Annotated in this window: 52 protein-coding genes, 1 tRNA gene and 2 pseudogenes; 21 read left to right on the top strand and 34 right to left on the bottom strand. The window is 72.1% G+C overall.

Annotation, left to right across the window (positions count from 1 at the left end; all coding sequences use genetic code 11):
- The first annotated feature begins 34 nt into the window (after positions 1-34).
- From AB0D48_RS22385 to mscL, 3 genes are all read left to right on the top strand, one after another.
- Complete coding sequence (locus tag AB0D48_RS22385) at positions 35-868, top strand: S-methyl-5'-thioadenosine phosphorylase (protein ID WP_362399535.1); 834 nt, start codon at positions 35-37, stop codon at positions 866-868.
- A gap of 280 nt (positions 869-1,148) precedes the next feature.
- Entirely contained in the window at positions 1,149-1,733 is a 585-nt protein-coding gene (locus AB0D48_RS22380; protein ID WP_362399532.1) for a hypothetical protein, read from the top strand.
- Between the two features lie 123 nt (positions 1,734-1,856).
- Positions 1,857-2,360: a large conductance mechanosensitive channel protein MscL gene (gene mscL, locus AB0D48_RS22375; protein ID WP_362399529.1), complete on the top strand. Its 504-nt coding sequence runs from the start codon at positions 1,857-1,859 to the stop codon at positions 2,358-2,360.
- Between the two features lie 28 nt (positions 2,361-2,388).
- Here mscL and AB0D48_RS22370 read toward each other — a convergent pair whose 3' ends face one another.
- The gene (locus AB0D48_RS22370; protein WP_362399526.1) at positions 2,389-2,592 is read right to left on the bottom strand and encodes a hypothetical protein; all 204 of its coding nucleotides are present in this window, start codon (positions 2,590-2,592) and stop codon (positions 2,389-2,391) included.
- Between the two features lie 420 nt (positions 2,593-3,012).
- Here AB0D48_RS22370 and AB0D48_RS22365 point away from each other — a divergent pair, with 420 nt between their 5' ends.
- Positions 3,013-4,197 carry a low temperature requirement protein A gene (locus AB0D48_RS22365; protein WP_362399603.1) on the top strand — a complete coding sequence of 395 codons (1,185 nt, stop codon included), beginning with the start codon at positions 3,013-3,015 and terminating at the stop codon, positions 4,195-4,197.
- A gap of 112 nt (positions 4,198-4,309) precedes the next feature.
- On the top strand, positions 4,310-5,557 hold the full coding sequence (locus AB0D48_RS22360) for a cytochrome P450 (protein ID WP_362399523.1): 1,248 nt from the start codon (positions 4,310-4,312) through the stop codon (positions 5,555-5,557).
- Between the two features lie 109 nt (positions 5,558-5,666).
- On the opposite strand, the gene AB0D48_RS22355 is transcribed toward AB0D48_RS22360, so the two are convergent.
- Both AB0D48_RS22355 and AB0D48_RS22350 read right to left on the bottom strand, forming a co-directional pair.
- Positions 5,667-6,161, bottom strand: a complete 495-nt coding sequence (locus AB0D48_RS22355; protein ID WP_362399520.1) for a DUF5949 family protein — start codon at positions 6,159-6,161, stop codon at positions 5,667-5,669.
- Between the two features lie 57 nt (positions 6,162-6,218).
- A complete protein-coding gene (locus AB0D48_RS22350) occupies positions 6,219-6,872 on the bottom strand; it encodes a hypothetical protein (protein WP_362399518.1) in 654 nt (217 codons plus the stop codon).
- 153 nt (positions 6,873-7,025) lie between these two features.
- On the opposite strand from AB0D48_RS22350, the gene AB0D48_RS22345 reads away from it, so the two are divergent.
- Entirely contained in the window at positions 7,026-7,472 is a 447-nt protein-coding gene (locus tag AB0D48_RS22345; RefSeq protein WP_362399515.1) for a DUF6299 family protein, read from the top strand.
- A 42-nt stretch (positions 7,473-7,514) separates the two neighbouring features.
- On the opposite strand, the gene AB0D48_RS22340 is transcribed toward AB0D48_RS22345, so the two are convergent.
- The 5 genes from AB0D48_RS22340 to AB0D48_RS22320 form a co-directional block, all read right to left on the bottom strand.
- On the bottom strand, positions 7,515-7,682 hold the full coding sequence (locus AB0D48_RS22340; RefSeq protein ID WP_362399512.1) for a hypothetical protein: 168 nt from the start codon (positions 7,680-7,682) through the stop codon (positions 7,515-7,517).
- A 71-nt stretch (positions 7,683-7,753) separates the two neighbouring features.
- A complete protein-coding gene (locus AB0D48_RS22335) occupies positions 7,754-9,850 on the bottom strand; it encodes a SpoIIE family protein phosphatase (protein WP_362399509.1) in 2,097 nt (698 codons plus the stop codon).
- 5 nt (positions 9,851-9,855) lie between these two features.
- On the bottom strand, positions 9,856-10,116 hold the full coding sequence (locus AB0D48_RS22330; protein ID WP_362399507.1) for a hypothetical protein: 261 nt from the start codon (positions 10,114-10,116) through the stop codon (positions 9,856-9,858).
- 34 nt (positions 10,117-10,150) lie between these two features.
- Complete coding sequence (locus AB0D48_RS22325) at positions 10,151-11,452, bottom strand: NAD(P)-binding domain-containing protein (RefSeq protein ID WP_362399600.1); 1,302 nt, start codon at positions 11,450-11,452, stop codon at positions 10,151-10,153.
- 54 nt (positions 11,453-11,506) lie between these two features.
- Positions 11,507-12,961 carry an ATP-grasp domain-containing protein gene (locus AB0D48_RS22320; protein WP_362399504.1) on the bottom strand — a complete coding sequence of 485 codons (1,455 nt, stop codon included), beginning with the start codon at positions 12,959-12,961 and terminating at the stop codon, positions 11,507-11,509.
- Positions 12,962-13,111: 150 nt separating this feature from the next.
- Between AB0D48_RS22320 and AB0D48_RS22315 the strand changes: the two genes are divergently transcribed.
- Positions 13,112-14,632: a glycosyl hydrolase gene (locus AB0D48_RS22315; RefSeq protein ID WP_362399501.1), complete on the top strand. Its 1,521-nt coding sequence runs from the start codon at positions 13,112-13,114 to the stop codon at positions 14,630-14,632.
- Between the two features lie 5 nt (positions 14,633-14,637).
- On the opposite strand, the gene AB0D48_RS22310 is transcribed toward AB0D48_RS22315, so the two are convergent.
- From AB0D48_RS22310 to AB0D48_RS22270, 9 genes are read right to left on the bottom strand one after another with little or no spacing between them, the layout of a single operon-like run.
- Positions 14,638-15,780 (bottom strand): GNAT family N-acetyltransferase, encoded by a 1,143-nt coding sequence (locus AB0D48_RS22310; protein WP_362399499.1) that lies wholly within the window; start codon positions 15,778-15,780, stop codon positions 14,638-14,640.
- Positions 15,777-16,547, bottom strand: coding sequence for a lipopolysaccharide biosynthesis protein (locus AB0D48_RS22305; protein WP_362399496.1), 771 nt, complete (start codon positions 16,545-16,547; stop codon positions 15,777-15,779). The genes AB0D48_RS22310 and AB0D48_RS22305 overlap by 4 nt, the downstream gene beginning before the upstream one ends.
- 53 nt (positions 16,548-16,600) lie before the next feature.
- Positions 16,601-17,953 carry a glycosyltransferase gene (locus AB0D48_RS22300; protein ID WP_362399493.1) on the bottom strand — a complete coding sequence of 451 codons (1,353 nt, stop codon included), beginning with the start codon at positions 17,951-17,953 and terminating at the stop codon, positions 16,601-16,603.
- On the bottom strand, positions 17,950-18,690 hold the full coding sequence (locus tag AB0D48_RS22295; protein ID WP_362399597.1) for a polysaccharide deacetylase family protein: 741 nt from the start codon (positions 18,688-18,690) through the stop codon (positions 17,950-17,952). The genes AB0D48_RS22300 and AB0D48_RS22295 overlap by 4 nt, the downstream gene beginning before the upstream one ends.
- Positions 18,691-18,715: 25 nt before the next feature.
- On the bottom strand, positions 18,716-20,749 hold the full coding sequence (locus tag AB0D48_RS22290; protein ID WP_362399490.1) for a lipid II flippase MurJ: 2,034 nt from the start codon (positions 20,747-20,749) through the stop codon (positions 18,716-18,718).
- The gene (locus AB0D48_RS22285) at positions 20,746-22,101 is read right to left on the bottom strand and encodes an O-antigen ligase family protein (RefSeq protein WP_362399594.1); all 1,356 of its coding nucleotides are present in this window, start codon (positions 22,099-22,101) and stop codon (positions 20,746-20,748) included. The genes AB0D48_RS22290 and AB0D48_RS22285 overlap by 4 nt, the downstream gene beginning before the upstream one ends.
- Positions 22,102-22,151: 50 nt before the next feature.
- On the bottom strand, positions 22,152-23,660 hold the full coding sequence (locus AB0D48_RS22280; RefSeq protein ID WP_362399487.1) for an exopolysaccharide biosynthesis polyprenyl glycosylphosphotransferase: 1,509 nt from the start codon (positions 23,658-23,660) through the stop codon (positions 22,152-22,154).
- Complete coding sequence (locus AB0D48_RS22275; protein WP_362399484.1) at positions 23,657-24,844, bottom strand: glycosyltransferase family 4 protein; 1,188 nt, start codon at positions 24,842-24,844, stop codon at positions 23,657-23,659. Before AB0D48_RS22275 ends, AB0D48_RS22280 begins: the two co-directional genes overlap by 4 nt.
- Positions 24,845-24,864: 20 nt before the next feature.
- Complete coding sequence (locus tag AB0D48_RS22270) at positions 24,865-26,043, bottom strand: DUF3344 domain-containing protein (protein ID WP_362399481.1); 1,179 nt, start codon at positions 26,041-26,043, stop codon at positions 24,865-24,867.
- Between the two features lie 245 nt (positions 26,044-26,288).
- Here AB0D48_RS22270 and AB0D48_RS22265 point away from each other — a divergent pair, with 245 nt between their 5' ends.
- The 4 genes from AB0D48_RS22265 to AB0D48_RS22250 all read left to right on the top strand — a co-directional run bounded on the left by AB0D48_RS22265 (position 26,289) and on the right by AB0D48_RS22250 (position 28,897).
- Positions 26,289-26,699 carry a rodlin gene (locus AB0D48_RS22265; RefSeq protein ID WP_362399478.1) on the top strand — a complete coding sequence of 137 codons (411 nt, stop codon included), beginning with the start codon at positions 26,289-26,291 and terminating at the stop codon, positions 26,697-26,699.
- 249 nt (positions 26,700-26,948) lie between these two features.
- Positions 26,949-27,182 (top strand): chaplin, encoded by a 234-nt coding sequence (locus tag AB0D48_RS22260; RefSeq protein WP_362399475.1) that lies wholly within the window; start codon positions 26,949-26,951, stop codon positions 27,180-27,182.
- Positions 27,183-27,303: 121 nt separating this feature from the next.
- Positions 27,304-28,377 (top strand): chaplin, encoded by a 1,074-nt coding sequence (locus tag AB0D48_RS22255; protein ID WP_362399471.1) that lies wholly within the window; start codon positions 27,304-27,306, stop codon positions 28,375-28,377.
- A 175-nt stretch (positions 28,378-28,552) separates the two neighbouring features.
- Positions 28,553-28,897: a hypothetical protein gene (locus AB0D48_RS22250; RefSeq protein ID WP_362399468.1), complete on the top strand. Its 345-nt coding sequence runs from the start codon at positions 28,553-28,555 to the stop codon at positions 28,895-28,897.
- Positions 28,898-28,966: 69 nt separating this feature from the next.
- Here AB0D48_RS22250 and AB0D48_RS22245 read toward each other — a convergent pair whose 3' ends face one another.
- Both AB0D48_RS22245 and AB0D48_RS22240 read right to left on the bottom strand, forming a co-directional pair.
- On the bottom strand, positions 28,967-29,206 hold the full coding sequence (locus AB0D48_RS22245) for a chaplin (protein ID WP_362399465.1): 240 nt from the start codon (positions 29,204-29,206) through the stop codon (positions 28,967-28,969).
- A 144-nt stretch (positions 29,207-29,350) separates the two neighbouring features.
- The gene (locus AB0D48_RS22240; RefSeq protein WP_362399462.1) at positions 29,351-29,800 is read right to left on the bottom strand and encodes a hypothetical protein; all 450 of its coding nucleotides are present in this window, start codon (positions 29,798-29,800) and stop codon (positions 29,351-29,353) included.
- 272 nt (positions 29,801-30,072) lie between these two features.
- Between AB0D48_RS22240 and AB0D48_RS22235 the strand changes: the two genes are divergently transcribed.
- On the top strand, positions 30,073-30,483 hold the full coding sequence (locus AB0D48_RS22235; RefSeq protein ID WP_362399459.1) for a rodlin: 411 nt from the start codon (positions 30,073-30,075) through the stop codon (positions 30,481-30,483).
- An 87-nt stretch (positions 30,484-30,570) separates the two neighbouring features.
- Here the strand turns inward: AB0D48_RS22235 and AB0D48_RS22230 are convergent, their stop codons facing one another.
- On the bottom strand, positions 30,571-31,212 hold the full coding sequence (locus tag AB0D48_RS22230; protein ID WP_362399456.1) for a vitamin K epoxide reductase family protein: 642 nt from the start codon (positions 31,210-31,212) through the stop codon (positions 30,571-30,573).
- A gap of 192 nt (positions 31,213-31,404) precedes the next feature.
- On the opposite strand from AB0D48_RS22230, the gene AB0D48_RS22225 reads away from it, so the two are divergent.
- Positions 31,405-32,175 (top strand): DUF6227 family protein, encoded by a 771-nt coding sequence (locus AB0D48_RS22225; protein WP_362399453.1) that lies wholly within the window; start codon positions 31,405-31,407, stop codon positions 32,173-32,175.
- Between the two features lie 13 nt (positions 32,176-32,188).
- Here the strand turns inward: AB0D48_RS22225 and pfkB are convergent, their stop codons facing one another.
- From pfkB to AB0D48_RS22210, 3 genes are all read right to left on the bottom strand, one after another.
- A complete protein-coding gene (gene pfkB, locus AB0D48_RS22220) occupies positions 32,189-33,142 on the bottom strand; it encodes a 1-phosphofructokinase (protein WP_362399450.1) in 954 nt (317 codons plus the stop codon).
- Positions 33,139-33,900, bottom strand: a complete 762-nt coding sequence (locus AB0D48_RS22215) for a DeoR/GlpR family DNA-binding transcription regulator (protein WP_362399447.1) — start codon at positions 33,898-33,900, stop codon at positions 33,139-33,141. Before AB0D48_RS22215 ends, pfkB begins: the two co-directional genes overlap by 4 nt.
- A 134-nt stretch (positions 33,901-34,034) precedes the next feature.
- Positions 34,035-35,666, bottom strand: coding sequence for an MFS transporter (locus AB0D48_RS22210; protein WP_362399444.1), 1,632 nt, complete (start codon positions 35,664-35,666; stop codon positions 34,035-34,037).
- Between the two features lie 63 nt (positions 35,667-35,729).
- Here AB0D48_RS22210 and AB0D48_RS22205 point away from each other — a divergent pair, with 63 nt between their 5' ends.
- Positions 35,730-36,971, top strand: a complete 1,242-nt coding sequence (locus AB0D48_RS22205) for a YafY family protein (protein WP_362399441.1) — start codon at positions 35,730-35,732, stop codon at positions 36,969-36,971.
- A 263-nt stretch (positions 36,972-37,234) separates the two neighbouring features.
- Here AB0D48_RS22205 and AB0D48_RS22200 read toward each other — a convergent pair whose 3' ends face one another.
- Positions 37,235-38,212, bottom strand: a complete 978-nt coding sequence (locus AB0D48_RS22200) for a sigma-70 family RNA polymerase sigma factor (RefSeq protein ID WP_362399438.1) — start codon at positions 38,210-38,212, stop codon at positions 37,235-37,237.
- 194 nt (positions 38,213-38,406) lie between these two features.
- Between AB0D48_RS22200 and AB0D48_RS22195 the strand changes: the two are divergent.
- Positions 38,407-38,659: pseudogene (locus AB0D48_RS22195) on the top strand (GNAT family N-acetyltransferase); the annotation flags it as partial.
- Positions 38,660-38,713: 54 nt separating this feature from the next.
- Here the strand turns inward: AB0D48_RS22195 and AB0D48_RS22190 are convergent.
- The 3 genes from AB0D48_RS22190 to AB0D48_RS22180 form a co-directional block, all read right to left on the bottom strand.
- Positions 38,714-39,481 carry a class III extradiol ring-cleavage dioxygenase gene (locus tag AB0D48_RS22190; protein WP_362399591.1) on the bottom strand — a complete coding sequence of 256 codons (768 nt, stop codon included), beginning with the start codon at positions 39,479-39,481 and terminating at the stop codon, positions 38,714-38,716.
- A 127-nt stretch (positions 39,482-39,608) separates the two neighbouring features.
- The gene (locus AB0D48_RS22185; protein ID WP_362399435.1) at positions 39,609-41,153 is read right to left on the bottom strand and encodes an MFS transporter; all 1,545 of its coding nucleotides are present in this window, start codon (positions 41,151-41,153) and stop codon (positions 39,609-39,611) included.
- A gap of 62 nt (positions 41,154-41,215) precedes the next feature.
- Positions 41,216-42,037, bottom strand: a complete 822-nt coding sequence (locus tag AB0D48_RS22180; RefSeq protein ID WP_362399432.1) for a TetR/AcrR family transcriptional regulator — start codon at positions 42,035-42,037, stop codon at positions 41,216-41,218.
- 249 nt (positions 42,038-42,286) lie between these two features.
- On the opposite strand from AB0D48_RS22180, the gene AB0D48_RS22175 reads away from it, so the two are divergent.
- From AB0D48_RS22175 to AB0D48_RS22165, 3 genes are all read left to right on the top strand, one after another.
- On the top strand, positions 42,287-43,564 hold the full coding sequence (locus AB0D48_RS22175) for a M6 family metalloprotease domain-containing protein (RefSeq protein WP_362399588.1): 1,278 nt from the start codon (positions 42,287-42,289) through the stop codon (positions 43,562-43,564).
- Positions 43,565-43,595: 31 nt separating this feature from the next.
- Positions 43,596-43,988, top strand: coding sequence for a TOBE domain-containing protein (locus tag AB0D48_RS22170; protein WP_362399429.1), 393 nt, complete (start codon positions 43,596-43,598; stop codon positions 43,986-43,988).
- 123 nt (positions 43,989-44,111) lie between these two features.
- Positions 44,112-44,390: a hypothetical protein gene (locus AB0D48_RS22165; RefSeq protein ID WP_362399426.1), complete on the top strand. Its 279-nt coding sequence runs from the start codon at positions 44,112-44,114 to the stop codon at positions 44,388-44,390.
- Between the two features lie 235 nt (positions 44,391-44,625).
- Here AB0D48_RS22165 and AB0D48_RS22160 read toward each other — a convergent pair whose 3' ends face one another.
- Positions 44,626-45,054, bottom strand: coding sequence for a MarR family transcriptional regulator (locus AB0D48_RS22160; RefSeq protein WP_362399423.1), 429 nt, complete (start codon positions 45,052-45,054; stop codon positions 44,626-44,628).
- A gap of 131 nt (positions 45,055-45,185) precedes the next feature.
- On the opposite strand from AB0D48_RS22160, the gene AB0D48_RS22155 reads away from it, so the two are divergent.
- Positions 45,186-46,070: an MBL fold metallo-hydrolase gene (locus tag AB0D48_RS22155; protein ID WP_362399420.1), complete on the top strand. Its 885-nt coding sequence runs from the start codon at positions 45,186-45,188 to the stop codon at positions 46,068-46,070.
- Between the two features lie 52 nt (positions 46,071-46,122).
- Positions 46,123-46,721, top strand: a pseudogene (locus tag AB0D48_RS22150) (IS5 family transposase); the annotation flags it as partial.
- A 221-nt stretch (positions 46,722-46,942) separates the two neighbouring features.
- On the opposite strand, the gene AB0D48_RS22145 reads toward AB0D48_RS22150, so the two are convergent.
- Positions 46,943-47,281, bottom strand: a complete 339-nt coding sequence (locus AB0D48_RS22145; RefSeq protein ID WP_362399417.1) for a contact-dependent growth inhibition system immunity protein — start codon at positions 47,279-47,281, stop codon at positions 46,943-46,945.
- A gap of 49 nt (positions 47,282-47,330) precedes the next feature.
- The gene (locus AB0D48_RS22140) at positions 47,331-47,696 is read right to left on the bottom strand and encodes a hypothetical protein (RefSeq protein WP_362399414.1); all 366 of its coding nucleotides are present in this window, start codon (positions 47,694-47,696) and stop codon (positions 47,331-47,333) included.
- A gap of 698 nt (positions 47,697-48,394) precedes the next feature.
- Between AB0D48_RS22140 and AB0D48_RS22135 the strand changes: the two genes are divergently transcribed.
- Positions 48,395-48,467: transfer RNA gene (locus AB0D48_RS22135), tRNA-Arg, on the top strand.
- Between the two features lie 75 nt (positions 48,468-48,542).
- Here AB0D48_RS22135 and AB0D48_RS22130 read toward each other — a convergent pair.
- The 4 genes from AB0D48_RS22130 to AB0D48_RS22115 all read right to left on the bottom strand — a co-directional run bounded on the left by AB0D48_RS22130 (position 48,543) and on the right by AB0D48_RS22115 (position 54,130).
- Complete coding sequence (locus AB0D48_RS22130; RefSeq protein ID WP_362399411.1) at positions 48,543-49,811, bottom strand: HAMP domain-containing sensor histidine kinase; 1,269 nt, start codon at positions 49,809-49,811, stop codon at positions 48,543-48,545.
- Between the two features lie 391 nt (positions 49,812-50,202).
- A complete protein-coding gene (locus AB0D48_RS22125; protein WP_362399409.1) occupies positions 50,203-50,403 on the bottom strand; it encodes a hypothetical protein in 201 nt (66 codons plus the stop codon).
- 99 nt (positions 50,404-50,502) lie between these two features.
- Complete coding sequence (locus AB0D48_RS22120; RefSeq protein WP_362399586.1) at positions 50,503-52,248, bottom strand: MFS transporter; 1,746 nt, start codon at positions 52,246-52,248, stop codon at positions 50,503-50,505.
- A gap of 274 nt (positions 52,249-52,522) precedes the next feature.
- Positions 52,523-54,130: a D-alanyl-D-alanine carboxypeptidase gene (locus tag AB0D48_RS22115; RefSeq protein ID WP_362399406.1), complete on the bottom strand. Its 1,608-nt coding sequence runs from the start codon at positions 54,128-54,130 to the stop codon at positions 52,523-52,525.
- Positions 54,131-54,729 lie beyond the last annotated feature (599 nt).

Here is a 54,729-nt window from a genome sequence, read left to right as displayed (position 1 = left end):
CGGGGCCTTCGGCATGCCCGGTTAGGGTGGCCGCATGGTGAACGCAGAGATCGGTGTCATCGGCGGCTCGGGCTTCTACTCCTTCCTGGAGGACGTCTCCGAGCTCCAGGTGGAGACCCCGTACGGGCCCCCGAGCGACTCCCTGTACGTGGGTGAGCTGGCCGGCCGCCAGGTGGCGTTCCTGCCCCGGCACGGGCGCAGCCACACCGTCCCGCCACACAAGATCAACTACCGGGCGAACCTGTGGGCCCTGCGTTCGCTCGGCGTCCGCCAGGTACTGGGCCCCTGCGCGGTCGGCGGCCTGCGGGCCGAGTACGGTCCGGGCACGCTGCTCGTGCCCGACCAGCTGGTCGACCGTACGAAGTCCCGGGTGCAGACCTTCTTCGACGGGGAGCCGCTGCCCGACGGCAGCGTCCCGAACGTCGTGCACACCACCTTCGCGGACCCGTACTGCCCGGTGGGGCGCGAGGTGGCGCTGGAGGCGGCCCGGGGCCGGAACTGGGAGCCGGTGGACGGCGGCACCATGGTCGTCGTCGAGGGGCCGCGATTCTCCACGCGCGCCGAGTCGCGGTGGCACGCGGCGGCGGGCTGGTCGGTGGTCGGCATGACGGGGCACCCGGAGGCGATCCTCGCGCGTGAGCTGGGGCTCTGCTACACCTCGATGGCGCTGGTCACGGACCTGGACGCGGGCGCCGAGACAGGCGAGGGCGTGTCGCACACGGAGGTCCTGAAGGTCTTCGGCGAGAACGTCGGGCGCCTGCGCGAGGTGCTCTTCGACGCGGTGGCGGCCCTGCCGTCGACGGAGTCGCGCGACTGCCTGTGCACGCACGCCCACGACGGATGGGACCTGGGCATCGAGCTTCCGTAGCTGCGGTGGCCGCGGTGGCCGCCGTGGCTGAGGTGGCTGCTGCCGTGGCTGAGGTGGCGTCTGCCGCGGCTGCGGTGGCTATCGCGGCTGCCGTGCTCACCGCCCTCGGGGCGGACCCCGCGTGAGCTGATACCGCGGGGCTCACCCCGGCGAGTGACGGGATTGTCCACAAGCTGGGGATCGTCCACAGGCCGGAGCGGGATCCGGCGGGAGGCCGGATCGTGAGATGTGTCCGGGCGCCGGGTCCGGGCACAGCTCACTCCGTCTGGTGGTGGCCCTCATGTCCCGTACGCCTACGCCCACTTCCACGCCTACTTCCACGCCCGTTCCTGCGTCCCCCTCGCCGTCCTCTTCGACGTCCTCTCCCGTCCTCCCTTCCGCCTGCCCGTCCCCCTGTCCCCCCGCGCGCCCGGTCCCGCCGTTTCCCCCGCTGCGGGTGGGGCGGGGCGGGGACCGGCTGCGCAGGGCCCTGCGGCGTCGGCGGCGGGCCGTCTCGGCCGGGCTGGCAGTCGCGGCCGCGGCGCTGGCCGTGGGCGGCACGGAGGCACAGGCTTCCCGGGGCGCCGCGCCCCCGGCGGTGAAACCGCCGCCCGCGGCGGTGCGGATGGTGTCGGCCCCGGTGCGCATCGCTGACGCGGCGACGGTGCGGTTGCTGCGGCCCGGGGACCACGTCGACGTGGTCGCGGCGGAGCGCGCCGGACCGCCCAGGGTGGTGGCCGCGGGGGCCCGGGTTGCCGAAGTACCCGATCCCGACCAGCGTGGTGGGGACGGTGGGGCGCTCGTGGTCCTGTCCGTGCCCCGGGATACCGCACGCGCTCTCGTAGGGGCGGGCACCACGGCCCGGCTGGCGGTGACATTGTGTTGAGTCCCACACGCGGGCAGTCAAGTCACCTCGAGTTGAGGCCCGATGGGACACGCCGTGCCCGGACTGCCGTAACTTTCGGAACCGTTGGCTCCGTGTTCGGCACTTGCGAAGAAGGGCTCAGTGGTGAGCGAAAAGAAGAAGGACAGCGTCCTGGCGGGCTTCAAAGCCTTCCTGATGCGCGGCAACGTGGTCGACCTGGCGGTCGCCGTGGTCATCGGCGCGGCGTTCACGAACATCGTGAACTCCATCGTCAAGGGCATCATCAGCCCGCTGGTGGGCGCCATCGGGACGAAGAGCCTCGACGTCTACAAGTCGTGCCTGAAGGACCCGTGCGGGGTCGACGCGAGCGGCCAGCCCACGGGCGTCGAGATCCTCTGGGGCTCGGTGCTCAACGCGGCGCTCACCTTCCTGATCACCGCCGCCGTCGTGTACTTCCTGATGGTGCTGCCCATGGCGAAGTACCTCGCCAAGATGGAGGCCCGCCGCAAGGCGCGGGAAGGCGTCCAGGAGACCATGGAGATCACCGAGCTGGAGGTCCTCAAGGACATCCGGGACCTGCTCATCACGCAGCGTGGCGCCAGCAGCGGGAGTACCCCCGGGGCACCGGCGTCGCGCGACGCGTTCTAGCTGCGGCGCATACGGCCGCCGCGACGGCTCAGATGTGGTGCGGGGGCTTCTCGTCGAGGAAGCGGGCCAGGTCGGCCGTGCTTCCGCCGGCGGGCGGCCGCTCGCCCCAGCCGCGGTCGGTGTCGTCCGACGACTGCTGGTCCAGCGGGTCGTCGAAGACCAGCCTGGGCTTCGGCCGGGGCTTCTCGGCCTCGGGCACGGGCTGCGGGTCGGAGGCGGGGGCGGTGCTCATGCGTCCAGGGTACGGCCGCCCACACGCGCGTTCCCGCCCCCGGCCCCGCTCAGCTGGGGGCCTCGGCCCCGGGGCGGGCGCAGAACCACCCGGTACGGCGATCCACAGGTTGCGGGTCGCGACCTTCTTCCCGGTGGTGCGCCAGAAGGACGGATCCTCGGGCGTCCACCCGGTGATCGTGCGGCCGGGGCGGTACTGAGCCGGGTCGGCGGCGAGTACCCTCTGCGCCTCCTGCGTGGCGGAACTCATGGCGTGGACCTGAACATTGAGAAGGGTCCTGACCTACCCCAGACTCCGCCTGCGGGGGCCCCGGCAGGGGCGAACGTCGCGTGCGCGACAGGACGAGGTCCTGTCACCCCCATGACGTCCCTCAGCGCGTCCGCCACGCCCGGGCGCGCGTCCTCTGGTCTGCTGGCCGGTATGGCCTACACCCCCATGACCGCCCGCAGTCGCGACGAGGACCACCGCGCGGCCACCCCGCTGGAGCTCTTCTTCGACCTCTGCTTCGTCGTCGCTATCGCGCAGGCCGGTGCCCGGCTGGTGCACGCGCTGGCGGAGGGCCATCCCGGCACCGGGGTGATCGGTTTCTTCTTCGTCTTCTTCGGTGTGTGGTGGGCGTGGATGAACTTCACCTGGTTCGCCTCCGCCTACGACGTCGACGACGTGCCGTACCGGATCGCGACCCTCGTGCAGATCGCCGGCGTGCTCGTCTACGCGGCCGGCGTGGGCCGGGCCTTCGACGACAACGACTGGACCGTCGCCGTCATCGGCTACGTCATCATGCGCGTCGCCCTGACGGCGCAGTGGCTGCGGGCCGCCGCAGGGGAGCGGGGCGAGGCGCGGGCCGCTGCGCTGAAGTACGCGGTCGGGCTGGTGATCTGCCAGGCCGGCTGGGTGGCGCTGCTGTTCGCCCCGGACGACACCAAGCGCTGGCTGTTCCTGGTGGTGGCCGCCGCCGAGCTGCTCGTCCCGGTGATCGCCGAGCGCGGCCACCAGACGCCCTGGCACGCCCACCACATCGTGGAGCGGTACGGCCTGTTCACCATCATCGTGCTGGGCGAGACGATCGCCGCGAGCACGGTGGCGGTGAAATCGGCGATCGACGAGCACGAAGCGCTGGGACAGCTCCTGCCCATCGCCGCCGGCGGACTGCTGATCGTCTTCGCCGCGTGGTGGATCTACTTCGCGGTGCCGATGCACGAGTACCTGAGCTCCAACCGCGAGGCCATCCCGTGGGGTTACGGCCACCTGCTGATCTTCGCCTCGGGCGCGGCGATCGGCGCCGGCATCGAGGTCGCGGTCGAGCACACGGTCGGCATGGCACACATCTCGCAGCTGGCCGCCAACGCCGCCGTCACCGTCCCGGCCGCGCTCTTCCTGTTCATGGTCTGGCTGCTGCACTCCCGCCACTTCAAGCGGGGCATCGCCCAGCAGCTGACCCTCCCGCTCGCAGCCCTCGCGCTCCTCGCCTGCACCTGGGCGGGCTCGTACGCGGTCCTGTACGCGGGCCTGGTCGCCACGGCCACGGTAGCGATCGGCCTGACCCTCGCCACAAGATCCAGCGGCCCCGGCCCCGACACGCCCTCCAGCCTCGTCGGCATGTGAGGCGCGGGATCGGGGGCGGAGCCCCGGCAACGGCACCGCGCCGAACCGTCACTCCTGCGCCCCCGAACCCGTTCAGCAGCTCAGCGCAACGGCAACAGGAAGAGGCACGGCCATGACACTCCCCGCACAGCGCCACGGCACCGACCCCGGAGGGGAACTGGCCGAGCCCGGCTTCTGGCAGCAACCCCCCGCCCACCGCCTGGCGGTCTTCGCCCGCCTGCGCGCCCTCGACTCCCCCGTCTTCGTCCCCGAGGGCACCGGCCACTGGGCCCTCGTCCGCCACGCCCAGGTGCAGGAGGCGAGCCGCCTCCCCAAAGTCTTCGCCAGCGCTCCCGGCGTCACCACCCCCGAACCCGCTCGCTGGGTCCGCGCCCTGTTCGGCGACTCGATGGTCAACCTGGACGGCCCCGACCACGCCCAGCTGCGCAAGATCGTGCAGCGGGCCTTCACGCCCCGCCTGCTGGCGGCCGCCGAGGAGGACATCCACGCGGTGGCGGCCCGCATCGTGGACGACGTACTCGCCGAGGAGCCCGACGAGTTCGTCTCGGCCGTGGCGTCCCGGCTGCCCCTGGAGGTCATCTGCAACATGATGGGCATCCCGGAGCGCTACCGGGCGGAGATCGCCGACCGCGTCAACCACGCCTCCGAGAACATCGGCGTGGAGCGCGGTCTGGCCGCCCGGCTGCGGATGCCCGGGCGCGGCCTGCGGGCGCTCGCCAGGATGCAGCGGATGGTGGCCGGCATCGGGCGGGAGCGGCGGAAGAACCCCACGGACGACCTGATCTCGGCTCTGGTGTGCGCGAACGTCGACGGCCAGGCCCTCGGCGCCCGCCAGCTCGGCGCCTTCTTCTCGCTCCTGATGGTGGCCGGGGTGGAGACCACCCGCAACGCGATCACGCACGGACTGACCCTGCTGACCGACAACCCGGACCAACGGGACCTGCTGCTCTCGGACTTCGAGAAGTACGCGGACGGTGCGGTGGACGAGATGATCCGACACTCGACGCCGATCATCCAGTTCCGCCGGACCGTCGCCGCCGAACACACCCTGGACGGACACCTGTTCCACCCGGGCGACAAGGTGGTCCTGTACTACGCCTCCGCCAACCGTGACGAGGCCGTCTTCCCGGACCCCGACGCCTTCGACATCACCCGCTCACCCAACCCGCACCTGGGGTTCGGCGGCGGCGGACCGCATTTCTGTCTGGGCGCGCACCTGGCCCGGGTGGAGATGAAGGCCCTCTTCCGCGAGCTGCTGACCCGCCCGGTGGGGCTGCGCGCGGTGGGGCTGCCGGATCTGGCCGGGTCGAACTTCGACAACCGGGTCCGCTCGCTCAAGTTCGCCTTCGAGCGGCCCTGACCACGGCAACCCGAGCACGGCGACCCGTGCGTCCGCGCACGCGGAACCGGCCACCGGGCAGGCTGGGAGCCCGGCGGCCGGAGCAGGTGGTGGCAGCCCCCGCGGGCGGCTACTGCTGCAGGCTCTGCACCGTGATGACGCAGTGGGCGCTGCTCGTCAGCACTTCCTCGTCGCCCGCGAACGCCTGGAGCACCTCGGCGGACACCGGCCGGCCCGGGACGGCCTCGGCCCACGGCCGCGTGGCGAAGAGGAAGTACGCCTGACCGCTCTCGTTGGCCGCGGCGACCCACTCGTCCGGGGCGGTGCAGGTCGCGTTCAGCCCGGGCAGGGTCAACGCGATCTGGTTGCCCGCGAGCAGGATCTGCACCGCGAAGGTGCGCGGGCTGCGGGTGCCGTCCATGACCACGTCGCCGATGGGCAGGCCGATCTCCTCCAGCAGCCCGCGGGCGGCCTCCTCGCTGGCCTTCTGGCCCTGCGGGCCGTCGCCGAGGGTGTAGGCGAGGAGGTACGGAATGTCGTGGCCTTCGGAGGGATCGCCGATCCAGGCGAGCACCGAAAGGGTGCCGAGCACGGACCGGTCGATTTCGGCTTGAGTAGAAGTCATGCGCCGCACCCTAGTGGTCTACCGCCCGGCCCTTTCACGGCCTATCACCCAGGCGGGCTAGACGGCCCAGAATCCCGTTCCGGAATTCGCCTGCATGTTCGCGTCCTGGTACTGGAGGCGCACAATGCGCGCGTTTTCCGGGATTTCGAACACTACCCATCCCTCTGCCCGCTCACCGACCGCGAGGGAATCGAAGACGAGCGGTTTGCCGGTCGTCAGCTCACCGGTGGGCACCACCGGGTGGCGCTGCCCCGCGCTGTCGTGCGCCCACATGCGTCCGAGCGCCCCGTACGAGGCGCCGCCCACGTTGACGAACGACATCGAGGCGGCCACCCAGCGCTTGCCGGCCGGCGGGGCGAAGTTCTTCTCCACGCTGACCGCGGGGTCGACGTACGCGCCCAGCACGGCCTGCAGGTGCCGGCCGATCTGGTCGCCGTGCACCCGTACGGCCTCACCCACACGGGCATCCTTCTCCCCGGTCCGGGCGGGGACCTCGTCCGCGCCGGGCGCCCCGTCGTCCGCCGCACCGCCGTCCACCGGGACGGCGGGCGCCGCGGCCGGGGCGAGCGCGGCCCCCTCGGGCGCGCTCTGGCAGGCCGTGGCGCCCAGCAGGAGGACCGGGAGGAGGGCGGCGGCGAGGACGGGGCGGCGGACCGGGCGGAGAGCGGCGGCGAGGACGGGGAAGCGGGCGGGGACGGCGGACTGACGCATGCGGGATCCCTCCGGGGATGTATTTCAGTCAGTCTCACGCGCCCGAGCGGGCAATTGCACACACCGACACGAGTGTGGGAAGAGAGTTGCCGCCCATATGCCAGCACAATGCGTTCCGGCGGATTACCGCCCCCGCTCCCACCTGGAGGAACAATGCGCACCATCGGCCGCCGACTGGCCCTGACCGCCTTCTCCGCACTGACCGCCGCCACGGTATTCACCGGTTCGGCACAGGCCACCGTTTTTGACCAGGGAATTTCCGTACAGCCGTACGGTCACATTTCCGAGGACGGCAAGGTCACCCTTTCCGGCACCTACCACTGCCAGGCCGCGTCACCCATGGGGGCGAGGCTGCAGATTTCGGCGGCCGTCGTCCAGGACGGCACCCGGCTCGCCTTCGGCGGCGGCGAGGCGGACTGCGACGGGCAGGAGCACGAGTGGCGGGCCACCGGCTCGCTCAAGTACACCCCGGACTTCCACCCCGGCCAGGCGCTCGCCGAGGCCCAGCTCAACGAGATCCACTTCTCGGGCCTGCTGCCGCGCTCCGTCGACACGGTCGCGGAGGACCGTCAGGAGATCGAGCTGACCACCCACCACTAGCGGCGGCTACCGGCCGAGCGGACACCGTGCCGGTAGCCGCCGCTACCGGCACTCGGGCGCGACGTCCGTCATCGACATGAACGCCACCGACTGGCACCCCGGGACCGCGTGCGGCCGCCCCGTCGTCCAGTCCACGACCGTCGGTACTCCGGCGGCCAGCAGGAGCACGGCGAGGATGCCCGTCACGGCGCCCTTGTTCAGCCTGCGCACGGCACGTTCCGTTCCATGGTCCGCATCATCACCCCGCCCCCCGCGCCCCACAACTCGGCGTGACATCCCTGTCACCCCGCGCTCCGTGGGCTGCCCGCCGCGTCGAACTCGCACCACACGGCCTTGCCGTCGCCCCGGGACTCCACGCCCCAGTGCGTGGCCAGCGCGTCCACCAGCAGGAGCCCGCGTCCCGTGGTGGCGGCCTCGCCCGGCGTGCGGCGGCGCGGCCACACGCTGGACCGGTCCTTGACCCACAGCCGGATCCGCCGGACCGGCTCGGGCAGCACCTCCATGGTCAGCACCGCCCCGCCGTCGGTGTGCAGCAGGGCGTTGACCAGCAGTTCCCCGGCCGCCAGCTCCACGTCGTCGGCGAGGTCCGGCATGCCCCAGTCGCGCAGGGCCTGGCGCAGCGCGTAGCGGGCCTCCGAGAGCCCTTCCGGATCGGCCTGGTGGACGTACTGGTGGATGCGCGGGGCCCGGTGGGTGCCCGGGTCGGGGGCCCGGCGCAGCACCAGGAGGGCCACGTCGTCCCCGGAACCCCAGCGCTCCCAGAGCCGGTCCAGGAGGTGGTCGGCGAGCGCCCCGGCCTCCTGCGGGCCGCTGCGGACCACGTGGGCGAGGGCCTCCATGCCCTGGGTGATGGCCGTCCCCGGCTCCTCCACCAGGCCGTCCGTGCACAGCACCAGCGTCTCCCCGGGCACCAGGTCGAGGCGGGTCTCGGGGAACTCCTCCTGCTCGAAGACCGACGCCAGCCCGAGCGGCAGGCCGCCGCGCACGTTGGGCCAGCCCGTACGGCCGTCCGTGTGCCGGATCAGCGGGCCCAGGTGTCCCGCGCGCACCGCCCGTACGCCGCCGGTCTCCAGGTCCACCTGGGCGTACATGCACGTCGCGAAGCGCTCGGTGTCCAGCTCGGCGAGGAAGCGCGAGGCCCGCGCCAGCACGGTGGACGGCGGATGCCCCTCCCCCGCGTACGCCCGCAGCGCGATCCGCAGCTGGCCCATGATGGCCGCCGCGTGCGTGTCGTGGCCCTGTACGTCGCCCACCACGATCCCGACCCGGTCGCGCGGCAGCGCGATCACGTCGTACCAGTCCCCGCCGACCTCCCGCCCGCTCCAGGCGGAGTGGTAGCGGACCGCGATCTCCCCGCCCGTGATCTCGGGGATGCGGCGGGGCAGCATGGCCGCCTGCAGGCCCGTCGCGAACTCCCGCTCCTGGTCGAAGAGGAGCGCCCGCTGCAGCGACTGGGCCACGATGCCCGCCAGACCCAGGCAGAGGTTCTTCTCCTCCGGGCTGAAGTCGGTGCGCCGCCGGTAGAAGAGGACCAGTCCGCCGATGGCCTTGGCCTGCGCGATCAGCGGCAGATAGGCGGCAGCGTCGTACTGGATCCGGTTCAGGTAGTCCCCGAGCAACGGGAACTCCTCGCCGAGCGCCGCGAGCGAGGTGACGAAACGTGCCTGCCGGGTGATCACCGCGTGCGACAGCGGCAGCGACCCGTCCAGCCGGGTGAAGTTGCGTTCGCTGAGGATCTCGAGCGTCTCCCCGCTCATCGCGATCATCTTGATCGTGCCGCCCTCGACCAGCCCCAGGGCCAGCCCGTCCGCGCCGAGCCGCTCCAGCGCGCCCGCGCCCGTCAGCGCGGCCGTGACGTCGTCGACCGTCACCGCCCGCGAGAGGGCCTCCGTGGTCCGCTGGACGATCGTCGTCTGCTGGGCCCGGGCCGTCTCCAGTTTGCGCAGCAGCGTGGCCTGCGCCAGCTCCGCCGTCGCGTCCCGGACGATCCCCACGATCAACCGCGGCTGCCCGTCCTCGTCCCGGATCACCCGGCCCTGGGTGTGGGTCCACTGGTCGCGGCCGTCTCGGCGCTGCACCGTGAAGTAGGCACCGTACGACTCCTCGCCGCTGGCCAGGACCCCCGCGATGGTGTCACGCAGCCTGACGGCGTCCTCGGGCCGGATCCGCCGGCCGAGGGCCTGCGGGGTGCCGTCGAAGCCTTCCTGCTCCAGGTCGAACACGGCCGAGCCGGCCTCGTCCACGGCCAGCGTGTCGGCCCCCAGGTCCCATTCGAAACTGCCCATGCCGTTGAGTGCGAGCCGTTCCCCGGCCCCGGTCACGGGGGTCTGCCGGCCCTGCTCCGGGCTGTCGCGCTCCGCAGCTGTCAAGAGACTCACACCACCTAACGGCCGGGCCAGCAAGGCTGGGAGATCAGCCGGTCCCACTCCTCGTCAGGATGCCCCGGAAGGGTGCGCCCGGCCTCCCGCCAGCGCATGACGAGGGAGAGGTAGATCGGGGGCTGGGCTGCGTGGGAGGCCGTGGCGTAGGGCCCGCGGTCGTACCCGCCGGTCCTGGCCGTGTTGGGCCTCGCCGCGGCGGGCTGTTCCCCACGGCTGGCGGGAATGCGTACCCAGCCGCGGCCCTGTGCTCGCTCCGCGCTCATCGCGGACCCCTCTCACCGCGTCTCACCGCGGATATCACCGCGGATACGTCTTCGGAAGCCCGGCCGCGGCCCCTGGGTACTCCCCCGGGCGCGGCCCGCGGGAGTACCGGACGTCACCCGTGGAGCCCGGCAGCGGGCTCCGGGCGCCGAGGCGCTTGCGGACTCCTCCCACCAGTCTCCCCGCCGTGAACCCCGCACCGTGCACGAATCGCATGGAAGGGCCGAATGAGGGAGCCGTCAGCAGCCCCGCGAAGAACAGTCCCGGCCACGAGGACTCGAAGCCGGGGCTCAGCTCCGGCGTCCTGCTCGCCCCCACGGTCACCAGCGCGGCCCGCAGCCCCGCGTCGAGCAGCTCCAGCCGGCCCAGGTCCGGGGTGAACCCGGTGGCGGCGATGACGTGCGCGGTGTCCAGGACCACGGACTCCCCCGCCCTGGTGGTCAGCCCGAGCCGGGTCCGCTCACCGACCGCCACCGCCCGGTGCAGGTGGTGCCCGAGCAGGACGGGGACGCGCCGCTCGAACCGGTCCCGCAGCCACCAGGCGCCGGCCGGCCCCAGCGCGGTCGCCGCGATCCGCTCCCGGGTGGCCGCGGGCAGCCGCCGGACAGCCCACGGCAGCTCCGACCACACCCAGCTGCGCCAGCCGGTGCCGAGCCCGCTGTGCGGATCGCGCAGGGCCCGCAGCCGGGGCCTGACCAAGGGCTGCGGCACGGTGTTCCAGTTCAGCCGCGAGCGCCGGGCGACCAGGCAGGGCCGGGCGCCCTGTTCGGCCAGCAGCGCGGCGGTCTCCAGTGCCGCCTGCCCGGCGCCGAGGACGGCGACCTCGCGCCCGGCGAAGCCGGACAGGTCCCGGTGGCCGCTGCTGTGCGAGTAGTGGCCCGGCGGCAGGTCGCGCAGCGCCGGGGGGTGGTGGACGAACGGCATCACCCCGACCGCGAGGGCGACCGTACGGGCCAGGAGCGGCGGTCCCTCGGCGATGCGGACGCGGAAGCCGTCGCCCTGCGGGGTCACCTCCGTGACCGTCACCTCCTCCACCTCCGGCGCGGCATGGCGGGCGAACCACATCCCGTACGAACTGAACGTGCCGATGGGCAGCGGAGTGCCGTGTTCCGCGGGCAGTCCGCGCGTGCCGCAGTAGTCGGCCAGCGTGAACCGCCCGTCCGGCGCGGACAGGTTGGAGGACCAGGGCTCCGACTTCAGGTACATGCCCTCGGGCATGTGGTCCCGCCAGGAGGCCATGGGCCGCCCCAGCAGCCGTACGTCCAGCCCCGCACCCGCCGCGTGCGCGGCGATCGACAGCCCGTACGGGCCCGCGCCGACCACCACGAGATCGTCCATCCGCGTCACGGCCGTTCCTCCAGCTCCATGGTCATCGACCCGGCCCGGGCCGGGTCAGCGGGTCACCAGCTCGTCGGGCTCCGCGGATGCCCCCGACGGCGCGGGCCGGGAGAGCCCGCCCGGCTGCGGCTGGTCCCCGTCCCGCTGGCGGGGTGCCCGGACCACCGCGCGGGCCGTACGCCTCCCCTGTGCGGGGACGCCCCGCAGGGCGAGCGCGCCCTTCCCGAACCCGCGCCCGAGGAAGGCGCCGAGCATCGCCAGGAAGGGCAGCGGGTCGTCGGCGGCGAACCAGGCCGTCTCGACCCGCCCCCGCGCGGTCTTCGGCAGCGGCCGCACCGTCCGGGCCCACCCGCGCCCGCGCGGATGCGGCAGCCCCTCCGGAGGCGCCGCGCCGGGCCCGGCAGGATCCGTCTGGCACGCCGTCAGGCGGCGCGGCAGCGAGCGGCCGCGCACCGCCGCCAGCAGCGCGTAGTTCTCGGCGACGAAGACCCGGCCCGGCCCGCCCGAGGGCGCCGGGACCCGTTGGCCCGTCAGATCCAGGTACATCGCCTGTACGACGTCCAGCCCGGCGGTGTCCGTGAACAGCCGGAACTGCGCGCCCGGGCGCGGGTTGAAGTCCACCAGCCGGAAGGTGCCCCGCTCGTCCCGGCGGAAGTCCAGGTCCAGGATCCCCTGGTAACCGAGGCGTTCGGCCAGCCGCAGCCCCGCCTCCTCCACCGCCGGATCCGGCAGCCAGCGCCCCACGGCCGTCAGCCCCGTCCGCACCGGCCAGGACAGCTCCTTGCGGCCCGATCCCACGAGCAGCGGATGCCCGCCGCGGCCGAACGCGCCGTGGAAGAACCAGTCGGTGTCCGGCCCGGCCGGCAGGAACCGCTGGAGCAGCAGCCCGCTGCCGGCCTCGGCGGAGCGCTCGTACAGCCGCCGCGCCTCGGCGGCGGTGTGCACCAGCGTGGTGCTCCGCAGCCCGTCGGATCCGGTCGGCAGCAGCCAGGGCCGGCTCCACTTGGCGACCACCGGCAGACCGAGCCGCCAGGCGGCCTCCGCCGCCTCGGCGCCGCTCGCCGGGACGACGGTCTCCGGGTGCGGGACGTCCCACCGCGCGCAGAGCCGTGCCAGTTCGGCCTTGTCGGCCACCCGGGCAGGGAGGTTGTCGGGCTGATGGGGAATCCGGAAACGGTCCGTCAGCATCGGTGCCACCCGGGACACCGCGATGGCGCTCAGATCGTCCATGGCGACGAGCACGGCCGGCCGGCCGATCCGCTCCGACACCCCGGTCAGGCACTCCAGCAACGCCTCGGGCGCCTCGGGGTCCAGCCCGCCGGGCGGCCCCGGATGCACGGCGTGCAGATACCTCGAGCGCGCCATGGGTCCTCCCCCGGCCTCGACGACGGCATGCACCTCCACGCCCTTGCGGCCAAGGGATCTGACGGCGCCAAGGGTTCCGTGGTGGAACGGATTCCGATCGAGTCTGAGCAGAACTGCGGGCACATGGTCGAGATATGCGTGCATGGCAACGGTGTCTTTCACCTAGTCGGACCAAGTGGGGATGATGCGCAGCTGCGAATGGCCTATGCGGCGGTCACCGGACAGGCCATTCGTCAGATGTGATGTCTAACGTCTTTGGTAAGCCCACCGATTCAGGAAAGCTCGGGAGACGCCATGCCCACACCACGCCGCCGACTGGTGAGCACCTGCATCGGTACGGTCACGGCCGGACTGCTCGCCACGGGGGCCGCGCTCGCGGAACCCGAGAAGGAGGGGACCCAGGGCTCGGACATCGCCATGGGCGCCTACCTCGACTACGGGCCGCCCGGCGTGGCCCGGATCCCGCGCCTGTCGCGCTGGCTGGGCGGCAAGCAGATCCGGGTCGGGCACACCTACCTGCCCGGCGACCGTTGGGCGGGCATCGAGGGCCGCGTCTCCTTCCTGGAGAGCTGGGCGCAGTGGCGCCTGGCCGACGACGACCGGATGTTCGTCCTCAACGTGCCCATGCAGGAGCGGAACGAATACCGGCTGTCCGACCGTCAGGTGGGGCGGCTGATCAGGGCGGGCGCGTGGGGCCGGTACGACCTGCACTTCAGACGGCTCGCCGAGCGGCTCGTGGACCTCGGCCTCCCGGACACGGTGATCGTGCTCGGCTGGGAGATGAACGGCAGCACCTACTCCCACCGCTGCGGGCCGGACCCGGAGAACTGGAAGGTGTACTGGAAGCGCATCGTCAACACGATGCGCTCGGTGCCCGGCCAGGAGTTCAAGTTCGACTTCGCCCCGAACAGGGGTGCGGACGCCATCGGCTGGACCCGCTGCTACCCCGGCGACGACGTGGTCGACATCATCGGGATGGATTCGTACGACCAGGGTCCCGGCCGCGACTTCGACGACCAGATCACCCAGCCGTACGGACTCCAGCAGCACGTCGACTTCGCGAAAGCACACGGCAAGGAGATCTCCTACCCGGAGTGGGGGCTGTTCCGGCGCGGGGACAACGCGGAGTACGTCCGGCGCATGCTGAAGTGGATCGAGCAGCACAAGCCGCTCTACCACACCATCACCGACTACTGCCCGCACGGCGTCTGGCAGTGCAAGCAGAACCCGCGGTCCTCCAAGGTCTTCCGTGACGCGCTGAGGCCGGAGGAGCCCGGCCCGGTGATTCCGACCCCGGTGATCCCGACCCCGGTGGTGCCGACCCCCGTGGTCCCGACCCCGGTCGTCCCGACCCCCGTGGTGCCCACACCGGCCGTACCGACTCCCCAGATCCCGACTCCCCAGATCCCGAGTCCCACGGTCCCGACGCCGCAGGTCCCGACGCCCGAGATCCCCAACCCCTCGCCGGTGGTCCCGACGCCCGAGCCCTCGCCGGTGGTTCCGACGCCGGTGGTCCCCACACCCGAGGTCCCGACACCCGGACTCCCCACACCCGAGGCCCCGACTCCGACCCCGACCCCGGTGCCGTCCCCCGTCATCCCGAGCCCGGTCGTGCCGAAGCCCGAGCCCGCACCCGCGACGCCGACGCCGGTCCCGACCCCCACGCCCAAGCCGGAACCGACCAGGCCGCCGGTCAACAGCACGCAGTGGTGCATCCCGCTCAGCTTCGGGGAGTGGCTCTCCAAGCTGGTCGGCGACCAGTCGGTCTGCATCAAGTTCGACTGGGGCGAGAGCTCGGGCTACTGGCCCTTCTAGACGGGTCATCGCACCCGCAGTTCGTTGAGCCGTGCCCGCCAGTCCCGGGCGGCCGGCAGCGCCTCCCGCAGTGCGTCCACCGCCCGCTCGCGCCCCGTGACCTGCGACTCGTGCAGCCGCAACAGGGGCGTGAGCGCGTTCGTGGCCAGCAGGAACCGCTGGTTGACCACCGTCTCGGGCCGCCAGTGGTTCTTGTACGGCTCGTTGCCGCGCAGGAAGCTCACCACCGGGCGGCCGTCGGCGAGCGCCCGCCCTGCCTCGTAGCGCAGCAGCAGCGTCGCCACGTCCACCTTGCGCGCGCGCAGGTCGGGATCGGCGCCGTAGAGGTAGCCGCCGCTCAGCCCCGCCGACAGCAGCGTGACGTTGGCCGCCACCACCTTCCCGTCCAGCCGGAACTCCGTCAGCCGCCCCTCCCCCGCCCGCACCATCCGCCGGGTGGCCCGGGTGAGGTGCTCGGCGAAGCGGGGCCTGAGGTGCTCCGGGGTCACCCCGCGGCCGCGCCACTGCTTCTCGTGCAGCCGCAGCAGGGTCCGTACGGCACGCGGCACTTCCTGCTCGGTGACCTCGTGCTCCTCGATCCCGGCCGCGTCGGTCTTGCGGAGCTTGGCCCGCACCCGCTGGGCACCGGAGGCCGGCATCCGTTTGACCAGCTCGTCGAAGGGCAGCGTGGGCAGTTCCATGCAGGTGGAGTCGGTGAGCTTGCTGCGGGCGCCGTTCCACGCCTCGTACACCGCCTCGGCGGCGGCCCCGGGGCGCACCTCGCGCAGGTCGACGACCGCGCCCCGGGCTGCCCGGTGCAGCCCGCGGGCCAGCGCCGGGACGACCTGGCCCGCGTGCTCGGCGGCCACGAGCACGTCGAAGTAGTCGGTGATGGGGCCGCCGAGCGGCACCAGCAGCGGCAGCGGCCGGTGTACGAGCATCAGCGCGGCCGCGCCGACCAGCTCCTCGCCGCGCCGCACGAGGACGATCCGTAGCCGGCCCTCCTTCCCGTACGACAGCCACCAGGAGTGCAGCCATGCGTGGCTCTGGAAGGGTGTGGCGGTGGGGCAGGCGCGGAGGAGACGGTTCCACGGCTCCTCCAGCGCGGCGAACTGCCGGGGGTCACGGCACAGCGTCACCGAGAGGGCCCCGGCGGAGCCCGAACTCATCGCACGGACTCCTTCTCCTTGGTCTCGGCGTGCTCACCCTGCGCGGGGAGCGAGGGATACTCCCCGACGACCGGCCGGCCCCCCTCTTGCTCCTCCTTCTCCTCCTCCTTGCGACGGCCGGGCCGGGCGAGCAGCCACAGCCCGCCGAGCAGGCCGCCGGCACACATCCCGACGGCACCGCTGATGGCGGCGGACGGGGAGGCCGGGTCGCTCGGAGCGACGGCCTGGTTGAAGAGGAGCAGCTGTACGCCGGTGTTCTTGGCGGCCTGGTTGCTGCTCAGCGACAGGGCGTCGGCCACCGCGTTGGCGATGTCGGCGGCCTCGGCGGGGCTCGTCGACGTGCCGGTGATGGCGATCATCGGCGACTCGGGGGAGGTCTCGGCCCGCACCTGGGTCCGCAGCTTCTGCGCACCGATGCCGGCCCGGGGCTGGGCGTAGGCGAGGGTGGAACTGCTCGTCGCGATACGGGCGTAGGCCTGGGCGAAACCGAGGGCGGTCGCCGGCTCGGTGGTGTCGTCCGGCACGGCGACGACATAGCTCGTGGCGGCGTACTCGGGTGCCTTGAGCACCCCGTACGCCCCGCCCGCGGCCAGCCCGAGCAGGGCGCACGCGGGCAGCGGCCACCACACGGGGGGCCGCGTGAACCGCAGCCGCGGCCTCTTCTCGGAGCGGTGGTCGGACTTCCTCTCGGCCTTCTTCTCGACTCTCTTCTCGACCTTCTTCTCGGCCTTCTTCTCGGCCTTCTTCTGCTCGGCGCTGTCGGCCATGTTCGTGCTCGCTTCCTGACTGAAGTACGGATTCCTTCGGGCGGGGATACGTCTCAACGTCCGCCGGTGCCACCCGGCGGGCTCGGCATTTCCAGCCCCTCGGGCGCGTGGGGCGCCCGGGGCACATCCAGCCCGGCCCGGGGACCCCTCCCAGCGGCAGCCGGGGGAGTCCGAGGCGGGGGGTCCGGGGCGGAGCCCCGGTCTTCGAGCCCCGCCGGCGTTCGGGGTGCGGGGCGCGGGGCGGAGCCCCGGAAACGCCGGGCGGAGCCCGGCCCCGGCGCAGCCGACAGGGCCAGGTCGTACACGTCCAGCAACTGCTTCGCGCTGCGCGCGATGTCGTAGCGCCGCACCACCGGCGGCGCCGGCAGCCGGCGCGCACCCGCCTCCATGTGGCCGCGCAACGCCGCGACCAGCTCCTCCGTGCCGGGGCCGATCCGCCGCGCCCCGGGCGCCTGCCCCGCGGGCAGGTCGTCGATGGCGGGGCAGGTCACGTGAAGCACCGGCAGCCCGGCGGCCAGCGCCTCCACCACCGCCAGCCCGAACGCCTCCTCCCGCGACGGCGAGACGAAGACGTCCATGGCGGCCAGCAGTGCCGGGATCCCCGGGGTGCGGCCGTCCGCGCTGTCGCCCAGCGGGTCCCGCTCCCCCAGCAGGTGGATCCGGCTCTGCGCGCCGAGCTCGGCGGCGAGCAGGCGCAGGGCCGCGCGCTCGGGCCCGTCCCCGGCCAGCAGCAGGTGCGCCCCCGGGAGCGCCGCCACGGCCCGCACCAGGACGTCGAACCGCTTGCCCGGCACCAGCCGGCCGACCCCGCCGACCACGAAAGCCCGCTCGGGCAGCCCGGTCCGGGCCCGGGTGGCCCGCCGTACGCCCTCGTCGAAGCGGAAGCGGACGGCCTCGATCCCGTTCGGCACGACATGCACCCGCTCGGCCGGCACCCCCCATGCCTCCAGCCTGGCGGCCACGGTGTCCGAGACGGCCACGGTCGCGGCTCCCAGCCGCTCACTGGCCAGGTACAGGGCGCGCACCCCGCCCGACAGCGGCCGGCCCTCGATCTCACCCTCGCCGAGGGAGTGTTCGGTGGCCACGGTGGCCCCGGCGCCGGCCAGCCGGGCCGCGAGGCGCCCGTACACGCAGGCCCGGTACAGGTGCGTGTGCACGAGGTCGTACCCGCCGCGCCGGATGAACTTGACCAGCCTCGGCAGCGCCCCCAGGTCCCGGTTGCCCCGCATCCCCAGGTGCACGACCCGGACGCCGTCGGCGCGCAGCCCCTCGGCCACCGGCCCGGGGTTGGTCAGCGTCAGCACGTCGCAGTGCATCGGCATGTGCCTCAGCAGCAGACGCAGTTGCTGCTCGGCGCCGCCGACCCCGAGCCCGGTGATGACGTGGAGGGCCTTGACGTCCTTCACCGCCGCACCGCCCGCCGCATCCCGCGCACCTGGTGGCGCAGGTGCTTGACCCGCAGCCGCGCACCCCCGTCGGCCTGGCTGACGTGCGTACGGGGCAGGGCGTACGTGCCTTCGAGCCGTCCGGGGTCGATGGCGCAGGCGTATGCGTACCCGGCGTCCCGCGTGGCTGCGACGACCCGGGCGTCGAGGTGCCCGTACGGGTAGCAGAACCCCTCGGGCAGGGTGCCGGTCAGCTCGCGCAGCAGGTCGCGGCTGCCCCGCAGCTCCTGCTGGAGCACCTCGCCGGTGGTCGCGGTGAGGTCCTGGTGGAGCAGCCCGTGGGAGCCGATCTCCTGCCCGCCGTCGGCGACTTCGCGGATGCCCTCGGCGGTGAGCAGGGACTTGCGCGGCCCCAGCGGGTCCCACACGTTGTCCACGCCGAGCCGCCCGGGCAGCACGAACAGGGTGGAGGTGCAGTCGTAGCGCTGCAGCAGCGGGAGCGCGTGGGTCAGGAAGTCGGTGTAACCGTCGTCGAAGGTCAGCCCGACCAGCCCGGCCGCGGTCCCGGCCGCCCGGGCCCGGAGCAGCTCGCCGACCGACACGCCCCGCAGGCCGCGGGAGCGCAGCCACAGCAGCTGGGCCTCCAGGGCGCGGGGCGTGACGGTGATCCCGTACGGGTCCTCGGCGGGGTCGGTGAACTCGGCGACCGAGTGGTACATCAGGACCCACGGCGAAGCGGTCCGGCGGGCGGGGACCATCACGGCGCCGGGCGCCGTGTCGGTGTCAGCGGACATTGCGGAACCTCTGCGTGAAATGGGAGGAGTACTGGGCGATCTGAGCGGGAAGGACGGTGACTTCGAGGGCGCGCATGGCCGTGCCGGTGGCTACGAACATGGCGGGGATCAGCAGGCAGCCGAGCCCGGCGCTGAGCATCGGGTCGGGGACCATGGGCCCGGCGATCCAGCCCGTGGCGCAGGCGGCGGCCGCGGACACCACGAGCCGGCCGATACTGACGGCGACCCGGCGGACGTGGATGGCGATGATCCGCGAGCCGAGGCCGGTGAGCAGCAGCACGGCGGTCGTGGTGATGCCGGCCGCGTTGGCGGCGGCGATGCCGTAGGTGCCCCACCAGCCGACGGCGAAGGCTCCGGCCACGATGTTGACGAGCAGTCCGGCGCCCATCGCGAGCGCCGGGAACCAGGTGGGCCGGGCGGTCGAGAAGAAGGGCCGGGACAGCGCCCCGACGAGGCAGTGGCCGAGCAGTCCGACTCCGTAGACCCGCATGACGGAGGCGGTGGCGAGGGTGTCCTGGTGGGTGAAGGCGCCGCGTTCGAAGAGGACCTGGATGATCTGGGGCGCGTAGCCGATGACGAGTGCGCTGCCCAGGAGGACGGCGAGGGCGGCGAGGGCGAGGTCCTGCTCGACCCGGCGCCGGGCCTTCTCGCGCTCCCCGCCGGCCATCGCCTGGGCGACGACGGGGAAGGTGACGGTGCAGATCATCAGGGAGAGCACCATCGGCATCTGCGCGACCTTCTGCGCGTAATTGAGGTGCGAGATCGCCCCGGGGGGCAGGGAGGCGGCGAGGAACCTCTCGACGAGCACCTGTGACTGCCGGAAGACGGCGAAGAAGATCACGGGGGCGATGAGGCCGAAGGCGAGGAGGGTCGGGCGGTCGCGGTCGCGCTGGCTGCGCGGGGCGCCCTTGGCCCGGGACGGGCCGAAGCCCACGTTGCGGACGAAGGCGGGCAGTTGGACGAGGACCATCAGCAGTCCGCCGGCGGCGACTCCGGCGGCGGCCGCCCGCACCCCCCACAGGGTGTGCAGCGTGACCATCGTGCCGATGATGCCGATGTTGTACGAGACGTAGATCGCGGCGGGTGGCACGAAGGACCTGTGCGCCCGCAGCGCCGCGCTGAAGTATCCGGCGAGGCCGAAGGAGATCACGGTCAGGGCCGTCAGCCGGGTGCACTGGACGGCCAGTTCGGGGTCGGGCAGTCCGGGTGCCAGTACGGCGACGACGAGCGGCGCGGCCACGATCAGTACGGAGACCACGGCGGCCAGGAACACGGTGAGCCGCGGCAGGGTCGCCCCCACCAGCAGCATCACCGGGTCCTGCGCGCGGGCCTCCATCCGGGTGAGCCCCGCCCGGCAAGCCGCCCGCCGGGCCAGGGCCTGGCTGAAGGCGGGCACCATCAGCAGCGCCATGGCGTCCTCGATGAGCAGCGTCGAGGCCATCTCGGGCACGGTCCAGGCGATCAGGAAGGCGTCGCTGTCGTGCCCGGCCCCGAAGAGGTGCGCGATGGTCTGGTCCCGCACCAGGCCGAACAAGGCCCCGGCGGCGGTCAGCCCGGCGGTGACGGCGGCGGCCTTGGCCAAGAACCGCCCCAGCGGAGCCGGCCCGCTCCCACTCGGTACGTCGGCAGCCACGGTCCCCCCGCCCGTACGCCGGGCCCGGACGGGGCCGGAGCCGGCGGATCCGGGCGGCGCGCCGCTCGTGGCGTGCGCCGCCATGCGTACGCGTCCGTGCCCGGCGGCGCCGGGGATCGCTCCGGCGACGAGGCCGGGGTCCGGCGTGGCCGGGGGCCGGCCCGGGGCGTCGAGGGGCGGGACCGGGCCGTGGCCCGCGAAGGGGCGGACCGGTGGGGAGCAGGCGACGGAGCCGGGGGCCGGCGTCACCGGGGGCCGGCCGGGCAGGACCGGGTTCCGGGGCGGGCCCGGGAACGGGTCCGGCACGGTACCGGGGGCGTCCGGGACACGGGCGGGGCCCGCCCCGGCCGGAGGGCCGGAGGCGGGCCGCCAAGGCGTGGTGTCCGTCACGGGCGGGCCGCAACCCCGGGGGCCCTACCCCGCGAAACCGCGCCGGAGGCGGACCCGGCAGCCGAGGAGCCCCCGCGCGGCGAACCGGCGTCCCCCGGGGAGGGAAGGGCCCACCAGGCGGCGAGTCCGATGATCACTCCGGTCAGGACGGTGGACGGTCCGCCGATGTCCGCGTAGAGGAAGTCGGTCAGCTGCCACACGAACAGCCCCGTGGCGACCAGCCCGCAGTCCCGCATACCCCCGCCGGAGGCGATCCGGCGCAGACCCGCCACCAGCAGCGCCGCCCAGCCGCCCGCCAGCGCCACCAGCCCGATCAGCCCCTGCTCGCTCAGGATCAGCAGGTACATGTTGTGCGGGGAGAGCAGCGGCTGGCGGATGTACGCCTGCCCCGCGCCCGCCGTGTCACTCCCGGAGGACAGCCCCAGTGAGGAGTGCCCGTCGCGATTGGCCGGGAAGCCCTTCAGCCCCACCCCCACCGCCGGCCGCTCCCGCCACATCGACTCGGCGGCGGCCCACATCGTGTAGCGGTCGGTCACCGACTGGTCGGGGGCACTGGAGACCTGCGTGATGGAGGTCAGCCGCTCCGCGACCATCTCGGAGCCGACCCCGAGCCCGCCCACCAGGACGACCCCGACGGCCGTCAGGGCGACCAGCACCTTCAGGGCCCGCCGGATCCCGGCCAGCGCCATCACCAGCGCCGCCGCGCCGAAGGTCGCGATCCACGCACCCCGGCTGAAGGACAGCACCAGGGGCAGTACCAGCGCCAGCGCGCAGCCCCCGGCGATCCGCCGGACCCGCCGCGGCAGCCCCGGCACCAGCGCGACGGCGGTCGCCACGACCAGCCCGTACGCCACCACCGTGGCCATGCCCATGACGTCACCGGGACCGAAGGTGCCCACGGCCCGGATGTTCTCGCCCTGGTACGAGGCCCCGGTGTGGGTCGCGTACTGCACGACCCCCACCGCGCCCTGCACCAGCGCCAGGACCACGAAGCAACCGGCGGCGATCCGGAACTCACCGGCGTCGCGCACCAGCAGCACCACGGCCGCCGGGACCAGCACGAAGACCTGGAGGTAGCGGACGAAGCCCGGCAGGGCGGCGTACGGGTCCCCGGCGGTCATCGTCGCGACCGCGAGCCCTACGGCCGGCATCCCGAGCACGAGCACGCCCAGCGGGGTCAGCACCCGTACCCGGCCGCGCAGCGCCTGCAGCGCGCAGACGGACACGAGCAGCAGTGAGGCCGCGTCGGCCGGGCCGACCTTCCCGGAGGTGGTCGCGTCCCCCGCCGGGAGCGGGGCGAGCAGGAAGAGCACGGTCGCGGCGAGCGGAAGCAGCGGCCAGTGCCGGCGCATCGCGCCCGGCACATCGGGCCGGGCCCAATGCCCGGTGACGGCAAGGCTCATCAGCTGCCCCCCAGCCGGAAGCGGAAGAAGGAGGCCGCGGTGCGGGCGAGGATCCACAGGTCCTGCCACAGCGACCAGGTGTCGATGTAGTGGTTGTCGAAGCGGGCCCGGTCCTCGATGGAGGTGTCCCCGCGCAGACCGTTGATCTGGGCCAGGCCGGTGATACCGACGGGCATCCGGTGCCGCGCCTCGTAGCCCGGGTGCACGGTGGAGAACTTGGCGACGAAGAACGGCCGTTCGGGCCGCGGCCCGACCAGGCTCATGTCACCCCGTACGACGTTCCACAGCTGCGGCAGCTCGTCCAGCGAGGACTTGCGCAGGAAGGAGCCGACCGGACTCATCCCGCGGTCGCCCGCGACCGTCCAGCGGGTGGCGGACTCGTGCGCGTCGGCGCGCAGCGTACGGAACTTCAGCAGGGTGAAGGGGCGCCCGTACAGGCCGACCCGCTCCTGCCGGAAGATCACCCCCGGGCCGTCCCAGATCCGTACTGCCAGCGCGCAGGCGGCCATCACGGGCGCGGCGGCGACCAGGGCAACCAGGGCGAGCACGGAGTCGATGCCTCGCTTGCCCCAGCGCTCCAGCGGCCGCGCCGGCCGGGGCAGCAGCGGCTGTACGGCGTACCCCCACAGCTGGTCGGCGGGGTGCGCCACCCGCATGCCGGTGACCTTGGCGGTGCCGGCCGGGTCGGCGAGCCAGAGCCGGCAGCCGTGGTCGTGGAAGAGGCGGACCAGGGAGGCGGTGCGCTCGTCGGCCTCGGGCGGGCGGGTGAACACCGCGTGCCGCACGGAGTTCTGGATGACCGCGCGCCGAATGTCCTCGTGGGTGGTGAGCACCGGCATGGCCCCGGTGTCCCCCTCGGCGGCGCCGGTGTCGGCGACCCCGACGGGTCGCAGCCCGTACTCGGGCCGGCCGTGCAGGGCGGCGGCCACCGCTCCCGCTCCGGCGCCGGGTCCGACGACGAGGACGGAGGCGGGCCGGCGGACGCGGTCGCGGCGGCGGAGCTCGTTGACGAACCCGCGCCCCGCGCACGCCAGCACCGCCTGCAGGCACACGGCGGTGAGCAGCACGCTCCAGCCCAGGGCCCGGACCGGGTCCACAGCGGCCACGACCGTGGCGGCGGTGCACCACAGGACGGCGGACCGCCCGGCCAGCGCGGGCAGTTCGAGCAGGGCCGAGGGGGCGAGCCGCGGCCGGTACAGCCCGGCCTGCGCGTGCAGCGCGGCGAGCAGGAGGGCGATCGGCACGGCGGCCGCGGCCGGCAGGGCCGGTCCGGGCAGCGTGGCCGCGGTGAGTACGGCGGCCAGCGCGTCGGCCGTGAGCAGCGGGAGCACCCCGTCGCGGCGGCGGACGCGGTGGGGGTGTACGGCGGTCCGGGCCTGTCCGGCCCTGGGCCCGCGCGGGGGGTGGATGGCGGTCGCGGAACGGCGTACGGCAGTGACGCCGGCGCCGCCGGCGGGCCCCGTGCCGCCCTGCCCTGCGTGTCGGGCGGGTGCGCTGTCCATCGTCATCGGCTGATGCGCTCCTGGTTCGAGGGCCGGGGCCTGCCCAGCAGTTCGTGGTACAGACCGGTGACCGCGTCCGTGGTCCGCCGCACGTCGAAGTCGGTCCGGGCGTGCTGCCTGGCCTGCTCCCCGAGTTCGGCGAGGAGCCGCGGTTCGGCGAGGAGCCGTCCCAGGGCCTTGGCCAGCGCCGTCGGGTCCTCCGTCGGCACCAGGCACAGGCGTCCCTGGCCCGGCGGCAGGCTCTCCCGCGCACCGCTGACGTCGGAGACCAGGACCGGGCGGCCGCAGGCCATGGCTTCGAGCGGGGCGAGCGCCATGCCTTCCCACCGCGACGGCAGTACAACGAGATCGGCGGCCCGAAGCCACGGTCGGATGTCGGCGGCCGCGCCCGCGAAATGCACTCCGGGAGGGGCGGTGCGGCGCAGCCGTTCGGTGTCGGGGCCGTCGCCGACGAGGGCGAGGCGGGCTCCGGGGACGGTGCCCAGCAGCTCCGGCCAGGCCCGCAGCAGGACGTCCTGCCCCTTCTGGTGGCAGAGCCGGCCCACACAGACGGCGAGCGGTCCGTCGCCCCGGAAGGCAGCGGGCAGCGGAAGCCCGGCTCGCGCCCGGGCCTTGTCCTGGCCGGGGTCCGGTCCGCCGGGGCAGAAGTGGTCCAGGTCCACGCCGTTGCGGATCACCGACCAGCGGGCGGTGATCCCCTCGGCTTCACCGGCGCGGCGCTCGGCCTCGCTGACGCAGACCACCCGGTCGGCCCAGCGGGCCCCGTACCTCTCCCAGCGCAGCGCGAGTGAGCCGGTGGCCCCGGCGACGGCGTCGAAGGACCAGGCGTGGGGCTGGAAGACGGTGGGCAGGGACCCGCGCGCGGCGAGCCGCCCGGCCAGCCCGGCCTTGGCGCTGTGGGCGTGCAGGAGGTCGGGCCGGACCCGGCGGAGCAGCCGCCGGACGCCGAGGACCTCGGCGGGCAGCCCGGGCCCGGGGGCCCGTCCGGCGTGCCAGGTGAGCACCCTGGCCCCGGCTTCCCGGGCGGCGTCGGCGAGCGTGCCGCCGGGCGGGCAGCCGACGACGGCGCGCAGGCCCACGGCGGTCTGGGCGCGCACGAGGTCGGTGACGACCCGGGCGACACCGCCGTCGACGGGCTGGGTGAGATGGAGGACGGTCGTGGGCTGTGCTGCCCAATGCTGTGCGGGCACGGTGGAGTGGTCTCCTACGTTCAGCGGCGCGCGTCTGTCTGAACGAAGAGCACGCCGAGGAAATGACCCTGGCTTTCACCCGTGAACTTGAAACTCAGGCTGCGGGCCCCGCCGGAAAGGACGGGACTCAGATCGAACACGTCCGCGTCGTACCCGAGATTGTTCACATAATCGGGCTGTCGCACGAACGCTTGACGTCCGAATTCCGTGATGGTGGAATTCATAACATCATTAAAAGGATTTTCTGCATCGCTGAGGGCGACCCGGCGACCACTGTCGGCCGTCACGGTGAGTGAGTCTCCGAGGACGCCCCTGTCCCCGTCGTACGCGACCAGCCCGACCTTCCCCACGGACCCGGCGGGCGCGTCCAGGCCGTCGAGCTCGACCAGTCCCTCGCCGGCCCGGGCGGCCAGCCCCTCGAACCCGTCCCACAGCGAGATCCGGCGGACCGGCTCCTGCGGGTGCTCGTAGGCGACGACCAGCGTCCAGCCGCCCCAGGCCCCCACCTCGGAGTGGCCCATGGCGATGTTGAGCTGCGCCACCGTCCACATCCCGGCGCCGCCCTTGCGGACCAGCGGGGTCACGTCGGCGGAGGCCTGGTAGGCGTCGCTGCCCGCGTCCGAGCGGTGGCCCATCACCGTGTCCGCGACGACCTCCTTGTACGCGCCGCCCGGCTCGGCGACCAGCACGCGGCCGTTGTCCTCCGGCGGCTTCTGCTCGCCCACCCGGAGGTTCCCGCCCCAGTAGAGGCGGGCGTACGAGACCTTCGCGCCCTGCGGGACCTTGAGCTCGGCCCTGGTGGAGTTGTAGGTGTCCGGGTCCGTGTCGACCTCGCTGTAGAACATCTCGAAGTCGCTGTTGACCCCGGCCGCGCCGCGCTTCACGTCGGCGCACGGCTCGGCCTGTGGGGACTCCTCCCGACGGCAGCTGATCCCGGAGTTGGAGGCCCGTACCAGCCCGCCGTGCTGCACGGCCTGGTAACGCTGGGTGAACGGCACCCGGGCCAACTCTTTGGGCGCGGGGGCTTTACGTGAGGGGGCCGCCGCCCCCGCCACGGGGACGTTCACGGAAAGGGCGAGGCAGGACAGCAGACCGAGCGTGCCGAGGATTCTGCGGGACGAACCCATGACCCTGTCTCCATTTTCGATCAAGGGAACAAAACAGGAGTGAACTTTGTCAGAAATCGGGCTGGAAATCACGTCGGACTCGCTCGTACGGCCTTTTGGGCGATAGCACGCACCCTCGAAGCGGGCGGGTCGTTATGTGTTGCACCATTGTTCGAACCGAAAGGGAAAACGGTTCAGCAACACCTGCGTGAACGCCTGAGCGTCAACCGCGCCGTCCGAAACGGCGGCATCCGGGTGAAGCCACGCAACCCCAGCGGGGGCCCGGCCGTTGTTCTGGATGCTCCAGTACCGGGCAATCCTGCAAATAAGGGACGACAATGATCAAGAAGATGATGGCCACGGCAGCGGTTGCGGCCTCGGTCGTGGGCATGGGCGCCGCCATGGCGCCGCAGGCGATGGCCATCGGGAACGACAACGGCGTCAACACCGTCAACGGCAACGGTGCGTCACAGATCTACGGCAACCAGGCCACGTACGGCACCATGAGCCCGCAGATGGCGCTGATCCAGGGCTCGTTCAACAAGCCCTGCATCGCCCTGCCGGCCAAGGCCAACGTGCAGTCCGTGCTCGCCCTGGTCAATGTCGGCGTCCAGGACATCCCGGTCCTGTCCAGCCCGCAGAACCAGCAGTGCACCGAGAACTCGACGCAGGCGAAGGGCGACGAGGCCCTCTCCCACATCCTCGACAACATCCCGGTCCTCTCCGGCAACGTCTCCCAGGGCAGCTGACCGAGGCACCCCCGGCGAGGCCGTCGCACCCTTCGGGTCGCGGCGGCCTCGCCGCATGAATGACCCGGCGTTCCGTCTCCGGCTCCGGCTCCGTCCGAATAGCGACGCAATCCATCAGACCCCACGAATTCACCAGAAGCATCGGGGTGAATTCCCGGCCGGTCGCCGAAAGTACCCGGTTTCTTTTTCCTGGACCACTCGTTGTTATTTCTGCAGTGGATACGCCTCTGCGGGAAGGATCGAAATCAAATGAAGTACAAGAAGGCAGTGGTGCTGGCCGCCGGCATTCTGATGGCCGCCGGTGCCGCCTCCCCCGCCATGGCCGACTCGGTCGCCGAGGGCGCGGCCGTGGGCTCCCCCGGCGTCCTCTCCGGCAACCTGATCCAGGTCCCGGTGCACATCCCGATCAACGTCTGCGGCAACACCGTGAACGTCATCGCGCTGCTGAACCCCTCGTTCGGCAACACCTGCCTCAACAACTGACGCAGTGCTTGCGCCCGCAAGGGCAAGCCCCCTCGGGGTGGCCTCGGAGTGCACGGCGGTGCACTCCGGGGCTACCGCCGATTCAGCACCGGCAGCAGCGCCGGTAGACAGGGAAGGACCCATGCGACAGGTACTGAGCCGACAGGTTCTGGGCAAGGGGATGCTCACGGCGGCGGCCGCGTCGAGTCTGCTGTCGATCGCGACCGGCGCGGCCTACGCGCACTCCGGAGCGACGGCCGAGGCCTCGCATTCACCGGGCGTGCTCGCGGGCAACAGCGTCTCGGTACCGATCACCTTCGCACCCAACGTGTGCGGCAACAGCGTGGACGGAGGTGCCGCCCTCAACCCCGCGATGGGGAACACCTGCGCCACCACGACCGGCTCGCACACCGACGACGGCCACGACTACGGGCGCTACCTCAGTCCCGAGAACGCCGAGGCCTTCGACCGCTACCTCCAGGAACGGGAGGGGCGGCACAGGATGCCGGAGCAGCGCCAGGAGACACCGCGTCACGACGCACCGGCTCCTCGCCACGCGGCCCCCCGTCACGCGGAGCCGCGCGACGAAGGCGGCTACGGCGGCCCGGGTGAGGAACAGCGCGAGGAGCGGCACGAGGAGCAGTGCGACGACCACCCCGGGTCCGCGCCGCCCCCGCCGCCACACCACGCGCCCCCGCCCGCACACCACGCACACCACGCGCCCCCGGCGGCACCCGCTCCCCCGGAGGCCGACCGGCCGCACCCGATGCCCGAGCCGGTCGGGGAGCACCCGGCCCCGCCTCCGGTCGAGGAGGCGCCCGTACCGCTTCCGGCACCGGCCCCGGTCGAGGAGGCGCCGGTGACGCTTCCCGCCCCGGCTCCGGAGGCCCCAGCCCCCGTCGCGGAGGAGGCTCCCGCGCCCCGGCCGCCGCACGGGAGCCAGCCCGTGGCGTGGCCGGCGGACCAGCCGCCGGCCGCCCCCGCCGGTGACCTGCCCGTACACCTGCCCCCGGCGGCTCCGGCCCCCGCTCCGGTTCCCGCGCCCGCGCCCGCCCCCGCGCAGGGCCCGACACCGGCACCCGCCCCGGCACCGGCTCACGTCAGCGCGCCCATGCTGGCCGAGACCGGGGCGGGTCAGCCCGCGGCCGCGGCGGCCCTCGCCACGGCGCTGATCCTGGGCGGCGCCATTCTGTACCGGCGGTCCCTTATCTCCTGAAGGCAATACCGGTAATCAGAAGAAATATCGGCCGGAGAATCCCTTGTCGGATTCTCCGGCCGTCGCCGCGCCCCCGGCTCCTAACCGCGTGCGCGACGGCGTTTCCGTACCGGCCGGGAATCGTTACCCAGGGCGAAAGCGGCGCGACGGTCGCCGCTGGAAAAGGATTTCGATAATGAAGCTCACGAAGATCGCCGCTGTCGTCGTCGGCTCCGTCGCCGCCGTCGGCTCCTCAGCCACCGCTTTCGCGGCCGAGGCCCCGGCCGCGATGCCCATGAGCCTGACGAGCGGGGTGACCGCGGTGACGGAAGCCGTGAACCCCGTCTCCGAGTCGCTGCCGCAGACCCTGGGCAACGGACTGGCGGAGCAGGGCGACAACCTCAACAAGGCCGTGGGCACCGTCCAGCGGGTCAACAAGGTCCGCAACGACGTACCCGGTGAGGTGCTCGGCCTCGCGAACGGCGCCACCCAGGCCTCCCCGCTCCTCGGCGGAGTGAAGCTCAACGGCGGCGGCCACTGAGCGACCCCGACACGGCTGTGGGCGCCACCGGCGAGGCCGGGGCGCCCACAGTCGTCAGTGCAACCGACGTCAGTCGTTGATGCAGATGTTGCCGAATGCCGGGTTCAGCGCACCGATGATGCTCACGGAGTTGCCGCAGACGTTGACCGGAACGTGGACCGGGACCTGGAGCAGGTTGCCCGAGAGGACGCCGGGGGAACCCACGGCCGCGCCCTCGGCCGACGCGTCGGCCATAGCGGAGCCGGCGGCACCGGCCGCAGCGAGACCAGCGGTGGCCAGAACCAGGGCGGCCTTCTTGGCAGAGTTCATGGGAAGTGCACCTTCTGTTCGATGTTCTGCCCCGATGCCGGGGCTCACACCGAGCGAAACGGTCCGTCTTCCCGGACGACACGGTTCCGTCCGCGATCAGACCTGTTCAGCCCAATAGTCGTAACCGCGGTGCCGTCCCGACCGTTACCGGGGGTTGCCCAGCGGGTCAGGGATCTCGGGGATCTCGGGGATCTCGACGTCGGGGACCTCCGGCACGATCTCGACCGGCGCCGCCGGATCCGGCAGCGTGGGCGGGGTGAGCCCCGGGATCTCGGGGATCTCCACGCCCGGAATCTCCGGGAGTTCGACGCCCGGGATCTCCGGCAGCTTGATCTCGGGGATCTTGATCTCCGGAATCTTGATGTCCGGGAGGCTGATGCCCGGCGGCAGCAGGCCCTTGATGGCGTCGAGGATGCCCTTCACCAGGTCGTCGATGGGGCCGGCCGCCGCCGCCCGCTGGGCGTGAGCGGCTTCGTGGTCCCTCTCCACGGCGCCCGCGGGGGCCACCGCGCCGGAGAGTATGACGACGGCGAGGGCCGACGGGACGAAAAGGAGACGGGCGCGGCGGGCGCGGGACGGCTTCGTGGAGCGCATGGAGGGGTTCCTTACTCGTGGTCGCGCGGATACGGACCTGAGCGGTCCGCTCCTCACCCACCGTGCGAACACGTCACACGGAGCGCAACCGGAGATCCGGCGACTGCGCGGTTCGTACGGGCTTCGCGCAGGCGTCCGGGGGCCCCTCACCCGGGGCGGGGAAAACCCCGCCCTCCGCAGGCCGTTTGAGTGAAGGGGCGGAACCAACCCCCTGGCAGTGCAGTTGACCAGGGCGCTCCATCAGCGGGCACTCGTGCGACAGAAGGAACAAGATGTTCAAGAAGTTCATGACCGCCGCCGCGGTCTCCGCCGTTGCGATCGGCGCGGGCGCTGCCGCCGCGGCCCCGGCCATGGCCATCGGCAACGACAACGGGGTCAACACCGTCAACGGCAACGGCGCCCAGCAGATCTACGGCAACCAGAAGACCCACGGCGACCTGAGCCCGCAGCTCAGCCTGGTCCAGGGCACCCTGAACAAGCCCTGCATCGGCCTGCCGGCCAAGGTCAACGCCCAGTCGCTGATCGCCGCGCTCAACATCGGCGTCCAGGACATCCCGGTCCTGTCGAACCCGCAGAACCAGCAGTGCACCGAGAACTCCACCCAGGCCAAGGGCGACGAGCCGCTCTCGCACATCCTGGACAACATCCCCGTCCTGTCCGGCAACCTCTCGGCCGGCAGCTGACCTCCGGGCCGCGTGCCCGTTGAGCGGTGAACAGGAGGGCCCCGGCAGCGTCCAGCTGCCGGGGCCCTCGGGCGTGCTCTCCGCCCGTCAGCCGGTCCAGAAGTCCCACCACCGGGTGAGGATCAGCATGCCGATCACTCCGATGTGCAGGGCGGGCGGTGCCCAGCCGAACTCGGTGAAGAAGCCCCGCACAGGGCCGGGGGCGGGAAGGACGCCCGTGCGCGCGTTGTGCGCGGTGACCGCCCAGAACATCAGCAGGGTCGACACCCAGGCCAGGCAGCACCACAGGCAGAGCGCGTTGATCTCGTAGAGCGACTGGATCATCAGCCAGGAGCAGAAGCCGACCCCGAAGAGCGTCCCCGCGTTCAGACCCAGCCAGAACCAGCCACGGTAGCGGGCGCCTGCCAGCAGGCCCGCGCCGACGCACACCACGACGGCGTAACCGGCCAGCCCCAGCATGGGGTTGGGGAAGCCGAAGGCCGCCGCCTGCTCGCTCTGCATCACGCTGCCGCAGGAGACCACCGGGTTGAGACTGCAGGCGGGCTTGAAGTCCGGGTCCTCCAGCAGGAGGAACTTGTCGAGGGTGATCACCCAGGAGGCCAGCAGCCCGGCCGCGCCGGTGAGTGCCAGCAGCCAGGCCAACCCTCTTGGTCCGGCTTCCTGTTCGCCCTCGTGCCGCGCGCGGGGCTGCCCCTGCTGGCGGGGAACGCCCACTGTATTCGTTGCCATGTGGCCCATAGTCCCGCGCTCCCTCACAGAGCAGACCTAACCATGCCCATCCGTACGCAAGTTGACCTGAAGGGGTGGCGGGAACCCCTGATGCTTCCCGGACGTTTTACCGAACCCCGGACGTGATGTCAGAGCCAGGGGTTACGTTGAGCTCCCGCGAAGTGACAAGCTGCGACGGCCTGGAGTCCCACCGTGAGCGATCCGTACGAGACAACCGAGGCGCACCTCGACCGGCTCCTCGGCCGCGCCCTGAACTCCTTCGACCTGCCCGACAGGCTGGTCGAGCGCCTCGGCACGGCGCTCGCGCACAGCTCTTCGCTGTACACCACCCACCACAGCCCGGCGACGGGCGTCTGGCGGGAGACCCACCAGCACACCTACCTGCTGACCGACGGGAGTTCGGTGGCGCTGTGGGAGCTGGCGTACCGGCAGGAGGGCGACCGGACGGTCCGGCACGAGGTCTTCGTGAGCAAGGCGGAGACCTGCCTGGCCGTGGCCCGGCTGTTCGGGGAGGTCCCGGCCGAGGCCGCCCTGGACCCGGCGCTGCTCCCCGGTGACGAGGAGCCCGACGACGACGTGGCGGCGCTGGCCGCGCTGTTCGCGGCAGGACCGCCGGCACATCGGTACCGGGAGTACGCGGTGGAGCAGTCCGCCGACCACGCCCGGCGGGTGCTGCGCCGCGCGGAGAACACGGACCGGCCCGGCGAACCGGTCGCGGAACGGCTGCGGTCGGCTTACGCCCACCGGATCACGCAGTCCTTCGGCGGGGGGCCGTTCCTGTCGGGCGAGCGGGACGTCGCGTTCAGCCTGTACGAGCACGCTTTCGTCCTGCTGGACGGGAGCGAGGTCAGCCTGTGGGAGGTCGAGCACACGGCAACGCCGGACGGGCGGCACATGTGCGAGGTGTACGAGAGCGAGGCCGCCGCGCGCGGAGCCATGGAGCTTCGCGCGCGGGTTCGGTGACGCGACCTCTGGTTCAAGCCCGGTCCGCGGGATCGGACAGGGCGAGGTCCAGGGGCAGGTCCTGGGTGACGTGGACCGCGCCGGGGCGCAGGTCCGCGGGGGCCGGCATGGCGCTGCCCTGGAGTTGGACCGCGGCCGCGCCGTGGGCGAGGGCCGACGCGAGGGCGCCGGAGCCGGTTCCTCCGGCGGTCAGGAAACCCGCCAGGGAGGCGTCGCCGGCTCCGACGTTGCTGCGGACCGTGTCGACCGGCGCGGTGCCGTAGAAGGCGCCCTCGGCCGAGACCAGCAGCTGGCCGTCGGCGCCGAGGGAGGCCAGGACCGCGCCCGCGCCCAGTGAGCGGAGCTCCTCCGCGGCCTTGACCACGTCGGCCAGGGTGAACAGGGGCCGGCCCACGGCTTCCGCGAGTTCCGCCGCGTTCGGCTTGATCACGTCGGGGCGGGCGGGCAGTGCCGCCCGCAGGGACCGGCCCGAGGTGTCCAGGGCGATCCGGGCGCCCGTTTCGTGGGCGCGGGCGACCAGGTCGGCGTACCACTCGGGGCCCGTGCCGTGCGGGGGGCTGCCGCAGCAGGCGATCCAGGCGGGGCCTTCGGAGCAGGTCCGGACCGTGTCCAGGAGCAGCGTGGATTCCTCCGGGGTGAGCTCCGGGCCGGGTGCGTTGATCTTGGTGAGGGTGCCGTCCGGTTCGGCGATCGAAACGTTCGAGCGGGTCCGGCCCGCGATCGAGACGACCGTGACGTCCACGCCCTGCGCGACGAGGAGTGCGGCGAGCAGGTTGCCCGAGGAGCCGCCCAGCGGCAGGACCGCCGTCGTACGGAAGCCCGCGGCGGCCACCGCGCGGGAGACGTTGACGCCCTTGCCCCCCGGCTCGACCCGGTCGCCGGTGGCGCGCAGCACCTCTCCGCGGTCCAGCGCGGGGACCTCGTAGGTCCGGTCGAGGGAGGGGTTGGGCGTGACGGTGAGGATCATACGAGTACAACTTCCGTACCGGCGGCCTCGATCGCCGCCTTGTCAGCGGGGCCGAGCCCCGTGTCCGTGATGAGCAGGTCGACGTCCGCGAAGGAGCCGAAGCACGCGAAGTGCTCCTGGCCGGCCTTCGCCGAGTCGGCGAGGAGGACGACGCGGCGGGCGGCGGCGACCGCGGCGCGTTTGACGGCGGCTTCGGCGAGGTCGGGAGTGGTCAGGCCACCCCGTGCGGTGAAGCCGTTGGTCGCGAGGAAGAGGACGTCGGCGCGGATCTCGGCATACGCGCGCAGGGCCCACGCGTCGACGGCGGCGCGGGTGCGGTGGCGGACGCGGCCGCCGACGAGGTGGAGGTCGATTCCGGCGTGGCCGGCGAGGCGGGCGGCGACGGGCAGCGCGTGGGTGACCACGGTGAGCGCGGTCTCGACCGGGATCGAGGCCGCGAGGCGGGCGACGGTGCTGCCGGCGTCCAGGACGACGCTGCCGCCGTCGGGGAGTTCGGCGAGCGCGGCGGCCGCGATGCGGTCCTTCTCGTCCGCGGCGGTGGCCTCGCGCTCGGAGAGGTCCGGCTCGAAGTCGAGGCGGCCGGCCGGTATGGCCCCGCCGTGCACGCGTCGGACCAGGCCGGCCCGGTCGAGGGCCTTCAGGTCGCGGCGTACGGTCTCGGCCGTGACCTGGAACCGGTCGGCGAGGGAGAGCACGTCGACCCGGCCCGCGTCGCGGGCGAGGCGGAGGATCTCCTGCTGGCGCTCCGGTCCGTACATGTGGCTTTACGTCCGTTCGATGCCTGATTCTGTGGGTTGGTTCCTACCGTACGGCCACATGGGTGACAAAATCAAACGAAACGGACATGCCCGCCGATGAAGGCGGGCATGTCCGGGAACGGGAGTCGGCTGTCTCAGACGGCCGGGACCTTGTCCGAAGCCGGAGCCGCGGCCGGGTCGCGGGCCAGAGCCTGGCCGGGTACCGCAGCCTGCCCGGGGGCCTCGTCCGGGGCCTGGTACTCGGAGCCGCCTTCGCGCTGCTCCATCGGGAGCGAGGTGCGCGGCAGCATGAACATCACCGCCCAGATCACGACGAGGACGGCGACGATCCACCACAGCGCGCTGCGGAACGCCTCGACGTACGGGGCACCGAAGACCACGTCGTTCTCGATCACGCCGAAGTACACGACGGAGGTGAGGCCGAGGCCGAGGGCGTTGCCCATCTGCATGGTCGAGTTGATCAGGCCGGAGGCGGAGCCCGCGTGCTCGCGCGGCACCTCGGACAGCACGGCGTCGGTGAGCGGGGCCACGATCAGGCCCATGCCGAGGCCCATGACGACCAGCGGCGCGGCCATCTGCCAGGAGGCGATCTCCATGCCGTAGTGCCCGGACTCCCAGATGTAGAGGAGCACACCCCCGGCCATGGTGAGCGCGCCCCCCTGGAGCACCTTGCGGCCGAAGCGCGGCACGAGCTTCTGGACGGACATGCCGGCGGCGAGCGAGACGGCGATGGAGAACGGGATGCCGGTGGTGCCGGCCCGCAGGGCGCTCCAGCCGAGACCCATCTGCATCATGAGCGTCCACACCAGGAAGAAGATGCCGGTCGCGATGCCGAAGGTGAGCTGGACGGCGATGCCGCCGGCGAAGCTCCTGACCTTGAAGAGGGAGAGCTCGACGAGCGGCGAGCCGTCCTTCTTGATCTTGTGCTTCTCGTAGGCGATGAAGCCGACGATCACGAAGGGCACCGCCCCCATGCAGAGGAAGCCCCACAGCGGCCAGTCGTTCTCCCGGCCCTGGGTGAGCGGGTAGATCAGCATGACCATGGCGGCGGTGGCGAGGACGACGCCGACCAGGTCCAGGCGCAGCGCGTTCGGGGCCTTGGACTCGGTGATGAACTTGCGGCCCAGGATCACGCCCGCGATGCCCACGGGCAGGTTGATCAGGAAGATCGGGCGCCATTCGAGGCCGAACAGGTTCCACTGGGTGAGCAGCGCGCCGAGCATCGGGCCCGACACGGCGCCGAGGCCCACGATCGCGCCGAACATGCCGAAGACCTTGCCGCGCTCGTGCGGCGGGAAGGTGACGTGGATGATCGACAGCACCTGCGGGACCATCATGGCGGCCGTGCCGCCCTGGAGGATGCGGGAGGCGACGAGGATGCCCGGGTTGGCGGCGATGCCGCAGAGCAGCGAGGCGGCCGTGAAGCCCGCGATACCGATGAGGAAGAGCCGCTTGCGGCCGTAGATGTCACCGAGGCGGCCGCCGGTGATCAGGCCTGCGGCGAAGGCGAGGGCGTAGCCGGCGGTGATCCACTGGATCGCGCTGGTGGAGGCGCTCAGGTCCTGGCGCATGCTGGGGATGGCTATGTTGACGATGGTGACGTCGACCAGGTCCATGAAGGCCGCGGTCATCACGATGGCGAGCGCCAGCCAGCGGCGGCGGTCGGCGGGTGAGCCGTTCGTGGGTGCGGGGGCTGTCTCGGTCCGCTCTTCTTGTACGGGCCCGTTCTCTCTTTCGGGCGATGTCTTGGACGTCTCGGTGCTCATGGAGAGAAACCTAGACGGGATGTAGGTCAGTTGGTGTCCTATTTAGCTGGCAACCTGGATTCCATGACCGACACCCCGGCACGGCTGCTCTCCCTGCTGTCCCTCCTCCAGACCCCGCGCGAATGGCCGGGGAGCGAGCTGGCGCAGCGGCTGCGGGTGAGCCCCCGGACGATCCGCCGCGACATCGAGCGGCTGCGGGACCTCGGTTACCCAGTGGAGGCCACGCTGGGGGCGGAGGGCGGCTACCGGCTGGTGGCGGGGGCGGCGATGCCGCCGCTGCTCCTCGACGACGAGGAGGCGGTGGCGATCGCCGTGGGGCTGCGGGCGGGAGCCGGGCATGCGATCGAGGGGGTCGAGGAGGCCTCCGTACGGGCCCTGGCCAAGCTGGAGCAGGTCCTTCCGTCACGGCTGCGGCGCCGGGTGAGCGTGCTGCAGTCTGCCACGACCGCGCTGACCCGGGGGGACGGGCCGAGCGTCGACCCGGGGACGCTGACGACGATGGCGTCGGCGGTGGCGGGGCCGGAGCGGCTGCGGTTCGCGTACCGGGCGGGGGACGGTGCCCGGTCGCGGCGGCTGGTGGAGCCGTACCGGCTGGTGAGCACGGGGAGCCGGTGGTACCTGGTCGCCTACGACCTGGAGCGCGAGGACTGGCGGACCTTCAGGGTGGACCGGGTGAGCGAGGCGTTCGCGACGGGGGCCCGGTTCGTGGCACGGCCCTTGCCGATGGACGCGGAGGAGTTCGTACGCAGGGGGCTGCGGGGCGGGGAGACGACGACGTACACGGTCGACGTCACCTTCGCGGCGGGGGCGGCGGAGTTGCCGGGGTGGTTGCGGGAATCGGCGGCGCCTTTTGCGGGGGCGGGGGCGGCAGGGGTGGCCGCGGGGGCCGGGGCCGGGGTGGCCGCCGGGGCCGGGGCGGGCGCGGGCGCCGGGACGGGGGCGGGCGCCGGGACGGGGGCGGGCGCCGGGACGGGGGCGGGCGCCGGGACGGGGGCGGGCGCCGGGACGGGGGCGGGCGCCGGGACGGGGGCCGGGACTGGTGTGGCCACCGATGCCGGGGCGGGCGCGGGCGCCGGGGTAGCCGCGGGTGCGGGTGCCGGGGCGGGTGCGGGTGCGGGGGTAGCCGCGGATGCGGGTGCGGGGCATGACGGCCCGACTCGGGTCCGGTTCGAGAGCGGGGACGCCCCGGAGTGGCTGGTCGCGCGGCTGGCGCTGACGGGACTCCCTTTCACGGTGCAGTCCCCGGCCGCACTGGTGGCGGCGGCCCGGGTGCTGGGCGCGCGGCTGGTGGGGGCGGGGGCGTAGGGGGGCCGGGGCTGCGCCGGGGCCCTGCGGGGCTTTCCCCCACCCCGCCCCTTCCCGAAACCGGGCTCTGCCCGGACCCGGCCCTCAAACGCCGGGCAGGCTGGAAATGCCACTGCGCGGCCCGCTTCGTCCCGCTCCGGCGTCAGGGGCGCGGGGCCGGGGCGGAGCCCGGGTCCTTCAGCCCCGCCGGGGCTTGGGGAAGGGGGAGCCCCGGCACCTGGGGGGGATAGGTGCCGGGGCTCGTCTGGGGGGAGCCGGCCGCTCTAGGCCACGGCGTCGAAGCCGGTGTCGCGGGCCATCCGCTTCAGTTCCAGCAACGCGTGCTTCTCGATCTGGCGGATCCGCTCGCGGGTCAGGCCGTGCTGCTTGCCGACCTCCGTCAGGGTCCGCTCGCGGCCGTCGACGATGCCGTACCGCATCTTGATGATCGACGCGGTGCGCTGGTCGAGCTTGCCGAGCAGGTCCTCCAGCTCCTCGCTGCGCAGCAGCGAGAGCACGGACTGCTCCGGGGAGATCGCGGAGGTGTCCTCCAGGAGGTCACCGAACTGCGTCTCGCCCTGGTCGTCCACCGACATGTTCAGGCTGACCGGGTCGCGCGCCCAGTCCAGTACGTCACCGACGCGCTTCTCCGTCGAGTCGAGCTCGGCGGCGATCTCCGCGTGCTCCGGGTCCCGGCCGTTCTCGCGGTTGAACTCGCGCTGGATGCGACGGATCCGGCCGAGCTCCTCGACCAGGTGGACGGGGAGGCGGATGGTGCGGGACTGGTCCGCGATGGAGCGGGTGATGGCCTGGCGGATCCACCACGTCGCGTACGTGGAGAACTTGAAGCCCTTGGCGTAGTCGAACTTCTCGACCGCGCGGACCAGACCGGCGTTGCCCTCCTGGATGAGGTCGAGGAGGGGCAGGCCACTGCGCGGGTAGCGGCGGGCGACGGCCACCACGAGGCGCAGGTTGGAACGGATGAAGACTTCCTTGGCGCGCTCGCCTTCGGCGGCCAGCGCCTCCAGCTCCTCACGCGCGGGAGTCTCACCCTCGCGCTCTATGGCACCTTCGAGGATCTGCTGGGCGTACACGCCCGCCTCGATGATCTGGGACAGCTCCACTTCCTTGGCGGCGTCGAGCAGCGGGGTACGCGCGATCTCGTCCAGGTACATGCCGACCAGGTCGCGGTCTGCGATCTCCCCGCCCACAGCGCGAGCGCTGCTCGTGGACTGACGACGGGCGACGGCGCGGGTTGCCATGCGTGCTCCCTTGCGATGAGTTCGGTCGCGGTGCGGCTGCCGGACGGCACCGGTGGTGCGGTGGTGCGTCCCCGGACACTCTCCCGAGTGCCCGCATCCGAAGGAAACAACGACTGGAAACGGGACAGAATTCCCACGTCGTCCCCTCATTTTCGAGATCTTGCAGTATCCTGCCCCGCCACGAGAGGAGCAGAGTGCCGCAAGGACACGAAGAGGTGCAGGTCAGACCCGGAACGGAGGCAGACCTCGCAGTTCTCACGGATGTGTACGACCACTACGTCCGCGAGACCGCCGTCACGTTCGACACAGCCGTCTTCTACTCCGGAACAGCGCCGCCCGTGGCTGCACTCTCACCCTGAAGACGGCCCCCACCGCCTTTTGGTTGCCTGGACCGACCATCGAATCACTGGATACGCGACAGGTAGCCCATTTCGTCCGAAACCGGCCTCGCAACATCGGTGGAGGCCAGAAGACCCTGGGCCACCACCCGTCCGGCGGGGCCTAGCCGAACTGTAGGGAGCGCTTCGAGAGGCCCATCCAGAAGCCGTCCACCGTGTCGCGGCGGGCGGCGAGGTCGCCCGCGGCGTCCGCCGCGCCGAGGGTGACGAAGAGCGGGGCGAAGTGTTCCGTACGGGGGTGGGCCAGGCGGCCGGACGGGGACTTGGCCTCGAAGTCGAGCAGGCAGTCCAGGTCGCCCGCGGCCAGCGCCTCGTGGCCCCATGCGTCGAACTCGGCGGACCAGGCCGGGACGCCCGGGCCCGTGTGCCGCAGCGCGGCCAGGTTGTGGGTGAAGAAGCCGCTGCCGACGATCAGGACGCCCTCGTCGCGCAGCGGCGCCAGCTTGCGGCCGATATCCATCAGGCGGCGCGGGTCCAGCGTCGGCATGGATATCTGCAGGACCGGGATGTCGGCCTCCGGGAACATCTCCACCAGCGGGACGTACGCGCCGTGGTCCAGGCCGCGGTCAGGAATGTCCTGGACCGGGGCGCCGGGGGCCTGGAGGAGGCCCCGTACCGATGCGGCGAGCGCCGGAGCGCCCGGGGCGTCGTAGCGGACCCGGTAGTAGTGCTCGGGGAAGCCCCAGAAGTCGTACACGAGCGGGACCGGTTCGGTGGCGCCGAGGGCGAGCGGGGCCTCCTCCCAGTGGGCCGAGACCATCAGGATCGCCGTGGGGCGGGGCAGGTCCGCAGACCAGGCGGCCAGCTCGCCCGGCCAGACGGGGTCATCCGCGAGCGGCGGCGCTCCGTGGCTGAGGTAGAGCGCCGGCATGCGGGTCTGGGCGGGGGTCACGGGGCGCTCCTCGGTCGTCGGTACGGGGTCGCTCAAAAAGACTAACCCCGCTTGGTTCAAATTTGAACCAAGCGGGGTGTTCAGTCATTCCCGGGCGGGCGCCCCGTCAGTGGGCGATCACCGGAACCTTGAGCTCGGCGTCCGCGGCGGAGCCGGAGCCCGAGCCGGAGGCCACCGGGCCGCCCGCGCCGGGACGGCCGGTGTTGATCAGGGTCAGCGCGATGGCCGAGCTGGCGGCCAGGATGCCGACCGCCCACCAGATGGCGGAGGAGTAGCCCTCGACCATGGCCTGCGCCTGGACGAGCTTGGCCGCCGCGCCGCCCGCCGAGGCCTCGGCCGCGTGGTCGGTCAGGTACGCGGTGGTCGCCGAGGCGGCGATGGTGTTGAGCAGCGCGGTGCCGATGGCGCCGCCCACCTGCTGCGAGGTGTTGACCATGGCGGAGGCGACGCCGGCGTCCGCCGGGTTCACCCCGTGCGTGGCCAGGGACATGGCCGGCATGAACGCCGTGCCCATGCCGAGGCCCAGCAGCAGCTGCGCCGGCAGGATCAACGCCGGGTACGAGGACCCGACCTCGAGCTGGGTCAGCAGGAGCATGCCGGTGGCCGCGAGCAGGAAGCCCGGGCCCATCAGCAGGCGCGGAGCGACCCGGGTCATCAGGCGGGCGCCGATCTGCGTGGAACCCGTGATCATGCCCACGATCATCGGCAGGAAGGCGAAGCCGGTCTGGACGGGCGAGAAGCCCTTCACGATCTGGAGGTAGTACGTGAGGAAGAGGAACAGGCCGAACATGGCGATGACGGCCAGGCCGAGCGAGAGGTAGACGCCTCCGCGATTGCGCTCCAGCAGGACGCGCAGCGGGAGCAGCGGCGACTTCACCTTGGACTCGGTGTACACGAAGGCCGCCAGCAGGACCGCCGAGGCGATGAACATGCCCACGGTCGTACCGTCCGACCAGCCGGCCGACTCGGCGCGGGTGAAGCCGTACACCAGGGCGACGAGGCCGAGCGTGGACAGGATCACGCCGGGGATGTCGAGCGGCGCGCGGTTGCGGCCGCCGGCGGGTTCGCGGATGACCAGCCAGGCACCCACGGCCGCCACGATCGCGAAGGGGATGTTGACGAAGAAGGTCCAGCGCCAGTTGAGGTACTCGGTGAGGAAGCCGCCGAGGATCAGGCCGACGGCGCCACCGCCACCGGCGATCGCACCGTAGATGCCGAAGGCCTTGGCACGCTCCTTGGCGTCGGTGAACATCACCGCGAGCAGGGAGAGGGCCGCCGGGGCGAGCAGCGCGCCGAAGGCACCCTGGAGGGCGCGGGCACCCAGCATCATGGCCTCGCCGTTCGCGGCGCCACCGAGGGCGGAAGCCAGGGCGAAGCCGGTGAGGCCGACGACGAAGGCGTTCTTACGGCCCCACTTGTCGGCGATGCGGCCGCCGAAGAGGAGCAGTCCGCCGAAGGCCAGCGCGTACGCGGTGATGACCCACTGGCGGTTGCCGTCGGAGATGCCGAGGTCGGTCTGCGCGGAGGGGAGGGCGATGTTCACGATGGTCGCGTCGAGGACGACCATCAGCTGGGCCAGGGCTATGAAGACGAGTGCCTTCCAGCGGCTGGGATCTGCAGCCAGCGGCGGTGTCGCGGCTGTTTTTGACATGGGGGTACCCACTTCACTGTGCGGAATGACTGAAAAAGGCTATTTTGAGAAGCTTGTGCGCGTCACATGGTTTTCTGCCTCAGGTCGTCCAGCGTGGCGGCCGAACCCGGCAGCACGGAGCGGGCCGGAGTGCGCAACCCGTCGAGGAACAGCTGGAGATGACGGTGCACGAAGCCGTCCACGTCGAGGCAGGCGGTGCCGGGGAGGGGGCGGCTGAGCTGGGAGAGGGCGACCATCAGGTCGCCGACGCCGATGTCCGTGCGGACGAGTCCGGTGTCCTGGCCGGTCGTCAGCAGGGTCTCCACGGCGGTTTCCAAGGCTCCGCGCGCGGCGAGGAGTTCGGGGTGGTCGCGGTCGAAGTCGTCGGCGAGCATGGGGCACAGGGCGCCGATCCGTTCGTCGGCGGCGGCATGCGTGAACCGGCAGAGCGCCGCGAAGGCGTCGGGTTCCTCTGCGAGGGCCGCCTCGGCCGAGACGGTGACCCGGTCCATGACGAAGAGCACGACGTGATGGACGAGGGTCGGGCGGTCGGGGAAGTGCCGGTAGAGGGTGGCGTTGCCGATGCCGGCCCGGCGGGCGACCTCGTCGAACGGGGCGCCGGAGCCGAACTCCACGAGCACCTCGCGGGCCGCCGCCAGGATCCGTTCGCGGTTGCGGACGGCGTCTGCGCGCGGGCGCGGGAGGCGGGTCGCGTGGGACGTGGACGCAGGGGGCGCTCCGGGCGTACGGGGCGTGGACGTGCGGGACGCGCTGGGCGCCGACGTACGCGAAGCACCGGGCGTACGAGGCGTACGGGCGGGGGAGGCGGCGGGCGCCGGCGCCAGGTCCACGGCCCCGTCCGGGACGGACAGGGCCGCCGGGGCGGTGGTGGTGGGGCGCTTCATTCCGGGGCCTCCCTGACTCGGCGACACGTACGCCCCCCAAAACGGGGAGCCGGTCCCCACTTGGTGGGACTCACGTACAAACGGGGATCTGGTCCCCGGTTATTTCACTCCTCCGTGTGACCTGGGTCACGGCCCCCTTCACGTTCGGCCTCTCCCGACGCGCGGGCGCGCCGCACCCGTCGGAGGGTGAGCGAACAGAGCGCAGACCGGGCAGGGCCGGCTGCCGCGGACCCGAAGGCGATCTCCTCCATGCCGCAGACCCGCCACCGGATACGCACACCACGCCGGAGCAGCGCGTACGTCACGCTGACCGCGCTGGCGCTCGGCATCACGGCGACGGCGAGCGCGGGGATATCCAGCCGCACCCACTCGGCGGCCGGGCCCGTGGCCACGGCCGCGGAATCGGCGCTCGCTCCGTGCCGGATCGCCGGCACGATGGGCGTACAGATGTCCGAGGGCATGCCGACGCCGCCCGGGTACTCGCGCTCGACCGGCGAGGTCAGGGCCCTGAACCTGATGATCGACTTCCCGGACTCCCAAGGCGAGGGCTCGGCGCTGGACCGGCTGGCGGAGTTCTTCCCCCAGACCTCCGACTGGTACCGCACCAGCTCCTACGGACGGCTCAACTACCGGGCCGAGGCCCCGATAAGGGCCTGGCTGCGGATGCCGATGCCCTTCGCGGCGTACGGGATCGAGCGCGGGTCCTCGTACGAACCGGGCTACCGGCAGCTCGTCGAGCACATCGCGAAGGCCGCCGACTCCGAGGTGGACTTCAGCCGGTACGACCTGATCAACATCCTGGTCACCCCGAACGCCGGGCCTTCCGCCCTGGACACCGTCCTGTCGGTGACCTTCTCGGGCAACGGCGAGGCGCCGACCGCCGACGGGGTGCCGCTGGCCAATACGTCCTTCGTCTACAGCCGGCAGGACGACGGCTCCGGCACCTACCGGGAGACCGGCTACCGGGTGCTCCCGCACGAGAACGGGCACGTCTTCGGACTGCCCGACCTCTACACCTCCGACGGCGGGGGCACGGTCGGGCACTGGGACATCATGAGCGAGGACTGGGGTGCCAACAACGACCTGCTGGGCTGGCACAAGTGGAAGCTGGGCTGGCTGGACGGCACGCAGATCAGCTGCGCGTCGAAGTCGGGCACCAGCGACCACGTTCTGTCGCCGCTGGGGGTCGAGGGCGGGACCAAACTGGCCTTCGTCCCGTTGTCGGAGAGCGTCGGGTACGCCGTGGAGGTGCGGACGCGGGCCGGGAACGACGAGGCCGTCTGCAAGCCCGGCGTCCTCATCTACAAGGTGGACTCCGACGTGGACACCGGGCGCGGCCCGGTGACGGTGTCGGACAGCGCGAGCGCGAGCGGCGGCTGCACCCGGCGGCCCAATGTGCACGCGGAGCTGTCGGACGCGCCGTTCCGGCCGGGCGAGACGTTCACCGACGAGAAGGCGGGCATCAGCATCTCGGTGGTGGGCGAACTGCGCGACGGCAGCTACCAGGTGCGGATCATCCGGCCGTAACCGCCGGCGCCTGTCGGCTTAGGGTGTGCGCATGGAGTCCTACACCATCGGACAGGCGGCGCGGCTGCTGGGCGTGAGCGTCGACACCGCTCGGCGGTGGGCGGACGCCGACCGCTTCCCGACCCGCCGGGACGGCAAGCGCCGCATCGTCGACGGGCCCGACCTGGCCGCCTTCTGCGTGGAAGCCGCCCAGGAGGGCGCGGAGGAGGCGGACGCCCCGTACACCTCGGCGCGCAACGCCTTCCCCGGCATCGTGACCGGGATCAAGCTCGGCGATGTCGCGGCGCAGGTCGAGATCCAGGCGGGGCCGCACCGCGTGGTGTCGCTGCTGACCCGCGAGGCCGTCGAGGAACTGGGGCTGGAGGTCGGCATGCGCGCCACCGCCCGAGTGAAGTCGACCAGCGTGCACGTCGACCGCGACTGAGCACATCGGGCGGACTGGGGCGCTTCGGGTACGCGCCGCCGGCGGCATGCCGCTCGGGGAGCTCGTGGCTACGCTTGAGGTGCGGAACCCGACCGTAAATGATCAGTGGGAGGCGCACCCCCGATGAGACGACGCCATCACTTCCACGTTGATCACGCCGGGCACTCGGTCAGTGCCACCATCCAGACGGGCCACCAGGTAGAGGTGGAGGTGCTCGTCGACGGCAAGGAGACCGGCCACGCGACGACGCACGACGACCACCCCGTGAGCGTGCCCGTGGAACTCCCCACCGATCCGCCCAGCACCGTGTCGGTGCGTGCCACGCCCGGTCCGGGCGTGCCGCGCTGCTTCCTCGAGGCTGTCGGAGCCGAGCCCCAGGTCATGTCCCCGCGCCCGTACTGATGGCCGCGGCCGCCCGGCCGCCGCGAGCTGTTCGGTCCACCACGGCTCGCTCGGTCGACACGGCTCGGTCGACACGGCCCGCTCGACGACACGGCTCGGTCGACACCGACCGCTCGACAGACACGGCTCGCTCAGGCCGTCGGCTCCGGGGCGATCTCCGCGATCAGACCCTCGATGAGCTTCTTGATCTCGTGCCTGCGGCTGCTGCGGCTGCTGCGGCCGCTGCGACGCCGACTCACGGAGAGGTGAGGGCCCGCTCCAGCAGGCCGTGAAGGACGCGCTGCTCCTGCGGGGTGAGACCGGACAGCGCGGAGTCCACGGCAAGGACTTCGAGGAGGCGTGTCCGCAGTGCGGTGCCCTCGGCGGTGAGGACGAGGTGCTTGGCGCGGCGGTCGGTGGGGTGCGGGTGACGCTCGACCAGCTTCTGCTTCTCCAGCTTGTCGACGACGAAGGTGGTGTTGGAGGGCTCGCAACTCATGCGTTCGGCGAGATCCCGCATGGTCATCGGCCCGCTCATCTCCCGCAGCGCCGTCGCCTGGGACGCGGTGAGACCCAGGGTGGCGGCGCACTCCCGCAGGTGCTCGGCGATCCGCTGGGCCAGTCCCGTCACCAGACCGCACAGCTGTCGCTCGGCGATGGCCTGCGGCTGGGGGGACGTCGTCATGCCACCACCCTAGCAACTCCGTCAAGACAAAACATTTACAGCTTGAATGATTCGAACTTGATGCTTATGGTGGGCGTCGCCGCCGCGGGAGACGCGACGACGACCTGATAGCAACTCACAGGAGAGACCCCATGCCCGAATTGACGGTAGATCAGGACGAACGACTGCGCCGGCCGGCGGGAATCCGCTCGCTACAGCTGGGCGACACGAAGGTGTCGTACGTGCCGGACGGTGATGTGCGGCTCCGGCCGCTGCAACTGCTCCAGGACACCAGCGAGGAGGTGTGGGCCGCACACCCTGAGTACCTGGACGCCACGGGCCACGTCGTGGGGAGCGTCGGCAGCCTGCTGGTGGAGCACGGCGACCGCGCACTGCTGATCGACGCGGGCTTCGGCCCGCAGACGCACGAGGCTCCGGACGGCCCCATCAGCGTGATCCACGGCGGTGCGCTCGCGCACAGCCTGGCCGAACTCGGCCGCGGCCCCGAGGACATCGAAGCGGTGGCCTTCACCCACCTCCACTCCGACCACCTCGGCTGGGCCTGCCACCCCGCCCCCGGCGGCGACCGGCCCGTGTTCGCCCACGCCGACCACCTGGTCTCGGCGCCGGAGTGGGACCGGCGCGACCTCCTCGAAGCCCAGGGCATGACCGAGCAGGTCGCCGCCCTCGCACCGCGCGTACGTACGGTCACGGACGGACAGGAGGTCTTCCCCGGCGTACGCGTGCGGATCACCCCCGGCCACACCGTCGGGCACGCCGAGTACGTCATCACCGGGGGCGGCCGGCGCCTGATCGCCTTCGGCGACGCCATGCACTCGCCGATCCAGGTCGACCACCCCGACTGGTCCTCGGCCTTCGACCACGACCCCGCCCGCACCGCCGAACACCGCCGCCGCCTCGTCGCCGAGTTGGCGGAGCCCGGCACGATCGGCTTCGGCGTCCACTTCGCCGACGTGGTGTTCGGACACGTCCGGCAAGACGGAGACGGCCCTGCTTGGCGACCCGTGGACGCCTGACCCACCGGCCGGGGTGCCCTCGCCGGATCGGACGGCGGCGTCCCGCCGATCCACGGTCTACCGGCGCTTCGCCCAGTGGAGCCGGGCTCGTGTCTGGGCGAGGCTCCCCCGCGTCGTCCTGGGTGAACTCGGCGCCCGCGGGGAACTGGACTGGTCGCGGTGTGCGATCGACTCGGTCAGCATGCGGGCTGCAAAAGGGGCCACTGACGGAACCGAATCCGACCGACCGCGGCAAGCCTGGATCGAAAATCCACCTGATCACCGACCGGAACGGACTGCCCCTATCTCTGGGCATCTCCGGCGCCAACATGCACGACAGCCTTGCTCTCGAGCCTCTCGTGCAGGGGATCCCGCCCATCCGTTCACGCAGTGGCCCCCGCAGGCGACGGCCGGCGAAACTGCACGCCGACAAGGGCTGCGACTGACGACCACCTGCGCCGATGGCTGCGCAAACGCGGCACCCGCCACCGCATCGCCCGCAAAGGCATAGAGTCCTCTGGGCGGCTCGGCCGCCACAGGTGGGTCGTCGAAAGGACCGTGTCCTGGCTCGCCGGCTGCCGACGGCTCCATCGCCGCTACGAACGCAAGGCAGAACACTTCCTTGCCTTCGTCGGCATAGCCGCAGCCCTCATCTGCCACCGCCGCCTCACCGCCAAGCTGCTGGGTAACACCGCGTACGAGCCAATCCAGCCCCTCCGGCCGGACGGCGCTGCTGCGGCTGATCCCTGATCCACGTTTCCACACCCAGAGCAGGCCCGGTGCGCGGATCCCTCGCGCATTGGGCCTGCGGGCGTTGCCAGGAAGGCAAGACCGGGCAGTGCCTCTATCTGGAGCGATCAGGGGTCGAGTGCCAAGCGGCACTTACTCGCAATTCATCCCTGGCGCGCGTGTAGAAGAATTTCCCGTACATCCGCTAGCCATGGACGCAGCCGCACGCCCTTGGGCGGGAGAATACCAAGCCCCAGCGTCGCCGCCGACTGCTTGAGCATTTGATCCGATTCGTTGAGGATCAGGAATTCACGAATCTCGTCCGCCAACTGCCGGAGGTCACTCTCCGAAGCATCTGAAACGTAGTCGTCCAGAGCCTCCCTGTGCGAGGAGTATTCCAGCCGGCCTTGTTGGCGGCTGCTGCGACGTCTTCCATGTCGTCGGCGAACTTCCGCCAAGCGTTCGCTATGTCGCGCAGCTTGCCGACGTTGGCGGCGGGCCACTCGATTCCGGTGACGTCGGTGACGATCTCCCGGACCTTGTCACCGGTACTCACTGCTGGTGGCCCGGGTCGTCGGGCTCCCCGTGGGGCGCGGGGACGGCCTTGCGGAAGATGGCCCCGACCAGGGCATCGTTTTCTATGTGGCCGTCTGCCATGTCGGTCATCGCCGTGTGGATGCTCGCCAGGCCCTCCTGGAGGATGCCTGCCGACTTCTCGATCTTGGCGACGATCGGCCCGTACTTCTCGTGGAACTCCTTGCCTGGGTCGTCGTCTCCCCACGCGGCCCCCGCTTTCGCCAGCGGCGCGGCAAGCGTGCCCAGTGCCGTGCCGAGCGCCTCGCTCTGATCGTGAAACACCGGCGCTGTCGCCTTCAGATCAGCCGTCTTGATGTCGAGGATCTTGCCCTCGTCCCCCACCGCGTCCCCCCTCGTTGCCCTCGCAGCCATACGGCCCTAACCGCGACCGATCGTTCGCAACTGCGGACAACTCAAAGAACGAGCAAAGATCCACTTGTCCTGCTCAGGGGAGGTGAGGTGGAACCAAGTCAGTCGGTCTGGCCTCCGTCGCCAGGACGCCGGCCTCGAAGAGCCTCGCATGATGCCTGGCACGTCGTGTCGGGCTATGGGCCGAGATAAGACATGAGCAGGTCCGGCCCCGTCGTGAGCAACCGTGGGAAGACGAGGGGCACCACGCACTACATCCCACTGCCCGTCGAAGAGCTCGAATGCCGGGAGGGGAAGCGGACCCGCTTCTACCACCGGCTGACGATCCCCTGTCGGGTGAAGAACCACACCACGCGCATCCGAGTCGACGAAACCGCAGAGAACCGCGAGATCGACCCCTCGACGAAGCGGCAACGCTTCAACCGGACCGAGCACCTGCGGCAGGTTCCTCCGGAGCCTGGCTCAGCAACTCCGTCGCCCGAGCCAAGATCACCCACGCCCTCGCGGCCTGAGCCAGCGCGCACGTATCTCCGCCTACGGATCATGCACCACCCGCTACACTGACCGCGGTGGCTACGCCCTCACGGGCTGCCACCGCGCCCTGTCGCCAAGCACGCCTGCGCAGTCCGCCTACCTCGGCAGACTTACAGACACGTTTCCGACAGATCCCCGCCTTCGTAGCTCAGGGGATAGAGCACGGCTCTCCTAAAGCCGGTGTCGCAGGTTCGAATCCTGCCGAGGGCACAGTCCGGGACCCCCGGCCGATTTCGGCCGGGGGTCCCCGTCGTTGTGCGGGAACGGGCGAGTCCGGTGCAGGAGTTACTCGGCGGCTTCGGTGACTGGTGGGGTGGGGAGCGTGACGCGGGCCTCGGCGCCCGCCGGCTCGCGGTTGCGGAAGGAGAGGGTGGCGCCGAGGGCGCGGGCCTGGCCCGCGGCGATGGTCAGGCCCAGGCCGTGGCCCTTGTTCATGCCCTCCGTACGGAAGCGCTGCGGGCCGGCGGTCAGGAGGTACTCGGGATAGCCGGGGCCCGCGTCCGTCACGGTCAGCGTCCGGCCGTCGACCCTGAGCGCGACCGGGGCCGCGCCGTGCTTGTGGGCGTTGGCGATGAGGTTGCCCAGGATCCGCTCCAGGCGGCGCCGGTCCGTCTCCACACTGAGGGACGAGACCACCTCCAGGGCCGTGTCCGTGCCCGAGGCGCGGATCGCACGGGCCGCCAGGTTGGCCAGGTCGTACGAGTCCAGGTCCACGCGCTCGGTGCCCGTGTCCAGCCGGGATATCTCCAGCAGGTCCTCGGTCAGCGCGCGCATCGCCCGTACGCGGTCCCGTACGAGCTCGGCCGGGCGGCCCGGCGGCAGGAGCTCGGCGGCCGCGTTCAGGCCGGTCAGCGGGGTGCGGAGCTCGTGGGCTACGTCCGCCGTGAAGCGCTGCTCGGCTTGCAGCTTGCGCTGGAGCGAGGAGGCCATCGTGTCCAGGGCCCGGGAGACCGCCGCCACCTCGTCCTTGTTCCGCGGGCTGTCGTCGACCCGCGCGTCCAGGTCGCCCGCGCTGATCCGGCGGGCCACCTGAGCGGTCAGGTGCAGCCGGCGGGTGATCCGGGTGACGCCGAGCGCGCCGATGAGGAGGGTGCCGCCGATGGCGAGCACCGACGAGCCGAGGATGGCCCGGTCCAGCTCGGCGATGGCCCGCTCGGCGTTGGTGAAGTCGACGGAGACGGCTATCGCGGTGCCGTTGTCGGCGGGCCCCGCCGCCCACATGGCGGACCGGCCGCGGTGTTCGCCGATGGCGGTGCCGCGCTTGCCGCTGAGTGCCAGTGCGCGCAGTTCCGCGGGCAGGCCGACGGGGTCTATGCCCTCGCCTCGCGCCATGCGCGCGCCGGCCTCGTACGCCGCAACGGTCCGCTCCAGCTTGGTGAGCGCCTTCTCGCGCGCCGTGCCGACGGTCTGGTGCGTCATGGCGTTGTGTACGAGGCCGCCGAGCAGGGCCGCGAGCCCGCAGCACATGAAGGTGATGAAGAGGGCGGCCTTCCAGGTCAGGGTGGAGGTCCACGCGGGCAGCCGCAGGCCGGTCGTGCGCTGGGTCTCGTTCATGATCCTGCGGACCCGTCCGTCCTGACTCGTCTGTCGCCCCTGTCCGTCGCCGGACTCCCCTCGGCTCACGGTAATGCGCCCGCCTGAGCGGGCATCAGGCGGCCTCCGGTCGAGATCACGCCGGATCAGGCCAGACGCGACCGGATCGCGCCGGAGCACTCCGGGACACGCCGGGATACACCGGGTCATACAGCACGTCCGGGTGCCGCCCTTCAGCCGGCCGCCGCAGGTCAGCAGGCGCAGCTCGGGGCGCGCGGTGTCCCCGTAGTCCTCGGCGTCGCGAAGTCCTTCTTGTGCACGTCCACACCCGCCGCGTCGATCTTCAGCCGTGAAGACGCACGAAGCCCTTCCGGCCGAAGCCGGAAGGGCTGTACGAGTCAGTACGAAAAGGTCAGCTCAGGCCTCTGCTGCGCTCGCCGATGCGGTCGCCCTGCGGAGTTCCGGACCGCTTCAGGGCCGCCTTCGTGTGCGCCCCGCCCTTGACCTTGGTCCGCACCAGGCCGTCGAAGCCGTGGCCCGCCGGACGAGGGGGCCGGTCCCGTTCCTGGGCCTGAACGGCCGCTCGGAAGTCCCGCTTCTGCTCTTTGCTCATCCCGTCGTCAACTCCCTCGGGAAGCACCCAATCGGACTACTGGGATCGTATGCAGATATACAGGACAACGCACCCGGACGAGGCGTAACGATTTCTGGATCAAGGCCGGGGCCGAGCGGGCCGGTCCGGTGGCCCCAGCGTGCTGGAGACGAGCCCCTCCGGGCAGGGCGTGCCCCGCGGCAGCTGGTACTTCGCCGCCACCCGGTACTCCCCCGGCGCCGGCGCCAGCAGCTCCGTCCACACGTCGCCGGACGCGTCCGGAGCGGCCTTGAACAGACATCCGGCCGTATTCGCGTACTCCTTCGGGTCCGCCGTCTTCGCCTTCGACGCGAACGTCTCCTCCGGCGGCGCCACCGGCTTGCCCGCCCCGTCCACCAGCCCCAGCCACGGCGAGTGCGGGATGCGCACCAGCACCCGCCCGGGCTGCTTCACGTCGATGACGAGCCGGTCGGCGCCCGCACGCACCACCGTCGCCGGCCCGGACACCAGATCCGTCGGGTCGTGCACCTTGAACAGCTGCCAGTTCGCGTCGCCCCACACCTGCTGGAGGTAGGGAAGCCCCGCGCGCACCAGTTTCGCCTCGTCCTCGCCGCCCGAATCGGGTTTGTCGGCGGGCAGCACCACGTAGTGCACGGCCCAGCGCTCCAGCCAGGCCCGGTAGCTGTCGGCGGTGAGGGTGTCGTCGTAGAAGAGCGGGTTCCGCTCCAGGTCGGCCTGCCGGTTCCAGCCGCGCGCGAGGTTCACGTACGAGGGGAAGGCGGAGGACTCGCGGTGGCTGCTGGCCGGGACCACCTCGACCCGGCCGCGGTCGGCGCCCGCCTTCTGCAGCTGGTCGACGAGCGGGGCCAGCTCGCGGTTCCAGGCGGCCACAGGGGTGGTGCGGACGATGTCCGTGATGCTGTTGGTGGTGATCCAGATGTTCAGCCCGGCGAAGGCCAGGAGGACCGCGTACCAGTGCCGCGAGCCCCGCACCGAGTACGGCAGCGCCGCGAGCAGCACGGCCCCGCCGAACAGCATGACCAGCCGGGTCACGTTCGAACCGACCTGGGAGTCGATCTGCCAGGTCAGGTAGACCCCGAAGGTGTAGACGGCCGAGCCGATCCGGACCGTCTTCCACCGCCTCGGTACGAGGAAGAGGATCGCCAGCGCGAACACGAACGGCGGAGCCGCCGAGCCCAGCTTCATCGGCTGCGTCCCGGAGAAGGGGAACAGCCAGGCCGACAGTCCGACCACGGCCGCCGGGGCCAGCCCCAGCGCGTACGCACCCGGACGCCGCCCGCTCAGGAACAGCGCGGCCGCGATCACCCCGAGGAAGAGCCCGGCGACCGGGCTGGCGGCGGTCGCGAGCCCGGCCAGCGGAGCCGCGGCGGCCGCCTTGGCCCAGCGCCGCTCCGCCCATTTGCGCGGCCAGCAGAAGACGGCGGCGACCGCGCCGAGCGCGAACATCACGCCGAGGCCGAAGGTGACACGGCCCGACAGCGCGTTGCAGAGCAGCCCGTACACCCCGGCCAGGGCGGGCCACAGCGGCTCGCGCACTGCGCCGCGGCAGCGGGTCAGGACCAGGGCGAGCAGCCCGGCCGAGACGGTGCCCGCGATCATCATCGTGGTCCGGACGCCGAGCATGTGCATGAGGTACGGCGAGACCACGCTGTACGAGACGGGGTGCATGCCGCCGTACCAGGCGAGGTTGTACGCCGAGTCGGGGTGGCGGCCGACGAACTCGGCCCAGGCGTCCTGCGCCGCGAGATCGCCGCCGCTGTTGGCGAAGCTGAAGAACCAGACGACGTGCAGCACCCCGGCGAGCAGCGTCGATACGGCGACCGGGTGACGGCAGACCCAGTGCAGAGCCCGGTGGGGTATGCCGCCGGGCGCGGCGGGAGCGGGTACCGCGCCGTCGCCGTCGCCGTCCCCGTCGACGGCCGAGAGAACGGCTGCCCGCGGGCGTCCCTGCTGCTCAGCGGTGGTCACAGCCGCACTCCCCCACACATGAATCAACACATGGATCAACACGTGAGTCCACAAGTCCACGCCCGCGGACACGTCCCGGGTCCCGGGACCCAAGACGCACTCCGGCGCCCCGGGGTTGCCCGGGACGCCGGAACCACGCTCTCACCCGCTGTCAGCCGACGCGCGTCAGCTTGCTGCCGATGCCCGGCGCGGCGAGGTCGCTCTGCAGGGCCACCGGCACCTTCACCTGGCTCGCGCCCTCGCCGACGGTCAGCACGCCGATCTCGGTGCCGGCCTTGGCGGTCTGCGGGATCTGGCCGCCGCCGTCGGCGAGCTTCACGTTCACGGTGAGGCCGGCCCAGCCGACCGCCTGGACGTCGGCAGTGGCGACGACCGGGGTCTGGCCGCCGAGTCCGTCATCCACGTACCCCACGAGATCGCCCTTCCTCACGACGGGCGCGCCTTCGAGGGCCTTCTGGGTGGCGATCATCAGCTGCTTGCTCGCGGCGAGCACGCTGTCGATGATCGGCGGCTTGTGCTGGCCGAGGACGGCTCCGACGATCAGCTGGTTGGTCTTGCCGACCTTCTTCTGGGCGGCGAAGAGGAGGTTTCCGCCGGCCTTCGTCGTCGTACCGGTCTTGATGCCGAGCGAGTCGTTGTACGGGACCAGGCCGTTCCAGTTCCGCCAGCTCTTGCCCGACGGATCGGTCCAGCTGGGCTTCGAGGTGATCTCCAGCAGCGCGTCCATCTCGACGAGCCTCAGGCCCAGCTTCACCTGGTCCTCGGCGGTGCTGACCGTCGTCGCGTCCAGACCCGAGGGGTCGGTGTACGTCGTGTTGGTCATGCCGAGTTCCTTGGCGGTGTCGTTCATCTTCTTGACGAACGCCTCCTGGGAACCGGAGTCCCAGCGCGCGAGCAGCCGCGCGATGTTGTTGGCCGACGGGATCATGAGCGCGGCGATCGCGTCGTGCTCCGAGATCTTGTCGCCCTCCTTGACCGTGTCGAGGGTGGACTCGTTGTCGGTCGAGTTGTTCTTCTTGCCCTCGGTCTCGGCCGTCTTGTCGACGTCGATCATCTGGCCCTGCTCACCCTTCTTGAAGGGGTGGTCGCGCAGGATGATGTACGCCGTCATGGACTTGGTGACGCTGGCGATCGGCACGGGCTTCTGCTCGCCGGACTGGCCGAGCGTGCCGAGGCCGGCGGCGGCCATGTAGGCCTGGCCCTCGCTGGGCCAGGGCAGCTCGGGCTTGGAGCCGCCGAAGGTGTACGAGGACTTCGCGCTCATCACGAGCTTCGGCTGGGGCAGCGGACGCACGAGCTGCACCACGGCGAGGATGATCGCGAGGAGCACGACGAGCGGGAAGTAGATCTTGAACCGCCGGATCGCCGTGCGGAGCGGGCTCGGCGGCGGGGGCGGGTTGTTCGTGAGGTCCGCCAGCATGTCGAGTGGCGGCTTGGGGGGCAGAGGCTGCTGGGTGGTCCGCTCGGTCCGGTCCGACGCGGCGGTGGACGCGGGCTTCGGGGCCGGAGCCTTCGGAGCCGCGGCCTCGGCCGTCTTCGGCTTCGGCGGCTGCCCGGCCTCGTCGCTCCGCAACGGCACGAAGGTGCTGGCCTTGGGGGCCGCAGGGGCAGCCTTCGGCTCGGCGGACTTCGGCTCGGCGGAAGCGGAGTCGGCGGAAGCGGAGTCGGCTGCCGGCTTCGGCTTCACCGCGCGGAACACGGCGGTGCGCTCGCTGTCGGAGGACTCCGCATCGGGATCCACCTTCGGAATCCGGAACACCCCGGTCCGCTCCCGCGGTGCGGGCTCCTTGACGGAATCAGCCCTGGAATCCGAACCCGAACCCGAACCGGAACCGGAACCCGAACCGGAACCCGAATCAGCATCCGGCTTCACGGCCCGGAACACGGCCGTCCGCTCACTGTCGCCGGCAGCACCTTCCGGCTTCGCCGGACCGGAATCGCCGGCCCGCCCGGCCGGGGCCGCCTTGGGTGGCACAGAACCGGAGTCAACAGGCCGCTCGGTGGCAGCCGGCCTCACGGCACGGAAAACGGCAGTGCGCTCACTGTCGGCCGGCTCGTCGGCGACGGCAGCCTTCGGCTCCGCCGGAGCGGAATCAGCAGGTGCATCGGCCGGGGCCGCCTTCGGATCCGCCGGACCGGAAGAACCAACAGACGGCGCAGCAGGGGCCTTCGGCGATGCCGAACCGGAATCCACGGGCCGCTCGGCGGCAGCCGGCCTCACCGCACGGAAAACGGCAGTACGCTCACTGTCGGCCGGCCCGTCGGCGACGGCAGCCTTCGGCTCCGCCGGAGCGGAATCAGCAGGTGCATCGGCCGGGGCCGCCTTCGGATCCGCCGGACCGGAAGAACCAACAGACG

This window comes from Streptomyces sp. NPDC048269, assembly GCF_040652395.1.
Taxonomy (GTDB): Bacteria; Actinomycetota; Actinomycetes; order Streptomycetales; family Streptomycetaceae; genus Streptomyces.
The sequence above is the reverse complement of the archived record's forward strand: the minus strand, read 5'-3'. Positions and strand labels throughout refer to the sequence as shown.

What these genes read in the sequence shown, in the direction of transcription:
- AB0D48_RS22385 (WP_362399535.1), top strand. Translation starts at nt 35, where the DNA reads ATGGTGAACGCAGAGATCGGTGTCATCGGCGGCTCGGGCTTCTACTCC.
- AB0D48_RS22380 (WP_362399532.1), top strand. Translation starts at nt 1,149, where the DNA reads ATGTCCCGTACGCCTACGCCCACTTCCACGCCTACTTCCACGCCCGTT.
- AB0D48_RS22370 (WP_362399526.1), bottom strand. Translation starts at nt 2,592, where the DNA reads ATGAGCACCGCCCCCGCCTCCGACCCGCAGCCCGTGCCCGAGGCCGAG.
- AB0D48_RS22365 (WP_362399603.1), top strand. Translation starts at nt 3,013, where the DNA reads ATGGCCTACACCCCCATGACCGCCCGCAGTCGCGACGAGGACCACCGC.
- AB0D48_RS22360 (WP_362399523.1), top strand. Translation starts at nt 4,310, where the DNA reads ATGACACTCCCCGCACAGCGCCACGGCACCGACCCCGGAGGGGAACTG.
- AB0D48_RS22355 (WP_362399520.1), bottom strand. Translation starts at nt 6,161, where the DNA reads ATGACTTCTACTCAAGCCGAAATCGACCGGTCCGTGCTCGGCACCCTT.
- AB0D48_RS22350 (WP_362399518.1), bottom strand. Translation starts at nt 6,872, where the DNA reads ATGCGTCAGTCCGCCGTCCCCGCCCGCTTCCCCGTCCTCGCCGCCGCT.
- AB0D48_RS22345 (WP_362399515.1), top strand. Translation starts at nt 7,026, where the DNA reads ATGCGCACCATCGGCCGCCGACTGGCCCTGACCGCCTTCTCCGCACTG.
- AB0D48_RS22330 (WP_362399507.1), bottom strand. Translation starts at nt 10,116, where the DNA reads ATGAGCGCGGAGCGAGCACAGGGCCGCGGCTGGGTACGCATTCCCGCC.
- AB0D48_RS22325 (WP_362399600.1), bottom strand. Translation starts at nt 11,452, where the DNA reads ATGGACGATCTCGTGGTGGTCGGCGCGGGCCCGTACGGGCTGTCGATC.
- AB0D48_RS22320 (WP_362399504.1), bottom strand. Translation starts at nt 12,961, where the DNA reads ATGCACGCATATCTCGACCATGTGCCCGCAGTTCTGCTCAGACTCGAT.
- AB0D48_RS22315 (WP_362399501.1), top strand. Translation starts at nt 13,112, where the DNA reads ATGCCCACACCACGCCGCCGACTGGTGAGCACCTGCATCGGTACGGTC.
- AB0D48_RS22310 (WP_362399499.1), bottom strand. Translation starts at nt 15,780, where the DNA reads ATGAGTTCGGGCTCCGCCGGGGCCCTCTCGGTGACGCTGTGCCGTGAC.
- AB0D48_RS22305 (WP_362399496.1), bottom strand. Translation starts at nt 16,547, where the DNA reads ATGGCCGACAGCGCCGAGCAGAAGAAGGCCGAGAAGAAGGCCGAGAAG.
- AB0D48_RS22295 (WP_362399597.1), bottom strand. Translation starts at nt 18,690, where the DNA reads ATGGTCCCCGCCCGCCGGACCGCTTCGCCGTGGGTCCTGATGTACCAC.
- AB0D48_RS22285 (WP_362399594.1), bottom strand. Translation starts at nt 22,101, where the DNA reads ATGCGCCGGCACTGGCCGCTGCTTCCGCTCGCCGCGACCGTGCTCTTC.
- AB0D48_RS22280 (WP_362399487.1), bottom strand. Translation starts at nt 23,660, where the DNA reads ATGACGATGGACAGCGCACCCGCCCGACACGCAGGGCAGGGCGGCACG.
- AB0D48_RS22265 (WP_362399478.1), top strand. Translation starts at nt 26,289, where the DNA reads ATGATCAAGAAGATGATGGCCACGGCAGCGGTTGCGGCCTCGGTCGTG.
- AB0D48_RS22260 (WP_362399475.1), top strand. Translation starts at nt 26,949, where the DNA reads ATGAAGTACAAGAAGGCAGTGGTGCTGGCCGCCGGCATTCTGATGGCC.
- AB0D48_RS22255 (WP_362399471.1), top strand. Translation starts at nt 27,304, where the DNA reads ATGCGACAGGTACTGAGCCGACAGGTTCTGGGCAAGGGGATGCTCACG.
- AB0D48_RS22250 (WP_362399468.1), top strand. Translation starts at nt 28,553, where the DNA reads ATGAAGCTCACGAAGATCGCCGCTGTCGTCGTCGGCTCCGTCGCCGCC.
- AB0D48_RS22245 (WP_362399465.1), bottom strand. Translation starts at nt 29,206, where the DNA reads ATGAACTCTGCCAAGAAGGCCGCCCTGGTTCTGGCCACCGCTGGTCTC.
- AB0D48_RS22240 (WP_362399462.1), bottom strand. Translation starts at nt 29,800, where the DNA reads ATGCGCTCCACGAAGCCGTCCCGCGCCCGCCGCGCCCGTCTCCTTTTC.
- AB0D48_RS22235 (WP_362399459.1), top strand. Translation starts at nt 30,073, where the DNA reads ATGTTCAAGAAGTTCATGACCGCCGCCGCGGTCTCCGCCGTTGCGATC.
- AB0D48_RS22230 (WP_362399456.1), bottom strand. Translation starts at nt 31,212, where the DNA reads ATGGCAACGAATACAGTGGGCGTTCCCCGCCAGCAGGGGCAGCCCCGC.
- pfkB (WP_362399450.1), bottom strand. Translation starts at nt 33,142, where the DNA reads ATGATCCTCACCGTCACGCCCAACCCCTCCCTCGACCGGACCTACGAG.
- AB0D48_RS22215 (WP_362399447.1), bottom strand. Translation starts at nt 33,900, where the DNA reads ATGTACGGACCGGAGCGCCAGCAGGAGATCCTCCGCCTCGCCCGCGAC.
- AB0D48_RS22210 (WP_362399444.1), bottom strand. Translation starts at nt 35,666, where the DNA reads ATGAGCACCGAGACGTCCAAGACATCGCCCGAAAGAGAGAACGGGCCC.
- AB0D48_RS22205 (WP_362399441.1), top strand. Translation starts at nt 35,730, where the DNA reads ATGACCGACACCCCGGCACGGCTGCTCTCCCTGCTGTCCCTCCTCCAG.
- AB0D48_RS22200 (WP_362399438.1), bottom strand. Translation starts at nt 38,212, where the DNA reads ATGGCAACCCGCGCCGTCGCCCGTCGTCAGTCCACGAGCAGCGCTCGC.
- AB0D48_RS22190 (WP_362399591.1), bottom strand. Translation starts at nt 39,481, where the DNA reads ATGCCGGCGCTCTACCTCAGCCACGGAGCGCCGCCGCTCGCGGATGAC.
- AB0D48_RS22185 (WP_362399435.1), bottom strand. Translation starts at nt 41,153, where the DNA reads ATGTCAAAAACAGCCGCGACACCGCCGCTGGCTGCAGATCCCAGCCGC.
- AB0D48_RS22180 (WP_362399432.1), bottom strand. Translation starts at nt 42,037, where the DNA reads ATGAAGCGCCCCACCACCACCGCCCCGGCGGCCCTGTCCGTCCCGGAC.
- AB0D48_RS22175 (WP_362399588.1), top strand. Translation starts at nt 42,287, where the DNA reads ATGCCGCAGACCCGCCACCGGATACGCACACCACGCCGGAGCAGCGCG.
- AB0D48_RS22170 (WP_362399429.1), top strand. Translation starts at nt 43,596, where the DNA reads ATGGAGTCCTACACCATCGGACAGGCGGCGCGGCTGCTGGGCGTGAGC.
- AB0D48_RS22165 (WP_362399426.1), top strand. Translation starts at nt 44,112, where the DNA reads ATGAGACGACGCCATCACTTCCACGTTGATCACGCCGGGCACTCGGTC.
- AB0D48_RS22160 (WP_362399423.1), bottom strand. Translation starts at nt 45,054, where the DNA reads ATGACGACGTCCCCCCAGCCGCAGGCCATCGCCGAGCGACAGCTGTGC.
- AB0D48_RS22155 (WP_362399420.1), top strand. Translation starts at nt 45,186, where the DNA reads ATGCCCGAATTGACGGTAGATCAGGACGAACGACTGCGCCGGCCGGCG.
- AB0D48_RS22130 (WP_362399411.1), bottom strand. Translation starts at nt 49,811, where the DNA reads ATGAACGAGACCCAGCGCACGACCGGCCTGCGGCTGCCCGCGTGGACC.
- AB0D48_RS22125 (WP_362399409.1), bottom strand. Translation starts at nt 50,403, where the DNA reads ATGAGCAAAGAGCAGAAGCGGGACTTCCGAGCGGCCGTTCAGGCCCAG.